Below are 57,671 nucleotides of genomic sequence, written 5' to 3'. Positions count from 1 at the left end.
CCGATCACCACCAGCATCAACACCACGAAGGGCAGATCGATCAGGCTGGTCAGGGTCACGGCGGTGAGGAATTCGCGCAGGCCCTGAAAGTCGTGAATGCTCTGGGCGAAGCCGCCGATGGTCGCTGGCCGGGCCTTCATCGCCATGCCGGTGATGCGCTCGAACAAAGTCGCGGAAAGGATCACGTCGGTCTTCTTGCCGGCGGTGTCCAGCAAGTGCGCGCGCACCACCCGCAGCACCAGTTCGAACCCGGTGCCGATCAGCAGCCCGATGGCCAGCACCCACAGGGTCGACGTGGCCTGGTTCGGCACCACGCGGTCGTAGGTCTGCATGACGAACAGCGGCACCATCAGGCCCAGCAGGTTGATCAGGAAACTGGCGAGGATCGCGTCGCTGTAGAGCCATTTCGACAGCTTCAGGGTGTCGCGAAACCATGCCTGCACCCGTGGCACCAACGGTGAGCGCAGGTCTTCGAGTTCATGCCGTGGCCGGGCGAACAGGGCTTGGCCACTATAGTGTTCGGTGAGTTCTTCACGACTGACCCATTGCTCGCCGCCGTCGGCTTCGCTGGGCAGGATCAGCGCCTTGCCGTCTTCGGCAAAACGCCGCAGGACCGCCGTGCGCCCGTTGCCGAGCAGCAACAGCACCGGCAGGTTCAGCGGAGAAATGTCTTTGAGTTCCCGGCGCAGCAAGCGCGCCTGCAACCCGGCCCTGGCTGCGGCGCGGGGCAGCAGGTCCAGGCTCAGGCGTTGTTTGTCCAAGGGCAGCCCGGCGCTCAGGCTGGCGCGACTGACCGTCGCGCCGTGGAGTTTGCAGAGGATCAACAGACCGTCGAGCAACGGGTCATCGAAACTCAGCCGCGGATCGATCCCGGTGTTACCGGGTTGCATGCTGGTCATATTGATCGCTCCCCTGGCACTACATCATCGGGACTACTTCAGTTCAGGCAAGCGTGCTTCGTTCTTCACCTCGGTCGCGGCAATCGCATCGGCTGGTAACACAACCCGCTGCTTGTTCAACAACTGGCCCATGTTCGCCAGCACGCGGTACATCGAATATTCCTCGGTGTAGCGGATTTCGGTGTAGCGACGGTTGGCGTTGTACAGCTCGTTTTCGCTGTCGAGCAGGTCGAGCAGGGTGCGCTGGCCGAGGCCGAACTGATCCTGATACGCGGCGCGCACACGCTTGGTGGTCTCGGCGTATTCGCGGGCGGTCGGGGTCTGTTTCTTGGCGTTGAGCATGGCGTTCCACGCCAGGTGAATGTTCTCGTTGAGCTGGCGCAGGGCGTTGTTGCGGATGTCCATCGCCTGGTTGATCTGGTGCGCGTCGGAAGCCAGTCGCGCCTTGTCGCTGCCGCCACGGAACAGGTTGTAGTTCATCACCACGCCGACCCGCCATTCGTTGTCGTGGCCCTCGTCACCCTGCACGTTGTTGTTGGCGCCGACGGCGGCTTCTGCGTCGAAGCGTGGATAGAACGGCGACTTGGCAACTTCATACTGGCTCTCGGCCGACTGCACGTCAGCCTGGGCGGATTTCAGGTACGGGTTGTTCTCGACCATGCTCTGCTGGGCTTCGGGCAAGGTGGCGGGCAACTCGCCGCGGGTCGAGGCGGGGGTTTCCAGCTCATCGGGCATGCGTCCGACCACGCTGTAGAAGTTCGACTCGGCGTCGGCCAGATCGACTTCGGCAGTGTCGAGGTTGTTCTGCGCCAGCGCCTTACGGGCGACCGATTGATCGGAGTCGGCGGTGCTGCCCACGCCGCGCTCGGTGCGCAGGCCGATCTGGTCGTTGACCCGCAAGTGCGCCTGCAGGTTGTTCCTGGCCAGAGTCACCAGTTCACGGCGCTTGAGCACTTCGAGGTAGACCTCGATGGTGCGCAGCGCCAGGTCCTGGGCGGTGCCTTGGGCGTAATAGGCGCGCGAGTTGGAAACGCCCTTGGTGCGCTCGACTTCGTTTGCAGTGTTGAAACCGTCGAACAGCATCTGCCGCAGACGCAGCTCGGACTGGGTGTAATTGAGGATTTCGGTGTGGTGGTTACCGAAAGCCCGGGTGTTGGTGTTGTCGCTATAGCCGCGCCCGTAGGCAGCGTTCAGATCCACCGACGGATAGAAGCCGCCCTTGGCGACCTTCACCTGTTCATCAGCTGACAGGCGCGCATCCACGCGCGAGGCCAGTTCGGGGTGGGTGGCGATGGTGCTCTGGATCGCTTCGGTGAGGTTCATGGCCTGGGCTTGGGAAGTGCAAGCCATGGCCAGCAAAACCGCGCTGCAGAGGGGGGTTAGTACGCGCATGGGTGCATCTCCCTGAGTCCTGATGGTGTTCCGCTGTCGCCAATTTATTGACGATATTTTTAGTAAAAAGCGTTTCATGCCTGTAACAACAGAGCTAAGAACATCCTGAAGCGTAGCTAAGAAAAAATTTTCATATGGGTTATGCCAAAAAAAACTTATGCGGTTCGCCAAATCCAGCACATTGTTCCACTCGAAAGCCTTTGTTTTATGCGCTTTAGGGAGCACAGAAAGGCTTGAGGAAAGTTCCACTCACTTTGCGACATACGGCGAAGTACTGCTAAAGGGGAGGGACGCGTAGCGGCTGATGAGCGACAGTTTTTTGTCACTCGGGTGATTCACCACCGTTACGTAGCGCTAGTGGGCCTGCTGCATCTAACAGAGATTCCAAGTGCTTGACGGCACTGGAGTTTCTGGATTTGCACAACCTGCGAAACGAACTGTCGAGGTGCGAGCGTCGCCCCGACAACCCGCTTGAGCCATGGGCTGCTTCGCGAACCAGCGCCGACGGTGGTCGGCAGCGGAGGAATGCACATGGCAACGCTCATCGGGACCGTCACTAAAGTCATTGGTCAGGTTTTCGCTCAGTCGGCGGACGGCACTCGTCGCGCACTGGTCGAAGGCGATCGGCTGTTTGCAGGGGATCAATTGATCACCGGGGCGGAGGGGGCGGTTGCCGTCCATCTGCAAAATGGCCAGGAGCTGACCCTCGGTCGCGACAGCAGCCTGACCATGACCGGCCAGTTGCTCGCCGATCAGGCGGCCCACGTCAATGCTCCGGAAGCGGTGACCCCGAGCGAGTCGCAACTGACCGACGTCGAACAGATCCAGAAAGCCATTGCCGCCGGCGATGACCCGACCAAAACCGCCGAAGCGACCGCGGCCGGCCCCGGAGCCACCGGTGGTGCGCCGGGTGCGCTGGGTGGCGGCCACAGTTTTGTGTTGCTGACCGAAGTGGCGGGCCGGGTCGATCCGGTCATCGGTTTCCCGACGGCCGGGTTCAACGGCATTCCGGAGTTTCCCGAAGAGCGGCATAACGCCGTGATCGACAACGGTGACGGCCAGGCCACCCCGATTGTTCCGCCTCCACCGCCAGTCAACAATCCGGTCACACTCACCGGGCTGTCTGTTGCCGGTGGCGAATTGAATCTCAACGAAGCCAATCTGCCCGACGGTTCCGCCGCCAACCCTGGCGCGCTGACCCAGACCGGCAGTTTCACGGTGTCGGCGCCGGACGGTCTGAGCAGCCTGAGCATCGGCGGTATCAACGTGATTGTCGGCGGCGTGCCGATCGGTTTCCCGCAATCGATCACCACGCAACTGGGCAATACCCTGACCATCACCGGCTACAACCCGGCCACCGGCACGGTCAGTTACAGCTACACCCTCAACGGCAACGAGACCCACGCAGCGGGCGACGGCGCCAACAACCTCAGCGAACAATTCACCGTGATCGCCGGCGACAGCAATGGCGACACCGCGACTGGCACGCTCGACGTCAACATTACCGACGACGTGCCGAAAGCGTTCGATGACAACAATGGTACGGCGACAGAGACTCAACTGACGCTGACCGGCAACGTCCTGACCAACGACGTGCAAGGTGCCGACCGCGTACCTGTCGGCGAAAATGCCGGCCCGATCACCCCCGGTACCTTTGTCGGGACTTACGGCACGCTGGTGCTCAACGCTAACGGCACCTACACCTACACCCTCAACACCAACGATGCGGACTTCAAAAACCTGCATGGCGGTGGCAATGGCACTGAAACCTTCACCTACACCCTGACCGATGCCGACGGCGACACCAGCACCGCCAACCTTGTGTTGCAGATCCACAACAACGACGATCCGGTGGTCATCAACGGCCTCGACGTCAACGGCGGTGAACTCACCGTTTACGAAAAAAATCTGAGCGACGGCAGCAGCCCCGATGCTCCAGCGCTGACCCAAAGCGGCACCTTCACCATCACTGCTCTCGATGGCGTCACCACGCTGACCATCGGCGGCATCGCCGTGGTCACGAATGGCGTTGCGGCAGGCTTCCCACAATCGGTAACTACGCCCCTGGGCAGCACGCTGACCATCACCGGCTTCAACGCGGCGACCGGCGTCGTCAGCTACAGCTACACCCTGGTCGACAACGAAGCACATCCAACCACCAACGGCGCCAACGTGCTCAACGAGCAATTCGCCGTGACCGTGGTCGACGACAACGGCACCACCGCCAACGCCACGCTGGACGTGAACATCGTCGATGACTTGCCAAAAGGGGTGGACGACAGCAACGCCGGGACTGCTTCGGAAACCAACCTCACGCTGAGCGGCAACGTCCTGACCAACGACGTGCAGGGTGCTGACCGCGTGCCTGTCGGCGAAAATGCTGGCCCGATCACTGCCGGCACTTTCACCGGGACTTACGGCACCCTGGTGCTGAACGCCAACGGCACTTACACCTACACGCTCAATACCAGCGACGCCGATTTCAAAGCCCTGCACGGCGGCGGCAACGGCACTGAAACCTTCACCTACACCATCACCGATGCCGACGGCGACACCAGCACCGCCAACCTTGTGTTGCAGATCCACAACAACGACGATCCGGTGGTCATCAACGGCCTCGACGTCAACGGCGGTGAACTCACCGTTTACGAAAAAAATCTGAGCGACGGCACCAGTCCCAACGCCCCGGCGCTGACCCAAAGCGGCACCTTCACCGTCACTGCCCTCGACGGTCTGCAAACCCTGACCGTGGGCGGCATCGCCGTGATCACCAACGGTGTCGCGGCAGGCTTCCCGCAATCGGCGGTCACGCCGCTGGGCAGCACGTTGACCATCACCGGATACGACCCGGCCACGGGCGTGGTCAGCTACAGCTATACCCTGGTCGATAACGAAACCCATCCGACCGCCAACGGTGCCAACAGCCTTACCGAGAACTTCAACGTGGTGGCGACCGACACCGACGGCAGCACCGCCACCGGGCAGATCAACGTCAACATCATCGACGACCTGCCGACCGCCAAACCCGACGCGACGTCGGTGCAGGAGGGCGGCACCGTCAGCGGCAACGTGCTGGACAACGACATCGGCGGCGCCGACGGCCCGGCAGCCAGTGGCGCAGTAGTGGGCGTGCGCGCCGGTTCCGACACCTCGACCTCGGCCATCGGCGGCCTCAACAGCAACATCAACGGCACCTACGGCTACCTGACCCTCGACGCCAACGGCAACGCGGTCTATCACAGCAACCCGAATGCCGTGAGCGGCCCGGGTGCGGTGGACGTGTTCACCTACACCGTGCGCGATTCCGACGGTGACGAAAGCACCACCACCATTACCATCGACGTCTACAACAGCAAACTGTGCGCGGTCAGCGACACCGACGTCACCGTCTACGAAAAAGCCCTCGATCTGACCAAGGACGGCCAGGATCTGGCTCCTGGCACGGTCACCGGCAGCGATCCGACCAGCACCGGGGAAACAGCGTCTGGCACGCTGGTCGGCTCGGTCACCGGCGCGGTCGGTGCGATCAGCTACGCGCTGGTCGGCAGCGCCACCGGCAACTACGGGCAGATCGTGCTCAACCCCGACGGTACGTACACCTACACCCTGACCTCACCGGCCAGCACCACCCCGCACGCTGATGACGGCGCCAACAGCCTGACCGAAACCTTCACCTATCAGGCCACCGATTCGCTGGGCAACGTCGTCACCAGCACCATCGTGGTCAACATCGTCGATGACGTGCCGAAGGCGATCAACGACAGCAACGCCGGCACCGCGTCGGAAACCCAGTTGACCCTCAACGGCAACGTGCTGACCAACGACGTGCAAGGCGCCGACGTGGTGGCGATCGGCCCGAATGCCGGCCCGATCACCCCCGGCACCTTCACCGGGACTTACGGTACGCTGGTGCTGAACGCCAACGGCACGTACACCTACACGCTCAACACCAACGACGCAGACTTCAAAAACCTGCACGGCGGTGGCAACGGCACCGAGACCTTCACCTACACCCTGACCGATGCCGACGGCGACACCAGCACCGCCAACCTGGTGCTGAACATCCACAACAACGACGATCCGGTGGTCCTCAACGGCCTCGACGTGTATGGCGGCGAGCTGACCGTTTACGAGAAAAACCTCAGCGACGGCACCAGTCCCGACACCCCGGCGCTGACCCAGAGCGGCACCTTCACCGTCACCGCCCTCGACGGTCTGCAAACCCTGACCGTGGGCGGCATCGCCGTGATGACCAACGGCGTTGCGGCCGGCTTCCCGCAATCGACCGTCACCCCGCTGGGCAGCACGCTGACCATCACCGGTTACAACCCGACTACCGGCGTGGTCAGTTACAGCTACACCCTGGTCGATAACGAATCCCATCCGAACGCCAACGGCGCCAACAGCATCACCGAGAACTTCAACGTGGTGGCGACCGACACCGACGGCAGCACTGCGACCGGGCAGATCAACGTCAACATCATCGACGACCTGCCGACCGCCAAGGCCGACACCGGCTCGGTGGCGGAGGGCGGCACGGTCAACATAAGCGTGCTGGGCAACGACATCAGCGGCGCAGATGGCGCGGCGATCGTGGTCGGCGTGCGCGCCGGCGGCAACACCGCGACTTCGGCCATCGGCGGCCTCAGCAGCAACATCAACGGCAACTACGGTTACCTGACCCTCGATGCGGCCGGCAACGCGGTCTATCACAGCAACCCGAACTCGGTGAGCCCGCCGGGCGCCACCGACACTTTCACCTACACCATCCGCGACAGTGACGGCGACGAAAGCACCACCACCATCACCGTCAACGTCGCCGACAGCAAGCTTGTGGCCTCGACCGATCAGGACGTGACCGTCTATGAGAAAGCCCTCGACCTGACCCAGGACGGACAAGACCTGGCCCCCGGCACGGTCACCGGCAGCGACCCGGGCAACACCGGCGAAACCGCGACCGGCACGCTGGTCGGTTCGGTCAGCGGCGGCAGCGGGGCGATCACCTACACCCTGGTCGGCAGCGCCACCGGGACTTACGGGCAGATCCAGCTCAACGCCGACGGCACGTACATCTATACCCTGACCTCGGCGCCGAAAACCACGCCGAACGCCAACGACGGGCCGAACACCCTGAGCGAAAGCTTCACCTACAAAGCCACCGATGCGCTGGGCAACAGCACCACCAGCACCATCGTGGTCAACATCGTCGACGACGTGCCAAAAGCGGTAGCCTCGGAGCGTTCGGTGGCGGCGGTGGAGATCGACTCCAACATCCTTATCGTCCTCGACATCTCCGGCAGCATGGCTGACGCCTCCGGCGTACCGGGTCTGTCGCGGCTGGAACTGGCGAAGCAGGCGATCAGCGCCTTGCTCGACAAGTACGACGATCTGGGCGATGTGAAAGTGCAGCTCGTCACCTTCAGCAGCAACGCCACCGACCGCACTTCGGTGTGGGTCGATGTCGCGACGGCCAAGACCCTTCTGGCCGGCCTCAGCGCGGGCGGCGGCACCAACTACGACGCTGCCGTGGCAACCATGTACAACGCGTTCAACACCTCGGGCAAACTCACCGGGGCACAGAACGTCGGCTACTTCTTCTCCGACGGCAAACCCAACGAGGGTGACATCGGCACCGCCGACGAAGCGACGCTCAAGGCGTTCCTCGATGCCAACAACATCAAGAACTACGCGATCGGCCTGGGCAGCGGCGTGAGCAACGCCAATCTCGATCCGCTGGCGTACGACGGCATCACGCACACCAACACCAACGCAGTGGTGGTCACCGACCTTAATCAACTCAATTCGGTGCTGTCCGGCACTGTTGAGGGCGCGCCGGTCACCGGTTCGTTGATCGGCGAGGGCGGCACGTTCGGCGCCGATGGCGGGTTCATCAAGTCCATCGTGGTCGACGGCACCACCTACACCTATGACCCGAAAGCCAACGGCGGGCAGGGTTCACTGGTCGCCAGCGGCGGCGCCAACCACGGCACGTTCAACACGGTGAACAACACCCTGAGCATCGCCACCAACAACAGCGGCACCCTGGTGGTCAACCTCGATACCGGCGACTACAGCTACACCTCGCAGAAAACCACCGCCGTGGTGATCACCGAGAACATCGGCTTCACCCTCAGCGACAACGATGGCGACCTCGCCAGCTCGACGCTGACCGTGAAAGTGATCCCCAACGCGCCTCCGGTGGCGGCGGACGACCACGTCATCACCAACGTGCTGTCGGGCAACATCGTGGTGCCGGGCGAGCTGTTGCTGGCCAACGACACCGACCCGAACGGCGACACCCTCAACGCCACGCCAACCTCGTTCAACACCGGCTGGATCTCCAAATCCGCGGACTTCACCGGCAGCGGCGCGATCAGCTTCACCGGCACCAATGCCAACACCGCCGCCAACCAGAACCTGGCCAACGTGCGCAATGCGTTCAGCGCCAACGCCGCGACCATGACCGCCGTGCTGGTGGTCAGCGGCTACCTCGGCGCGGTCACCAACACCAACGCCAACGATGAAGACCGCATCACCGTCAACCTGCGCCAGGGTGAAACCCTCAACCTGGACCACAACCTGGCGGCCGGTCACATCACCATGGAGTACTCGATCAACGGTGGCGCCTACATCGCCCTCGCCGACGGCCAGACCCTGACCGCGACGTCCGATGGGGTCTACCAGATCCACATCACCAACATCACCAACACCACGGGCAGCAACGCCAACGCGGCGGAAAACTACCAGCTGACCATGACCCTCAACTACGCCGGGGCCCACGACATCACCCCGGACTACCACGGCACCTACACCGCCAACGACAACCACGGCGGCAGTGACACGGCGAACGTGACCATCAGCTATCAGGACGGCCACACCCTCACCGGTACCTCGGGCGATGACGTGCTGGTGGCTGGCACCGGCGACAACATCATCAACGCCGGCGACGGCAACGATGTACTGACCGCAGGTTCCGGCAACAACGAACTGCATGGCGGGGCCGGCAACGACTTGCTCTACAGCGGCCCGGGCAACGACCTGCTCGACGGTGGCAGCGGCATCGACACCGCCAGCTACGCCCATGCCACCGCCGGGGTGACGGTCAACCTCGGTCTGCTCGGTGCGCAAAACACCATTGGTGCCGGGACAGACACCCTGACCGGTATCGAAAACCTGGTCGGCTCGAACTTCAACGACACCCTCACCGGCGACAACAATAACAACGTGATCAACGGCGGTCTGGGCAACGACATCCTCAACGGCGGCGGGGGCGATGACCTGCTGATCGGCGGGATGGGCAACAACACCCTGACCGGCGGGCCGGGCGCCGACACCTTCCAGTGGCTCAAGGGCAACAGCGGTCATGACCTCGTCACCGACTTCACTCCAGGCACCGACAAGCTCGACCTGTCGCAACTGCTGCAAGGTGAAAACGGCACCTCGGCGTCACTGGATGACTACCTGCACTTCACCGTCACCGGCAGCGGCGCCTCGGTCATGACCAGCATCGATGTCAGCGCCATGGCCGGCGCCACGCCTAACCAGACCATCGACCTGGCCGGCGTCAACCTCGCCAGTCATTACGGCGTGACGCCGGGGGCCGGTGGGTTGATCGCCAGCGGGCACGATACGGCGACGATCATCAACGGCATGCTGAATGATCATTCGTTGAAGGTGGATACGGTGTAAGCCGGAGCTGAAACGACAAAACCCGCTATCCCGGTTGAACGGGAGAGCGGGTTTTCAGAGCCGGGACTGGAAAACAAATACGTCCCCATTTCCTTTGCACCAGGTAGCACGAGAACAGAATGCTCGCCCAAATCAGCCTGATCGCGTAGCCCTTGCTTTTGAGCAGAATGCCGTTGCCATCAAGATAATCACGGATCCATGGCCCGAGCCGGGGATGCTCGACCAGCCATTGGTAGAAAAGGGCCGGTGAATAAATGCGTCCCCTTTTCACCCGCCGTTTCTCCCAACCGGTCAACGCAACGTACACTTTCTCTATTTCAGGACTGGATAATCTCTTATTTGTTAACTCTTTTCGCCTAGGTCGGGTTAGTGCTAACTCCATTTAATTATTTTGATTTCGAAGGTGCCGCGAATTTCGAAGCTAGATATTTCCTTGTTGTCCGTCGCTGTGTACTGGTATCTATCTTTGCCAAAAGAGTAATCAGAATATATAAAATTGTTCGAGTGATAAATAAGTATGTCGAGTGAGTGGCCCGCGTGATTGAATTCTATTGTTTTTGCAGTCGATGGTAGTGTGAATCTTGAATTGATCCCGCCTGCCACTAACAGTTTGATGTTATTTGCCGAGATAATACGTGCTGGGTAGAATCCCTGATTTTGGGGGGTAAAGGTTAATTCGCTCGGGAATATAAAAGATGCATTAGTTGGAAGGATCTGGTCAGGTGTACTCCTAAAGTCTTCTATTGTTTCATTCGTGCCCACGGTCAATGCCCATTGGTCAGTGGGCACCGAACTTGAGTTTGCTCGCAAGCCAAAGGTGTGCACCCCGTCCAGCATATTCAGCACTCGATGGAGGTATCGACCGCTCTGGTTGTACACGCTGCCGGCTGGGGTCAAAACCTTAAGTGTGCCGTTATGGGTATCGGTTATTTCCAGCGGATTTCCGGGCGGCCCGTCAGCACCCATTTCGATGCCTTTGGATTGCGTGGTGTCGGGGTTATTCAGCGGAGTTCCACCGGGATACGTGGTGAAGAAAGAGAAAAACGGATTCTGGGTGCTCATGAGAAACGCTCCTTCGTGGACTCAGCCGTTTCTGCCGGATCAGATGCGGGCCTGTAACATGAAGCACCATCAGAGGAATGTTGCGCACCTGTCAACTCCGACAGTCACGACAAGCGGTCAAGGCTTGCGCAAGGTCTTCTGCCGCAGGATATAAACCGTCACCAGCACCGCACTGGTGAGCATGAACCCCCGCGCCCACGGCAGCGGTACCAGATAGCACGATAACAGAATGCTCGCCCACATCAGCCCGATCGCGTAGACCTTGCCCTTGAGCGGAATGCCGTTGCCATCGAGGTAATCGCGTATCCATGGCCCGAGCCGGGGATGCTCGACCAGCCATTGGTAGAAACGCGGAGAGCTGCGGGCGAAGCAGGCGGCTGCCAGCAGCAGGAAGGGGGTAGTGGGGAGAACAGGCAGGAAAATCCCGATCACCCCCAATGCCACGCTGAGCCAGCCGATGGCCAGCAGGATGTAGCGCAACATCAGGGGGCGGTTGCCTATGGGGTTGTCCATAGGCCGGATCTTAGTGGTGACGTGGCTTGAGGATCGCCGGTTTTTCGTCGGGCGCCTGGCACAACAGGTACAGCGCGGTCAGGGCTTCCGGGATCTGGACGATCATGTCATCCATCAGGTTGGCGTCCTTGGCGATGTCTTCGAACTCAGGCTGCTCGTCGAACAGGCCCGAACCGACCATGATCGGCAGGAGCATTTCGCTGACTTCTTCTTCGGCGGTTTCGAACCAGGCCGCTTCGCGCAGGAACACGCCTTCCATGAAGCCGATGCACCAGCCGCGCAGTTCGGAGTCGTCCGGGTCGTCGCCCAGGTCCAGTTCGCAGGGCAGCTCGAATTCTTCATCCGACGCCAGTTGGCGGGCGATGTGGGCCTTGAGGCCGATCAGCGTGGCTTCGATTTCTTCACGCTGGGCTTCGCTGCTGTAATGCGGCTCTTCGGCGAACAGGGCGTCGATCCACTCACGATCCGGCACCACATCGGCGCAGATCGACAGCGCGGTCAGGTAACCGTGAGCGGCCACGTAGTCCAGCGCCTCTTCATGCAGCTCGTCGGCGTCGAGGAAGACTTGCAGGCGGGTTAGTTGCTCGGCGAAGGACATTAAAGGGCTACCTTGGGGGAATAAACAATGCGGGAATTCTAGGCCTTCTTGAGCCCTCAAGCCAGCCGCACGGCAGATTTGCCCGTACAAGCTTCTTATCGGCGGTGCCCTTTGCCGGGAAGGGCTCGGGTATACTGCCGCGCTTTGCGATCCCTGCCGGTGTCGCGGCTGATTGTGTAGGGCGCGATGCAATGCGCGCTTACGTTTTGTTTAAAGCAGCCTCGGCTGTCTTGAACCAGCCTGTGCAGGGATGTTTCGGTGGATTTTTGGAGTTTTTATGCTCGAGCAGGCTCAACGCGTCCTCAAGGACATCTTCGGCTACGACAGTTTCCGTGGCCGTCAGGGTGCAATCATTGAGCGCGTGGCCAGTGGCGGTGATGCCCTTGTCCTGATGCCGACCGGCGGCGGTAAATCCCTGTGTTTCCAGGTGCCGGCGCTGCTGCGCGACGGCCTGGCGGTGGTGGTGTCGCCGCTGATCGCGCTGATGGACGATCAGGTCGCCACCCTCGAAGAGCTGGGCGTGGCCGCCGCCGCGTTGAACTCCACACTGAGCGCCGAACAGCAGCGCGACCTCGCCAACCGGATCAAGCGCGGCGAAGTGAAAATGTTGTATCTGGCGCCGGAGCGTCTGGTGCAGCCGCGCATGCTGTCGTTCCTGCAAGGCTTGAACATCGCGCTGTTCGCCATCGACGAAGCGCACTGCGTATCGCAATGGGGTCACGACTTCCGTCCGGAATACCTGCAACTGGGGCAACTGGCGGAAATGTTCCCCGACGTGCCGCGCATTGCCCTGACCGCCACCGCCGACAAGCGCACCCGCGAAGAAATCGTCACCCGCCTGCATTTGCAGAACGCCGAGCGTTTCCTGTCGAGCTTCGACCGGCCGAACATCTTCTACCGCATCGTGCCCAAGGAGCAGCCGCGCAAGCAGTTGCTGGCGTTCCTGGCCGAACGGCGCAGCGATGCCGGCATCGTCTACTGCCTGTCGCGCAAGAAGGTGGAGGAGGTGGCCGCGTTTCTCACCGAGCAGGGCTTCCCGGCGCTGCCGTACCACGCCGGTCTGCCCAACGATCTGCGTGCGTATCACCAGAAGCGTTTCCTCAACGAGGAAGGCCTGATCATGGTCGCCACCGTGGCGTTCGGCATGGGCATCGACAAACCCAACGTACGCTTCGTCGCTCACCTCGATCTGCCGAAATCCCTTGAGGCGTATTACCAGGAAACCGGGCGCGGCGGCCGTGACGGCCTACCGGCGGACGCGTGGATGGCCTATGGTCTGCAAGACGTGGTGATGCTCAAGCAGATGCTGCAGAACTCCGAGGGCGACGAACGCCACAAGCGTCTGGAGCAGCACAAGCTCGACGCCATGCTCTCGCTCTGCGAAGAAACCCGCTGCCGTCGTCAGGCGCTGCTGGCGTACTTCGACGAAGACATGCCGGAGCCATGCGGCCACTGCGACAACTGCACCGACGGCGTGCAGACCTGGGACGCCACCGAGCCTGCGCGTCAGGCGCTGTCGGCGATCTATCGCACCGGCCAGCGTTATGGCGTCGGCCATCTGGTGGACGTGCTGCTGGGCAAGGACAACGAAAAGGTCCGCAGCTTCGGCCATCAGCACCTGTCGGTGTACGGCGTCGGCAAGGCGTTGAGCGAGAGCGAATGGCGCTCGCTGTTCCGTCAGCTGGTTGCCCGCGGTCTGGCCGATGTCGATCACGAAGGTTATGGCGGGCTGCGCCTGAGCGACACCTGCCGGCCGCTGCTCAAGGGGGAAGTGAGCCTGGAGCTGCGCCGCGACCTCAAGCCGCAAGTCAGCGCCAAGAGCGGCAGCAAGAGCCCGGCCAGCCAACTCGTGCGCGGCGAAGAGCGCGAACAGTGGGAAGCGTTGCGTGCCCTGCGGCGCAAACTGGCGGAAGAACATGGCGTGCCGCCGTATGTCATCTTCCCCGACTCGACCCTGCTGGAAATGCTCCGCAGCCAGCCGACCTCGCTGGCGGACATGGCCCGGGTCAGCGGCGTCGGTGCGCGCAAGCTGGAGCGGTACGGCGAGGCCTTTCTCGAAGTGCTCGGCGGCGAGGCCGAGGCGCCGAAAGTGGTGGCCGACGTGCGCCACGAACTGATCACCCTGGCCCGTGCCGGCATGACGCCGTTGCAGATCTCCGGTCAGCTGCAGTGCTCGGAAAAGAACGTCTACACCATGCTCGCCGAAGCCATCGGCAAGCAGCAGCTGTCGCTGGAACAGGCGCTGGATCTGCCGGAAGACCTGATGGGCGAAGTCCAGGATGCGTTCCTCGACGGCGAAGGCGAGTTGCCGTCGGTCGCCGAAGTGGCCGAGCTGTTTGCCGGTCGTGTACCGGAAGGCGTGCTTTACTGCGTGCGGGCTGCGCTGCAATCCGAGTTTGAAATGTAAGAGGGTGTTTGTGCCAACCGTTATACGGTTGTAACGATTCAGTACAGGACGCCTCTTGCCTATAGGCAAATGTCATGCTTAGCTGACTAATAATTAGTTTTTCTCTATTTGTTCAGTCTACTCATGAGTGTTTTATGCCGTTAACCGATCAACACCGTTTTGGCATGCAATTGGCCCAGATGTCCCGTGGCTGGCGTGCCGAACTGGATCGCCGGCTGGCTGGCCTGGGCCTGTCCCAGGCACGCTGGCTGGTGCTGCTGCATCTGGCGCGTTTCGAAGAGGCGCCGACCCAGCGGGAGCTGGCGCAGAGCGTCGGCGTCGAAGGGCCGACCCTGGCTCGTCTGCTCGACAGTCTGGAAAGCCAGGGCCTGGTGCAACGCCAGTCCGTGATGGAAGACCGCCGGGCGAAAAAAATCGTGCTGTGCTCACCGGCGCTGCCGCTGATCGAACAGATCGAAACCATTGCCACGCAACTGCGCAAGGAATTGTTCGAAGGCGTCGACGAGGCGGATCTGAAGGTCTGTATGCGGGTTCACGGGCACATTCTGGCCAATCTGGAAAAGTCTTGAGGCACAACCGCGTGCCGTTTTTTTGAGAGAACGCGCTGGGCAGACTATAAGAACTACTGGGCAATATCGTGTTCGTACCGGATGTGCGAACGCATAGAAGTCGGTTTTGCTTATTTAAGGGATGCTCATGCTCGGAAGTCGGCACGTGGTACTGCGTTGCGCCAACTCGCTGCTGGTGGCCGGTGTTCTCACCTGGTCCACCGCGTCATTGGCGCTGGGGCTCGGTGACATCACCGTGCATTCAGCCCTCAATCAGCCGCTCAAGGCTGATATCGCCCTGGTGGATGTCGGGGGCATCAGCGAAAGCGAACTGGCGGTCCGTCTGGCCTCGGCGGACGAGTTTGGCCGCGCCGGCGTCGAGCGCGTGTTCTTTCTCAACAACCTCAAGTTCACCCCGATCCTGCGTGGCAATCGCAACATGATCCGGGTGACTTCCAGCAAACCGGTCAATGAACCCTTTCTGAATTTCCTGGTGCAGCTCGATCAGCCCAACGGCCACCTGCTGCGCGAATACACCGTACTGATCGACCCGCCGGGTTCGCCGGGAATTGTCCCGGCCACCGATGAGCCAACTGCGCGTGCGCAGTCGTCGGAATTCCCGACCCCCGAGGCTCCGTCCGCAACCACGCCGGCCAAACCTGCTGCGCCTGTTCAGCCACCGGCTCCGGTCGTTGACGCGCAGGCTGAGCAACTGGCGGCGAGCCTTGTGCAGAACCAGCAACTGCAAAAAACCATCGATGAATTGAACGTGAAGCTTCAGGCCCAGGAAGTGCTGATCGCTGACGGCAAGAAACAGCTCGGTGACGTACAGGCCCGCCTGATTGAGGTGCAACAGGCGCGGCCGGCACCGGTAGCCCCTGTGGTCCCTGCGCCTGCGCCGGTCATTGCCCCGGTCGAGTCTCAAGAGGATTCACTCAACTGGCCGTTGCTCGGCGGACTGCTGCTGGTACTGGGTTTGTTGGTGGCAGGGCTATACGTGCGCCGGCAACGACAGCAGGCGCAAGGGACTGCTGCGCCGTTGCCGTTCCTGCCGGCTCGAAACGAACCCCCGGACGCCGATGCCGAACCGATGCAGCCGAGCGCCGTTCACAGTGCTGTCGAACATCGCGAAGAACACGCCAACGGCGATGTGCTGGAAGCGGTCGGCATTTATCTGGCCTACGGTCGTTTGGGTGAGGCTGCCGGCCTGTTGCGCGATGCGTTGCAGCGAGAGCCGGAGCGCATCGACCTCGGCGTGCAGTTACTTGAAGTGCTGGGGCGGCAGGGCGACACGCCGGCCTATGACGAGCAGGAAAATCGTCTGCGCCAGCTCGGGGTCGAGGATCAACGCTTGCAGGAGATTCGCGCCCGCTATCCGAAACTGATCAGTGTTGCACCTTTGGTGGCGTCGGCCCCAGTGATTGCCGCGCTGCCGATCGAACCCAGCACGCCTGAGGAGCCGTTAGCCGAAGACAATTTTGAACTGAACCTGGATCAGCTCTCGATGGCCTCCAGTTGGGATCTTGAGGAAACGCGCCCGGCCACAGCTTCACCTGAACAGTCACCCTCAACGCTCGGCTCCGATCTGCAGGTATTGCCACAGGATTTCGAACTGCCGGAAAGCCTGCCCGACGAAGCGGAAACCGCCGAGCTCGAATGGATCGTCGAGCCGGAAGCGCAACCGCTGGACGAGGACTTTCTCAACGAGTTTGGCGATCCCGGCCCGACGCTGTCGCTGGAACCACTGGAGTTGCATGCTCCGGAACTGGACTCCGAACCCTCGGACGCCGCCAACGCCGGCAAGCTCGAACAGGCCCAGACCTGTATCGATGACGGCGATATCGACAGCGCCATTGCCTTGCTCAACGAACTGCTCAAGGAAGCCGACGAACCCCTCCGGCAAACGGCGCGCACGCTGTTGGCGGGGATTCGCTGAGCGCTGTCAGAAGGTCTGCCCGAGGTTCAGGTACACCGCCTGTTCATCTGCATCGTTCAGGCCATAGCTGAAATTCAGCGGCCCCAGCGGCGTATCGAAGCCGATGAACACGCTGGCGGCGTTGATGTAGCCGCTGTCGAACTCGTTGTCGTTGTTCCATGCCCGGCCACGTTCCAGCGAGGCGCCGGCGTACAACGGGAAGTCCAGCGGCAGGTAGGAGCGTGGAGTGAGGCGGCGGTAATACACCGCCCGCATCAGACTGACGTTCTGCCCGGAGATCGCGTCTTCGCGGAAACCGGACAATTGCCGGGCGCCGCCGAGCAGGAAACTGGAGGTCACCACGTTGGCATCGTCCAGCGTGCGGCCGTAACGACCACCCAGAATCAGCGTGTCAGGTCCACTGCTCATGGCCTTGTCCAGTTTGAACTCCCACTGCCGGTAGCGTGTGTCGGAACCCAGGCTCGGTTCGAACTGAACCAGGGTCAGGCCGATGTCTTCGCCCTCGTGGGGGAAGTAGACGTTGTCCAGCGAGTCGAAGGAATACTTCAACGCGTAGAACCCTTCGTTGAAACTTTCGCTCGGCAGATCCTGGTCGCCGATCCGCACATCCGCCTTGCCCCAGGCCTCGCCGACCCCGAAGCGCACTTCACCGCTGTTGCCGATCTGCCGACCAACATTGAGGCCGAAGCCGTAGCGCTCGACGCGATACTGGGCAATCGGATCGTTGTCCAGCACCGAGTCGACGTTCTGTGCGGCAAACGACGCATAAGGCGCCAAAAAGTAGCGAGAGCCCACGTCCAGCGGCTGATAGAACTCGCTGTACAACTCTTGTTTATCGCCGATCTGCGCCCGGGTCAGCCATTCCGCGCCGAGCCGGTTGATGCCGTTCACGCGGTAACTGGCACCGAGGTTGAAGGCGCTGTCGCCGCGCATGTCATCCGACAGGTTGAGGCCGACTCGCAGGTAATCCGTGCCAGTACGTTTACCCCGCGCGCTGATCACCAGCGTGTGATCCGATCCCTTGTGCACCACGCGGTATTGCACCTGCTCGAAGTAATCGAGGCCGTACAGGGTGCCCATGTCGGTTTGCAGGCGACCCAGGTCCAGCGGTTCACCGATGTGCTGGCGGATGTAATAGCGGATCACGTCATCGCCGACTTTCGAGTCGTTCTCGACCTTGATCGCGGTGATGATCGGTGTGCGCTGGCCTGGCGCGCGGGCGGCGTTGAGCTCGGCGTCCTGCGATTGCGCGGGTTTGAGGCGGGCGAGGCGCACGTCCAGAGCCTGGGTCGCGCGGTAGCCGGCGTCGATCATCTCCTGGCCGCGACCGAAGTCGGTGGCGCCGAAACTGGCCAGCGGCGGCTGGATCAGCACGTCATCGGGATGCAGGGTCGCCAGTTGCTCTTCGGAGTTGCGCCGGGTCATCAGGGTGATTGACTGGTTCAGCACATCGACCACGGTCACCAGTTGCTTGCGGTTGCGCAGCGGGGTGCCGATGTCGACCACGATGGCCACGTCGACGCCCATTTCACGGGCCACATCGAGAGGAATGTTGTCGGTCATGCCGCCATCCACCAGCAATCGGCCGTCGAGTTCGACCGGGGCGAACACCGCCGGGATCGACATGCTGGCGCGGATCACCTGCGGCAGGTGGCCCTTGCGGAACACCACTTTTTCGCCGTTGGCGATATCGGTGGTCACGGCGCGAAACGGGATCGGCAGCTTGTCGAAATCCCGGGTGTCGCTGGTGTGGGCCAGCAGGCTTTCCAGCAGCAGCGCGAGGTTCTGGCCTTGAATCACGCCCAATGGCAGGCCGAGGCTGCCATCGTCACGAAAGCTCAGCTTCTGTTTCACCAGAAAATCGCGGTCGTCCTGCTTGCGCCGGAACGGCACGTCTTCCCGGGGCGGAGCGTCGGACAGTGCCTGCTGCCAGTCGATGGTCAGGGCGAGTTTTTCCAGCTCGTCGATCTTGTAGCCCGAGGCGTAAAGCCCGCCGACCACCGCGCCCATGCTGGTGCCGGCAATCGCATCGATCTTGATGCCTTGCTCTTCCAAGGCCTTGAGCACACCGATGTGCGCCAGTCCACGGGCCGCGCCGCCGGACAGCACCAGGCCGACTTTCGGGCGTGTGGCCTCACTGGCATGGACGCTGACACCAGCGAACAGGGGAAGGAAACCAAGCAACAGGCAGATCAGCAGACGACGCATCGTGAGTCTCGGGGCGAGCGATAAAGCCGGCTATTATAGCGGCGCCCTCTGGCTCAGGAGTTTCAGCAATCATGACCGTCACAAAACCGGAAATCGTCATCACTTATTGCACGCAATGCCAGTGGCTGTTGCGTGCCGCGTGGCTGGCACAAGAGCTGCTCAGCACCTTCGGCGATGACCTCGGCAAAGTGTCACTGGTGCCGGGCACCGGCGGGATATTTCACATTACCTGCAACGACGTACAGATCTGGGAACGCAAGGCCGACGGCGGCTTCCCCGAAGCCAAGGTGCTCAAGCAGCGGGTGCGCGACCAGATTGACCCTGACCGCGACCTCGGCCACAACGACCGTACTCAGTGAGAGGCGGCTTCGGCCGCGACGGTTTTCTTGTCGCTGCTGCCTGACATCCGGCTCGACACCACGATGGCAACGATGATCAGCGCGCCGCCGATCAGCATGCGCAGGGTCGGATCTTCATCGAACAGCAGCCACGCCACGGTAATCCCGTACACCGGCTCCATGGCGAACACCACTGCGGCGGTGCGCGCCTTGATCACCGCCAGGCTGGCGACGAACAGACTGTGGGCAACACCGGTGCAGAACACCCCGAGCAAACCGATCCACAACCAGTCGATGGCACGCACTTCGCTCAGTTGCGGCGCCGCCACCGGCAGCAGACACAACGCCACCACCACGTTCTGACACAGCGCCGCCTGCACCGCCGGGATGCGCCCGGAGCTGGCGCGGTTGGTCAGGGACAACAGGGAAAACAGCAGGCCGGACAGAATCGCCCAGAGCAGGCCGGTGGTCGCGCCGCTGGCCAGATCGAAGGCGGGGGTCACCAGCACCAGTCCGACACTGACCAGCGCCACGAGGACGATTTCATTGATGCGGATGCGTTCGCGGAAGATCAGCCCTTCGAGGATCACCGTGAAGGCCGGGAAACTAGCGAAACCCAGGGTCGCAATCGCGACGCCCGCGACCTTGACCGCAATGAAGAAACTCACCCAGTGCCCGGCCAGCAGCACGCCGCTCAGGGCCAGTCGTCGCCAGTCGACGGCCTGCAGTTTCTGCCAGCCGCCCTGTTGGGCGAAGCGGGCGAAAAACGCCAGCGCCAGCACGGCAAACGCGGCGCGTCCGAACACGATGACGGCGGGCGTTGCGGCCGCGAGTTTGCCGAAAACGCCGGTCAGGCCGAACATCAGTGCGCCGATATGCAGGGCGCCGAGGGCGGTACGGGGAGTCATTGCAGTCCTTTTTCCAAACACCATTACAGGCACACATTGAAGCGTGTCTCGACGCAAAAGTCTGTCGGCAGGCTATCGACTTTTGTCGTCAGCCTCGCGTCGCAATTGTGTAGGAGAGGTACCGAATTCACGCAGGACGGCGGCCGAGAACGCACTTTGCGAGTTGTAGCCGACGCGGCTGGCCACTTCACCGATGGGTAGCGTGGTGTTGCGCAACAGCGTGACGGCTTTGTGCAGCCGGCGACTGCGAATGTAGTCCATCGGTGTCTGCCCGCATTCGGTGACGAACCGCGCATGCAACCGGGCGCTGGACAATCCGGCGACGCGCGCCAGATCCGCCACTTGCAGCGGATAGGCCGCGTACTGCTCGATGTGCGCATCGAGTGCCGCGTAGGGCAGGCGGCGCGCGACGATCTCGGCAGGTGGCGCGTGGTTCAGGCTCACCAGCAGCAACACCGCGCCCTGTTGCGCAATCAGCGGATCGTTCACCGGACTGTTCGCCAGCCAGTTGACCAATTGACCTTGCCCGGCATCCAGCGACAACCGCGCGGCGTTGTCCAGCAGGCGGCGGCTGGCATCGGCGTGATTGCCCAGCGAGCGCTCCAGCCATTGTTCGTCAGGCACATCCAGCACGAGACAGCGGCTGCCCTTGGGACTGCCGCACGCATGATGCGCGCCGGCGGGGATCACCACGAAGCTCTGCTGCAATACCTGACTGCCACGCCCTTCAACTTCGAAATCCAGCGCGCCCGACAGGCCGAAGACCAGTTGCGCGTGGTCGTGGCTGTGGGCGATCAGGTCGTGGCTGTAATGGCGCAGGGTCAGGATCGGGTGCATGGTGGTCTCCGGGCGAGCCGCCAGTCTACACCGGCGCAGGGGACGACGCCTTTGTCACACGACTGACGCACACCTGTCATGGTCGATTAACCGGGCGCGCGCAGAGTGGCGAAAACATCGCAGAGGGTTGCCCATGACCAGCGCCGAGCTCGCCAGACCCAGCCGTAAACAAAGGGTTCGCACCTTGTGGATTTCCGACGTGCACTTGGGCACGAGGGATTGCCAGGCCGAGCATCTGTCGCAATTTCTCAAGGGTTATCACGCCGACAAGATCTACCTGGTCGGCGACATCATCGACGGCTGGAAACTGCGCGGTGGCATGTACTGGCCGCAGGCGCACACCAACGTGATCCGCCGTTTGCTGACCATGAGCAAGCGCGGCACCGAGGTGATCTATGTCACCGGCAACCACGACGAATTCCTGCGCCGCTATTCGAAGCTGATTCTGGGCAATATCCAGCTGGTCGACGAGGCGGTACACGTCACCGCCGATGGCCGGCATCTGCTGGTGATTCACGGTGACCAGTTTGACGTGATCACCCGTTATCACCGCTGGCTGGCGTTCCTCGGCGATTCGGCCTACGAGTTCACCCTGACCCTCAACCGCTGGCTCAATCACTGGCGGGCGAAATACGGCTACGGCTACTGGTCGCTGTCGGCCTATCTCAAGCACAAGGTGAAGACGGCGGTCAGTTTCATCAGCGATTTCGAAGAAGCCATCGCCCACGAATGCGTGAAGCGCGAGTTGCACGGGGTGGTCTGCGGGCACATTCACCACGCCGAGATCCGTAAGGTCGGCGAGGTGGATTACCTCAACTGTGGCGATTGGGTCGAGTCATGCACGGCGCTGATCGAACACTGGGACGGCACGATCGAGCTGTATCGCCTGGCCGATGCGCAGGCGCGGGAAGCGGAATTGAAAGCGGCGAAGGTTGCCGAGCTGGCTTAGGATCTCTGGTGGTTTCGATGGCCTCTTCGTCGGATCGCCGCCCGGAGCAAGCCCGCTCCCACAGTGACCGCGTCGCTCATGGATTCTGTGTACGGCGCGAAACCTGTGGGAGCTGGCTTGCCAGCGATGAGGCCGGTGCAGACAACATCAGGCCGGGGTGTGCTCTTCCATCGCCGCCTTGTAGATCGAGTTTTTCGGCTGGGCAAACAGCCTTTCCATCATCGGCTCGAAGAAGCTCAGCGGCAGGGTGTCGTACTCGGGGTCGAACGCCGCTGCGTCGTATTTGGCGCAGAACTCCGCGGTCGCCAGAAACTGCGGGTGGTCGCTGAACTGCTCGCGCAGGTGCCGATCCATGCCCAGGTGATGGAAGAAGTAGTAGCCCTGGAAGATCCCGTGCTTTTCCACCATCCACAGGTTTTCGGCACTGACGAACGGCTTGAGAATGGCCGCGGCAATGTCCGGGTGATTGTAGGAACCGAGGGTGTCGCCGATGTCGTGGAGCAGGGCGCAGACCACGTATTCCTCGTCGCGCCCGTCGCGAAAGGCGCGGGTTGCGGTTTGCAGCGAGTGGGTCAGGCGATCCACCGGGAAACCGCCGAAATCGCCTTCTAGCAGTTTCAGGTGCGCCATGATCCGGCCCGGCAACTGACGGGCATAGGCGCTGAAATCCGCCGCAATGATCGCCCAGTCGTCCGGTGTGCCGTCCTTCATGTGGGTGAAACGGGCATTGGCATTCATCGGCAATCCTCTTGGTCGGAATTTCTAGAACGGCACGCGGCCCAGGATCATGTCGCGGTACATGACGAAGTCGCCGAGCAGGCTGTAGAACGGGTGCTGGAAGGTGGCCGGGCGGTTTTTCTCGAAAAAGAAATGGCCGACCCAGGCAAAGCTGTAGCCGGCCAGCGGCAACGCAAGTAAAAGCAGCCAGGCGCCCTTGGCGATGGTCAGGGCGAGAATGAAGATCACCAGCGTCGTGCCGATGAAATGCAGGCGACGGCAGGTGCTGTTGCTGTGCTCGCTGAGGTAATACGGATAGAACTCGGCGAAGCTGTTGAAAGGCTTGATGGTTTCCACGACTGCGATCTCTGTGGTTATTGTTCTGATTGCAAGTTGTTCGGCGGGTAGCTTATTTGAGTCTAGAGTGATCAATGGCGTCGGCCAGTGACAATCGGCGCCACTTTACTATCCTTGGGAAATCGGCCGTAGTATGCGGCTCACCATGTCATCCAAGAAAAAACGCCATGAGCGAACGAACGACTTCTGCAAGCTGGGCGATGGGGATTGTCAAAGCACTGGAAATGGACGGCCTGGATTGCCGGGTTTTGTTCAGACAGCTGGGGCTCGACTACGCGGCGCTGGAGGATCCGGACGCACGCTTCCCACAGGATTCCATGACCCGACTGTGGCAACGGGCGGTCGAGCTGTCCGGTAATCCCGCCATCGGCCTGAACATGGGCAAGGTGGTGCGGCCGGCTTCGTTCCATGTCGCGGGCTACGCGCTGATGTCCAGCAATACGCTGGCGGAAGGTTTTCAGCGATTGGTGCGTTATCAGCGGATCATCGCCGAAAGTGCCGACCTGAGTTTTCGCCTGCTCGACGAGGGTTATGCGCTGATCCTGACGGTGCACGGCGATCATCTGCCACCGACCCGCCAGAGTGCCGAAGCCTCGCTGGCCTGTGCGCTGGCACTGTGCGGCTGGCTGACCGGGCGCACGCTGCACCCGCGCAAAGTGCTGGTGCAGGGTGACGAGCCGGATGATCTTGAACCCTACAAACAGGCCTTCCATGCACCGCTGGTGTTCAACGCACCGTATGACGCGCTGATCTTCGAACGGGCCGACATGGAAGCGCCGCTGCCCACGGCCAACGAAGCGATGGCGCTGCTGCACGACCGGTTTGCCGGGGAATATCTGGCGCGGTTTTCCGAGAGTCGCGTGACCCACAAGGCACGTCAGGTGCTGTGCCGCCTGCTGCCGCAGGGCGAACCCAAGCGCGACACGGTGGCGCAGACCTTGCACCTGTCGCAGCGCACCTTGCAACGTCGTTTGCAGGAGGAGGGCACCAGTTTTCAGCAGTTGCTGGATGACACCCGCCGCGAACTCGCCGAGCAATACCTGGCGCAGCCGAGCATGACCTTGCTGGAGATTGCCTATCTGCTGGGCTTTGCCGACCCGAGCAATTTCTTCCGCGCCTTCCGCCGCTGGTTCGACACCACGCCCGGCGATTATCGGGCGCGGTTGCTGGAAGCGCCGAAGGCGATCAGTGACGCCAGAACGCCGGAATACACAGTACAAACACCGTAATGATCTCCAGTCGGCCGAGCAGCATGCCGAACGACAGAATCCATTTGGCCGCATCCGGCAGGCTGGCGAAGTTGCCGGCCGGGCCGATGGTCTCGCCCAGGCCCGGACCTACGCCGGAGACGGTGCTGGCGGCGCCGGTCAACGCCGTCATCCAGTCCACGCCCAACAGCGACAGCAAGAGGGCGATCACGCAGATGGTGATGGCGAAGAAGAACGAAAAGGTCAGAATCGAACGGACGATCTCTTCGTCGAGGCGGTGACCGTTGTACTTCTGTTTGATCACCGCACGCGGGTGAATCAACTGGTTAAGGTTGGCCTTGAGCAGGATGTAGGCGACCTGGAAACGGAAGATCTTGATCCCGCCCGCCGTCGAGCCGGAGCAGCCGCCGACGAAGCCCAGATAGAAGAACAGCATCAGCGAGAAGTTGCCCCACAGGCTGTAGTCCCCCAGCGCAAATCCGGTGGTAGTGACCACCGACGTCACGTTCAGCGCCACATGCCGCAGCGCGTCCAGCCAATGCAGATTGGTAGTCCACCAGTACCAGGTGCCGAGCACCAGCCAGGTCGCCAGCAACATCCCGAGCAAACCCTGCACCTGTTGATCCTTGATCAACGCCCGGCGATTGCCGCGCAGCGTCGCCACGTACAGGGTGAACGGCAGGCTGCCGAGAATCATCACCACCACGGCCACCCAGTGCACCGCCGGTTGCGTCCACTTGGCCAGGGACTGGTCGGAGGTCGAGAACCCGCCTGTGGAAATCGCTGACATCGCGTGGTTGATCGCATCGAATGGGCTCATCCCGGCCCACCAGAACGCCAGGCTGCCGAGAATCGTGATGCCGACGTAGGCCGCCACGATCAGCCGCGCCACCATGTGCGAGCGGGGCATGACCTTTTCCGAGCGGTCCGAGGATTCGGTCTGGAACAGGCGCATGCCACCGATGCGCAGCAGCGGCAGGATCGCCACCGCCATGCCGATGAAGCCGATGCCGCCGATCCAGTGCAGCAGCGAGCGCCACATCAGAATGCCGGGGGACATGTCGTCCAGGTGGTTGAGCACGGTCGACCCGGTGGCCGTGATGCCGGACATGCTTTCGAAGAACGAGTCGGTGTAGCTGATGTGCTGGGTCAGCAAAAACGGCAGCGCGGCAAAGATGCACACCACCAGCCAGCTACTGACGGTCAGCAGGTACATGTCCCGGGGGCGCAGGTGGATGTGTTCCGGACGCCCCGGAATCACCAGCGCGAGGCCGGCGACGAAGGTGATCATGCTCGCCCAGAGGAACGACGGCAGATCGCCGGTGCGCTCGAAAATCACCAGGGTGGCCATGGGCACGACCATGGCGATGGCCAGGGTGATCAGGAAGATGCCGATGATGAAACCAATGATCCGTAAGGTCGGCAACGCCATGAAGTCCGCTCGGGCTGATGTGGGAAGGGCGCCATTCTACCTGCGGTGCAAGGCATGTAAACCGACGCGTCTGGATCACTTGCAGCTAGAATAGCCGGACATTTTTTTCAGGAGGTGGCCGATGCAGGCTCTCGACGCTTTGCTCAACCGTGTTTCCGTTCCACGACTGATCGATCCGGCCCCCACCGCCGAACAGCGCGAAGTGCTGTTCGCCGCCGCGACCCGCGCACCGGATCACGGCCATTTGCAGCCGTATCGCTTCCTGACCGTCGAAGGCGCGGCGCGTGAGCAGATGGGCGAGTTGCTGGCCGAAGCTGCAAAAATGCAGGAAGGCGAAGTCACCGAAGCGATGATCGACAAGGCCCGCAACGGCCCGCTGCGGGCGCCGCTGGTGGTCGTGGTCATCGCCAAGTTGCAGGATCACGTCAAATACCCGAAGGCCGAGCAGTTGCTGGCCGCAGGCTGTGCGGCTCACGGGATTCTGCTGGCGGCTTACGCGCAGGGGATTGGTGCGGTGTGGCGTACGGGTGATCTGGCGTACTCGAAACATGTCGCCAAGGGTTTGGGCCTGACGGATGACGAAGAGGTGATTGCCTTCCTGTACCTCGGCACACCGCAGAAAGAACCGCGGGTGGCCGAGAAGGTTGATCTGGCGGAGTTTGTCAGCGCGTGGCCAGCAAAGGCCTGACACATTGGTTTTATGGTTGGACAACTGCCCCCGGTACGAGAGGCAATTCAAGACTCGCCACAAACCCGCCCTGCGGATGATTGGCCAGCACCAGCGTCCCGCCATGCCGTTCCGCCGCCCGCCGGGCAATCGCCAGTCCCAGGCCATGGCCGGCAGCGGTCTGCCCCGGCGCCCGATAAAACGGTTCGCCCAACTGGCTCAGATGTTCGGCCTGCACCCCTGGCCCATGGTCACGCACGCTGACCACGATCCGCTCGCCCTGACGTGACGCCTGCATTTCAATCGACTGCCCCACCGGGTTGAAGCGCTGGGCATTGCGCAGCAGGTTGTCCACGGCGCGCTCGATCATGGTCGGCCAACCGGTCAGATTGAGCGCCGGCTCGGCCTCCAGACGCACGGTCTGCTCTGGCGAACCCAATTGAGCGTCCTTTTGCAGGGTGGCGAGCAAGGCATTCAGATCCACGTCTTCGGCGCTGGCGTTGTCCGCATCGACCCGTGCCAGTACGAGAATTTCACTGATCAGCGCTTCCAGCCGGTCGCACTCGCGGGTCAGGCGCGGCCAGAGTTTTTCCCGTTCTTCGGGGCTGGCCCGTTCCGCCAGTGCCAAGGCGATGCGCAGCCGTGCCAGCGGTGAACGCAGTTCGTGGGACACATCGCGCAGCAACTGGCGCTGACTGCCGATCAGGCTTTGCAGGCGTGCGCCCATGCGGTTGAAGTCGTTGGCCAGCACGCCGAATTCATCGCGGCGGTTGGCCAGTTGCGCGAGGCTGTTCTGTTGATAGGTGGTTTGGCCGAGATCATGCACCGCGCCGCGCAGGCGACTGAGGGGCCGGGTGATGGAAAACGTCACCAGCAGGCTGAACAGAGTCAGCACCACCAGCGCGATGCCCAGTGCACTCAACGGCCAGAGTAGGCTTTCGCGGTGCCAGGCGTCGAGTTCCGGGTGCGGGATGCGATAGATGAAGAGGTAGGTGTCGCCGCTTTTGTCGCTGGTGAATTCGTCGGTCAGACGGCGCCATGGCAGACGTCGGTCATCGTTGTTCTGCCGCGCCTCGAAGGCGGCCGCGCGCCGGGGGAAGGTGCCGCGCACCACCGGGTCGCCGCTTTCGTTCAGCACTTGCACGTCGATGTGGTACTGGCGCTTGCGCTGTTCGAGGATGTCCTGGGCGGCGTTTTCGCCCTGGGCTTCGTAAGTCTGCGTCCATTCCGCGGCCAGAGTGTTGAGGCCCGGATGGCGGCTGAGGATCCACGCGTCCTGGTTGAGCATGTGCCCTAGCAGAATGGAAAGCCCTGCAACCAGAGCGATGGCCAGCCAGAAGCTGGCGAGGATACGCCAGAACAATGAACGCACAGAAAATCCTCAAACAAAGAAAACCCAACGGCGGTGAGCCGTTGGGTCGGGGCGTGACGCTAGAACATTATTGCGCCTTTTGCGGCTGTTGCGCTTTCCAGGCTTTGAACTCGGCCCATTCGGCGCGACGCTCGGCCTGTTTCTTCTGGATCTCGTCGAATTTCTTCTGTTGATCCGGTTTCAACACGGCGCGGACATCGGACTCGGCTTTCTTGTGGTTGGCCGCCATCTCGTCCTTCATGGCTTTCTGGTCGGCTGGCGAGAGTTTTTCCAGGTATTTTTCGACCGTCTGCTTACGCTCGTGCATCTGCTCGCCCATGATCTTGCGGATCTGCTCGCGCTGTTCGCGGGACAGGTCCAGCTGGCTGTACGGGCCTTTGCCGTGCATGCCGTGCATCTGACCGCCATGGCGCGGGCCGTCCAGCGGGCCACCCATCGGGCCGCCATCCTGTGGCATGGCCATGGCAACGGTCGGCAGGGCAGCGGCAAACATCAGAGCGATAAGAGTCTTGCGCATGGTGAATCTCCTTTGTCTCGTTCCCGGTACGTTCCGGATGAGTACAGATTACGGAGATCAAGGTCAGCGGCGGTCAGCGCTGTGTAAAGCTTGGGTAAACACGTTTTCGCGCCGACCTGACAAAACTGACAGACGATCAGAGGCTGTAGTAGTAGCCACGGCTGCGCAGGGCGACGATGCGCGGGCGGCCGTCGGGGTGCGGGCCGATCTTTTTGCGCAGGTTGCTGACGTGCATGTCCAGGCTGCGGTCGTACAGGGTCAGCTTGCGGCCGAGGGCGATCTGCGCCAGTTCCTGTTTGTCCAGCGGCTCGCCCGGTTGCTTGAGCAGGGCTTCGAGCAGGCGGCTTTCGGAGACGGTGAGGGTGAATTCCTTTTCGTCGATGCTGACCACGCCGCGCACGGGGCTGAAGCTCAGGTCGCCCAGTTCGAGCTGGGTCGACACGGCGGCCGGATGACTGCGGCGCAGCACGGCGCGCAGCCGGGCAGTCAGTTCGCGCGGATCACAGGGTTTGGCCAGGTAATCGTCGGCGCCCAGTTCCAGGCCGAGGATCCGGTCCAGCGGCTCGCCCCGGGCCGAGAGCATCAGCACCGGCAGGTCGGCGTGATCGCTGCGCAGTTGCTTGAGCAGTTCCAGGCCGCTGCCGTCGGGCAGCATCACGTCCAGCACCACGGCCGCCGGCGCGGTTTCGGCCAGCGCCTTGCGGGCACTCTGACCATCGTGGCAGGCCCGGACCTGAAAGCCTTCCTGGCTCAGCCAGCTACTCAGGAGTTCACACAACTCCTGGTCATCATCAATCAGTAACAGCTCGCTCATGACTCACTCAATTTAGCCATTGCCGACGTTTTCGGCTTGCTCCACTGGCAAAGATACCGCAGAGCAGCGCCAATAGCGCTACCCCGGCCCCGGTGACGAACCATTGCTGCTGTTCGGTCAGCAGGCGCGGGAGCGGGCTGGCCTGGGCCTCCTTGAGTTGCAGCTTCAGACGCTGGTTCTCCTGGCGCAGCCGGGCGAGCTGGGCGCTTTCGCGGGTGTTATCGGCATTTTGCAGTTGTTTGCTCAGTTCTTCCCGTTGCTGCTCACTGGCCTTCAGGCGCTGCTGCAACTCGGTGATCTGACTGCCGGCGCTCAATGAAAGCGGCGTGGAGCTGCCGCCCTCGGTGCTTTCGTCACCATGGGCGGGCGCCATGATCGACAACGTGACCAACATCAGACACAACGGACCCTTGCGCATCGCGACTCCTGTTTCCAAATGGATATTGGGCAGGTTGTCGGCCGGCAAACGAGAATAATGAGCGATTGAGAACGCGATGAACCGACAAGGTTCATCGCGCTGAGGGCTTTTACGGGGGGGAAGGTTACGGCAGGACTTGCTTGAACGGCTTGACGATCACGTTGGCATAGACGCCGGCGGCGATGTAAGGATCGGCATCGGCCCAGGCTTGCGCCGCGCTCAGGGAGTCGAATTCGGCAACGATCAGGCTGCCGCTGAAACCCGCTGCGCCCGGATCATTGCTGTCGACCGCCGGGTGCGGGCCGGCCAGCACGATGCGGCCTTCGCCCTTGAGCACTTGCAGGCGTTCAAGGTGTGCCGGGCGCGCAGCGAGGCGGGCTTCCAGGGAGTTGGCGACGTCGGTGGCAATGATGGCGTAGAGCATGTCAGTCCTCGGTTTTTGGCGTTGTGGTATCGGCGTCGTGCAGGTGACGGGACAGGTAAATGCCCTGACCGACCAGGAACAGCACGGTCATGCCCAGGCTGCCGAACACCTTGAAGTCCACCCAGATGCTCTGGAAGGTGAAGGCGACGAACAGGTTGGCGGCCCCGCAGAACAGGAAAAAGGCGATCCAGGCGATGTTCAGTCGGGTCCAGACCGGATCCGGCAGGGTCAGTGCGTGGCCCATGATGCGCTTGATCAGCAGGCGGTCACCGATGAAATGGCTGCCGATGAAGGCCAGGGCGAACAGCCAGTTGACCACCGGGGCTTTCCATTTCAGGAAGGTTTCGCTGTGAAAGGCCAGTGTCAGGCTGCCGAACACCAGGCAGGCAATCAGGGTCAGCCACTGGCTCTTCTCCAGCTTGCGCTGCTTGATGAAGAGCGCGCCGTACACCACCAGGGAGCTGATGATCAGCATGGCGGTGGCACTGTAAATGCCGCCTACCGTCAGTTCATGGCCGGCAACGTCGACGGTGCGTGGATCGAGTTTGTAGACGATGAAGAACAGCAGAAGCGGGATGAAATCGATGAATTGTTTCACAGTGAGAGCCAGAAGCTGGATGTGGCGGCATAATAACAAACATATGGGCGCGCGATAGCGCCAGCTGATTTGAGGTTACACATCCCCGTGAATGTCGATTTGCACTGCCACAGCACGGCCTCCGATGGCGCCCTGGCGCCTGCGGCACTGGTTGCGCGTGCGTTCGAGAACGGCGTGCGAGTCCTGTCCCTGACCGATCATGACACCCTCGAAGGCCTTGCCGAAGCGCGCACGGCCGCCGAGGCGCTGGGCATGCAACTGGTCAACGGCGTCGAATTGTCCTGCACTTGGGGCGGGGCGACCATTCACGTGCTCGGTTACGGTTTCGACGTCAACGCCGCGCCGTTGGTCGAGGCGATCGCCAATCTGCACGATGGTCGCTGGCTGCGGTCTGAGGAAATAAGCCGCAAGCTCGCCCTCAAGGGTATGCCGAATGCCCTCGACGGCGCGCGGCAGATCCAGCAGGAGCTGGGCGACAGCGGCAACGCGCCGGCCCGCCCGCATTTCGCCGACTGGATGGTGCGTGAAGGTTTTGTAAAGGATCGCGCCGAAGCGTTTCGCAAATGGCTCGGCGCCGGCAAGCTGGGAGACGTCAAGCAGCACTGGCCGACCCTGGAAGACACCGTCGGCACGCTGCGCGCCGCCGGCGCATGGGTCAGCCTGGCGCATCCATGGCACTACGATTTCACCCGCAGCAAGCGCCGAAAGCTGATTGCCGACTATATTCAAGCGGGCGGGCAGGCGATCGAAGTGGTCAATGGTCATCAACCTGCGGAACAGGTGGGCAGCCTGGCAATCCTTGCCCGAGAGTTCGGTCTGCTGGTCAGCGCCGGCAGTGATTTCCATGGCCCTGGTGGCTGGTCCGAGATCGGCCAGTACCGGCCGGTGCCGGAGGACCTTCCACCCCTGTGGTGTCGGTTCAAACATGACCCAGTTATTGCCGCCGTCTGAACAGGTAGAGAATGTGAGTCAATTTTTCCAGATTCATCCGGAAAACCCGCAAGCGCGCCTGATCAAACAGGCCGTCGAGATCATCCGCAAGGGCGGGGTGGTGGTCTATCCCACGGACTCCTCCTACGCAATCGGTTGCCAGATCGGTGACAAGAATGGCATCGAGCGCGTTCGACGCCTGCGTCAGCTCGACGAAAAGCACAACTTTGCGCTGATCTGCAGTGACCTGTCGCAACTGGGCAATTACGCCAAGATCGACACCGGGACCTTTCGAATCCTCAAAGCCCACTTGCCGGGCCCGTACACCTTCATTCTCAACGCCACCCGCGAAGTACCGCGGCTGCTGCTGCATCCGAAGAAGCGCACCATCGGTCTGCGGGTGCCGAGCCATCCCATCGCGCTGGCGCTGCTGGCCGAACTGGGCGAGCCGCTGATGAGCGTGACCCTGATCATGCCGGGCGATGAAGACCCGTTGAGCGATCCGTACGAAATGCGCCAGGTGCTCGAGCATCAGGTGGACCTGATCATCGACGGCGGATCCGGCGGCATCAAGGCCTCCACCGTGATCGACCTGACCGGAGATGATCCGGAAGTGATCCGCGTCGGTTGCGGCGACCCGGCTCCATTCATGGTCGAGGCCTGAATGTCCGCAGTGGAAACCGTTGATCCCCAGGCCGGTGCCCAGCAAGAACTGCCGTTTGCCATGGTCTATGGCCAGGCCGTCACGGAAATGCCGCTGGACCTGTACATCCCGCCGGACGCCCTGGAAGTCTTCCTCGAAGCCTTCGAAGGCCCCCTCGACCTGCTGCTGTACCTGATCCGCAAACAGAACATCAACATCCTCGACATCCCGGTGGCGGAAATCACCCGCCAGTACATGGGTTATGTCGAGCTGATGCAGTCGGTGCGCCTGGAACTGGCCGCCGAGTATCTGGTGATGGCCGCGATGCTGGCCGAGATCAAGTCGCGGATGCTGCTGCCCCGGGCCGAAACCGTCGAGGACGAAGAGGACGACCCGCGCGCCGAACTGATCCGCCGTCTGCAGGAGTACGAACGGTTCAAGGCCGCTGCCGAGGGCATCGATGGCCTGAGTCGGGTCGGCCGCGATGTGATCGTGCCCAAGCTCGACGCCCCGGAAGCCCGCGCGCGCAAGCTGTTGCCGGACGTGGCGCTGGAAGAAATCCTGATGTCCATGGCCGAAGTGCTACGCCGCGGCGACATGTTCGAAAGCCATCAGGTCAGCCGCGAGGCGCTGTCCACCCGCGAGCGCATGAGCGACGTGCTGGAGCGGCTCAAGGGCGGCGGGTTTGTGCCGTTCATCGAGCTGTTCACCGCCGAAGAGGGCAAGCTCGGCGTGGTGGTGACCTTCATGGCCATCCTTGAACTGGTCAAGGAATCCCTGATCGAGCTGGTGCAGAATGAGCCGTTCGCCGCGATCCACGTGCGAGCCCGAGCCGAATAACGAGTCCCGATATGAACCTGACTGAACCCCGCGAGCTGGCGTCCCTGCTTGAAGCCTTTCTGTTGGCCTCGGGAAAGCCGCAATCCCTCGAGCGCCTGTATGAACTGTTCGAAGAAGGCGAACGCCCGGAGCCACCGGTCTTCAAGAAAGCCCTGACCCTGCTTGGCAAATCCTGCGAGGGCCGGGCGTTCGAGCTCAAGGAAGTCGCTTCCGGCTATCGTCTGCAAATCCGCGAAAAGTTCGCGCCGTGGGTCGGTCGTTTGTGGGAAGAGCGCCCGCAGCGCTATTCCCGGGCGCTGCTGGAAACCATGGCGCTGATCGCCTATCGCCAGCCGATCACCCGGGGCGAGATCGAGGATGTGCGGGGCGTGGCGGTCAACACCAACATCGTCAAGACGCTGATGGAACGTGAGTGGATCCGCATCGTCGGTTACCGCGACGTGCCGGGCAAACCCGCGATGTTCGCCACCACCAAGGCGTTTCTCGACCACTTCAACCTGAAGAACCTTGACGACCTGCCGCCGCTGGCCGAGTTGCGCGAAATCGAGGCAGATCCGGTGCTCGACTTCGACGACGCTCCGGTGCCGCCGGGCTTGCAGGAGCTGGCCGACGCCAGCGCCGAGCCGGAGGAGGCGAAGGAGGAAACCAGTTTCCACACCTTGCTGCTGGAACTGGACAGCATGGAGGAGGGGATCAAGACCGACTTCGACGACTTGCTGCGTGACGGGGCGGGCGGTGAATCGATGCCGACCGGGGTTGAGTCCGATCCGCTCGAGCCGCCGGTTGAGGGTGAGTTCGAAACTGAATTCGAGCCTGAACCTGAGTTTGAGCCTGAATTTGAGCCCGAGCAGGAAGACGATGTGCTCGGCGTGGCCGAAGCCCGGGAAAAACTGCTCGCTGCCGTCGCCCGGCTGGAACAGCCCGCCCCGGAACCCGCCGCCGAGGAAGAACTGAGCGAAGAGGAAGCCGAAGCTCGCGCCCTGGCCGAAGCCATCGAAGCCGAACGCCGCGAGTTCGAGGACTGAGCATGAGCTCGACCAAAGACCCGTGCATCAGCGTCTGCAAGTTCAGCGATGACATCTGTCTGGGCTGCGGCCGCAGCAAGCGCGAGATACGGGCCTGGAAGAAACTCGACAAGGACGACAAGCGCACTGTGCTGGCCGAAGCCGCGCTGCGTCTGATCAAGCTCGGGGCCACCGGTCGGCGGAAAAAGAAATAACCTTGCCCTGATCGACTAGTCTCTGATGCGCGCGCGGCCACATCCGCGTATGATTCGCGACCCTTCGGCGATCCCTTCGCCCGAAAACCCAGATTTCAACGTTTCAGCGGCTCAATTCAGCGCCGCTGAACAGACCACACCGGGAGGTGCCCAGATGAGTGACATCAATCAGAAAGACGACCAGGAAATCGGCCCAGCAGGCGAAAAGCTGCAGAAAGTCCTCGCCCGTATCGGCGTCGGCTCGCGCCGTGACGTCGAATCCTGGATCGCTGCCGGCCGGATCAAGGTCAATGGCAAAGACGCCACTTTGGGCCTGCGTGTCGACATGCACGATGCAATCACCATTGATGGCAAGGTCATCAAGCGCGAAGAAGCCGCCGAGTCGGTTCGCCGCGTGATCATGTACAACAAGCCCGATGGCGAGATCTGCACCCGTGACGACCCGGAAGGCCGTCCGACCGTGTTCGACAAGCTGCCGCGTCCGAAAGAAGGCCGCTGGATCAACATCGGTCGTCTCGACATCAACACCACCGGTCTGCTGATGTTCACTACCGACGGTGAACTGGCCAACCGCCTAATGCACCCGTCCTACGAGATGGACCGTGAATACGCGGTGCGTGTCCGCGGTGAAGTCGATGACGAAATGATCGAGCGCCTGAAGGCCGGCGTCGTGCTGGAAGACGGCCCGGCGCGTTTCACCGACATCCAACAGGCACCGGGTGGCGAAGGCTTCAACCACTGGTATCACTGCGTGGTGATGGAAGGCCGTAACCGTGAAGTACGTCGCCTTTGGGAATCCCAGGGCCTGGTGGTCAGCCGCCTGAAGCGCGTGCGTTTCGGTCCGGTGTTCCTCAACTCCGACCTGCCGATGGGCCGCTGGCGCGAAATGAGCCAGTACGAAGTTGACGTGCTGAGCGCCGAAGTCGGCCTGACTCCGGTGGCCATGCCGCAACTGAATGCCAAGAGCAAAGACAAGCTCGACCGCATGCAGCGCAAGTCGTCGCGTCCGATGGCCCGTACCGAGCGTGTGCGCACCCTGCGTCCGGCCAACGGTGCACCGATTGGTGCCGGTCCGCGTCCGGTTCGCGAGCCGCAGATCGAAGGCGAGCGTCCAGGTCGCAAGCCGGCAACGCGTCCGGATGGCGAGCGTGGGCCACGCAGTCCGCGTCCGGCCAATGGCCGTACCGAGCGTGGCGAAGGTCGTGGTACGCCGGTGGCGGATCGTCCAGTCGACACCAAGCGCCCGGCCAAACCGGCGCCGAAGCGCCCGGGCATCAAGCTGGCCGACGATGACAAGCCGTCGGGCAAGCGCCGTGGCGCACCAGCCGGTTCCGGCCAGCGTCCGGGGTTTGGTCGCAAGAAGCCGGAATAAGACGGTTGTAAGCTTCAAGCTTCAAGCTTCAAGCTGAAAACAGAAACGCCAACCTCAGGGTTGGCGTTTTTTTTTGGACTTTTTATTTCTTTTTTCGGGTGTGTTTTTCTTGTTTTAAAACAAAAAAACTTAACGCCTTTCAAATAGTTAGCCAGCTAACGTCAATTGCCGGACCCTTCTTCGATGGGTCTGGAGTGGAAATTTTACGTTACGCGCTGTCAGCGAATATTTACGAAAAAGCCCTCGCCGTCCCATGAATCGAGTGGCTTTGCCCGGCTGTAAGGAAAATCTGCCGGAGCCAGGCCCGACGGGCCTTGCGCAGCGCTCTGGCGCGCTTGTTTCAGCGTCGTTTGAAAGGTGAGATGCGTCCCATGCCTGTCGTGCAGGTGCATAACAAGAAGGAGGCGCAATGAACGCCGATATCCATTTTCACTTCTCCACGTGGGACGGATTTTCCATCGTCCACGCCGATGGCCTGCAAAGGCCTGACTCAATTTTTGCAGCCGCCCGGGCCTCCCGGGGTGGACACATGCAATCCCGGCAACCGACACGCTGATCCGGCGAGGTCTGGCAGCAGGGGGTTAGCGGTGTACAATGCGCCGCGTTTTAACTGTGACCCTCTGCGTAATCGCGCAAACCTCAAGGTTTATCCGCCTTGTTCACTCCGCCGCGTCACAAGCGTGTCGGGTTCGATTTCGTCACAGATAAAAACAAACAGGTGACGCATGACCGTTGTAAAAAAGCTGAATTCCTGGTGCCTGCGCTGGGGTTTGATCAGGGTTGGCTGAAATCGCAACCTTGCAGCAACGTCTACTGAACATCATCAAACCTTGCGTGAGACCTTTTTCATGAGTGGACAAAACTCGCAATCAGGCGAGCTGAAACGCGGCCTGAAAAATCGCCACATTCAACTGATCGCCCTCGGTGGCGCGATCGGTACCGGATTGTTCCTCGGTTCGGCCGGGGTGCTGAAATCCGCCGGCCCGTCGATGATCCTCGGCTATGCCATCTGCGGCTTCATCGCCTTCATGATCATGCGCCAGCTGGGCGAAATGATCGTCGAAGAGCCGGTGGCCGGATCCTTCAGCCACTTTGCGCACAAATACTGGGGCGGTTTCGCCGGCTTCCTGTCGGGCTGGAACTGCTGGATCCTGTACATCCTGGTGGGCATGTCGGAGCTGACCGCGGTCGGCAAATACATCCACTACTGGGCGCCGGAGATCCCGAGTTGGGTCACTGCCGCGGCGTTCTTCGTGCTGATCAATGCGATCAACCTGGCCAACGTCAAAGTCTTCGGTGAAGCCGAATTCTGGTTCGCGATCATCAAGGTCGTGGCGATCGTCGGCATGATCGCCCTGGGCAGCTACCTGCTGGTCAGCGGCCATGGCGGCCCGCAGGCTTCGGTCAGCAACCTGTGGTCCCACGGTGGTTTCTTCCCGAACGGCGTCAGCGGTCTGGTGATGGCCATGGCGATCATAATGTTCTCCTTTGGCGGTCTGGAAATGCTCGGTTTCACCGCAGCCGAAGCCGACAAACCGAAAACCGTGATCCCGAAAGCGATCAACCAGGTGATCTACCGGATCCTGATTTTCTACATCGGCGCACTGGTGATCCTGTTGTCGCTGACTCCGTGGGACAGTCTGCTGGAAACCCTCAACGCTTCCGGCGATTCCTACAGCGGCAGCCCGTTCGTGCAGGTGTTCTCGATGCTCGGCAGTAACACCGCTGCGCACATCCTCAACTTCGTGGTCCTGACCGCGGCATTGTCGGTGTACAACAGCGGCACCTACTGCAACAGCCGCATGCTGCTGGGCATGGCCGAGCAGGGCGATGCGCCGAAAGCGCTGGCGAAGATCGACAAGCGCGGCGTGCCGGTGCGTTCGATCCTGGCCTCGGCGGCCGTGACTCTGGTGGCGGTGCTGCTCAACTACCTGATCCCGCAACACGCGCTGGAACTGCTGATGTCGCTGGTGGTTGCAACGCTGGTGATCAATTGGGCGATGATCAGCTTCTCGCACTTCAAGTTCCGCCAGCACATGAACAAGACCCACCAGAAGCCGCTGTTCAAGGCGCTGTGGTACCCGTACGGCAATTACATCTGCCTGGCGTTCGTCCTGTTCATCCTCGGCGTGATGCTGCTGATCCCGGGCATCCAGATCTCGGTGTACGCGATTCCGGTGTGGGTGGTGTTCATGTGGGTCTGCTACGTGATCAAGAACAAGCGTGGTGCGCAACAGGCACTGCACGCAGCGAGCGCAGCCAAGTAAGCGTCGTTGCAAAAAACAACAAACCCGGCCAAGTGCCGGGTTTTTTGTGCTTTCGCGGTATCCTGCGGGTTCTGAATACGGACGCTTTTCCATGCTGGTGATTTCCAACAATGTGCATCTGCCGGATGCCGAGATCGAACTGACGTACATCCGCGCCCAGGGCGCCGGTGGGCAGAACGTCAACAAGGTCTCCAGTGCCGTGCACCTGCGCTTCGACATTCCTGCCTCGTCCTTGCCCGAGTTCTACAAGGAGCGGCTGCTGGCGCTGCGCGACAGTCGCATTACCGGCGACGGCGTGCTGATCATCAAGGCCCAGCAGTACCGTACGCAGGAACAGAATCGCGCCGATGCGCTGGAGCGTCTGACCGAGCTGATCCTCAGCGCCACCAAGGTCGAGAAGAAGCGGCGGCCGACCAAGCCGACGCTGGGCTCAAAGAAGCGTCGGCTCGAATCGAAAACCAAGCGCGGCAGCATCAAGGCCGGGCGCGGCAAGGTGGATTTCTAGTCTTCGCGGTACTTCGCCGTGTGGCGGTAGAGATAGACGCTCAATGCCAGACCGCTCAGCGCGGCGAGGGCGGCGAACAGGAAAATCGAGGCAAATCCGAAGCCCGCTGCAATGGCGCCCGCCAAAGGGCCGGTGATGCCCAGCGACAAGTCGATGAACAACGAATAAGCCCCGACCGCCGCACCACGGCTGGAGGCCGGCACCAGGTTTACCGCCTCCACGCCCAGCGCCGGAAATACCAGCGAGAAACCGAAACCGCTCAATGCCGCGCCGGCCAGTGCCCAGTGCGCGTCCGGCGCCAGCCACAGCAACAGCAGGCCCAAGGTTTCCACCGACAGGCAGGCAATCGCCACACGAAAGCCGCCGAGGCGATTGATCAGGTTGCCGAACAGCAGTCGCGCACCGATGAAGCTGGCGCCGAACAGGCTCAGGCACAGCACCGCGTTGTCCCAGTGCTGCGTGGCGTAATACAGGGTGATGAAGGTGGCGATGGTGCCGAAACCGATCGAGCCCAACGCCAGTCCGCAGCCGTGCGGGAAGACGCGGCCCAGCACATGCATGAACGGCAGACGCTCGCCGGCCACGATCGGCGCGGCGGTTTTCGGCCAGGCCAGCAGCAGCCCCAGCGTGGCGAGCAGCAGAATGCTCACACCCATGCTCCACAAACCGAAACGGCTGACCAGCCATACCCCGAGCGGCGCACCGACCGCCAGCGCACCGTAACTGGCGATGCCGTTCCACGAGATGACTTTGGCGGTGTTGGCGGCGCCGACGCGGCCGATGCCCCAGCCGATCGAGCCTGAGCCGACCAGACTTTCCGCGCTGCCCAGCACCAGACGGCCGACGAACAGGCTGATCAGGCTCAGTAGCGGCAGGTTGGGGGTCCACGCCGAAATCAGCATGAACACCCCGCTCAAACCACAGCCGACCAGACCGATCATCACCGCACGCTTGCTGCCCTGGTTGTCGATGATCTTGCCGGCATACGGACGGCTGAGCAGGGTGGCCAGGTATTGCACGCTGATCACCAGCCCGGCGATGACCGCGCCGAAGCCCAGGTCGCTGTGCACATAACCTGGCAGCACCGCCAGCGGAATGCCGATGTTCAGGTAGCCGATGAAGGTGAACAGGACGATGGAAACGACTTGCAGCGTGACCGCCAGGGGGCGCTGGGGTTCTGGCATAGAGGACGACATGAATTACGATCCACGGGAAGAGCAGAATAGATAGGCTGCTCATGATACCGATGCGGACGCGTCCGGGGCGGGGAAAAGTAAAACTATTTGGCCGGGGCGACCAATTGCGTGGTGACCAGGGCGGCCAGCGCGTTTTCTTCGCTGCCGAAACGGGCGAGCAGGGCGGCCTGTTTCTCGGGCGAGAGACGGCTCCAGATCTCGATCATCTTCTCGGTGGTACCGATCAGGATCTCGGCCTGTTGTTCATCGAATTCTTTGGACATGGCAGCTCAGGTTTCAGGCAGTGTGGAAAGCGCATGTTAGCGCTTTCCACACGGTCTGTACGGCGGGTGTTGCTTACTCTTCGCTGTCGGCCGGACGGCTCTCGGCGGCTTCTTTCGGCTCGGGCTGTTGGGCACCGGCTTGTTGCGTGGTCGTCTGCTCAGTTTCGTGCAGGCTTGGGAAGGGGAGATTCGGAATCTCGTGCATGGTTGCGCTCCTCGCTAAGTCTGTTGATAGATCTGGTAGATCCGCGCTTTCAGAAAGCTTGCGCAGGATACAGCAAGAAAAATGACAATCAGACTTTTAAATCCATTTGGTTCGACGGGCGGGATTGTCTAGACAAGTGCGACAGGGTGACGCAGGGCAAATGTGGGAGCGGCGGTGTGCCCGCCACCCCTGACATTTGTTTATTTGCAGACGTTGGCGATCGCTTCGGCCAGCAGGTCGAGACGCGTTGCATCAATCCCCGCAATGTTGGCACGGCCCGAGCTGACCATGTACACGCTGTGATGCTCGCGCAGGTTTTTCACCTGTTCCGGCGACAGGCCGGTGTAGGAGAACATCCCGCGCTGCACGCCAATGTGCGCAAAACGCTCACGCAGACCGTGCGGTTCCAGCGCTTCCACCAAGCCGCTGCGCAACTGGGCGATGCGCAGACGCATGGCTTCCACTTCGTCGGCCCAGCGGCGTTTCAGCTCCGGGTCGGCAAGGATTGTGGCGACCACTGCCGCGCCGTGATCCGGTGGCGTCGACCACAGGTTGCGAGCGATGTGCGCCAACTGGCTGCGGATGTCGATCAGCTTGTCAGCAGTTTTCGCGCTGACAATCAACGCACCGGTGCGATCGCGGTACAGGCCGAAATTCTTCGAGCAGGAACTGGTGATCAGCAGCTCGGGCAACTCGGCGGCGAACAGCCGGGTCGACCATGCATCCTGCTCCAGACCGTCGCCAAAGCCCTGGTAGGCAAAGTCGATCAGCGGCAGCAAGTCACGGCGGCGTACCACCTCCAGCACTCGCTGCCAGTCGTCGTGGCTCAGGTCGAAACCGGTCGGGTTGTGGCAGCACGCGTGCAGCAGTACCACATCACCTTTCGGCACTTCGTTGAGCACGGCAAGCATGGCATCGACGTCGAGGCGGTTGTCGCTGCCAACATACGGGTAATGGCTGATCTTGACCCCGGCGGCCGCGAAAATCGTTTCGTGGATCGGCCAGGTCGGGTTGCTCAGCCAGACGCCCTTGCCCGGCAGGCATTGCGCGATGAAGTCCGCCGCCAGACGCAGGGCGCCGGTGCCGCCCGGTGTCTGGGTGGCGCCAGCGCGCTGCTCGGCGATCAGTGCCGAATCGGCACCGAGCACCAGCTCATTGATGACCTTGCCGAACAGCGGATTGCCGTGGCCACCGATGTAGGTCTTGGTGTCCTGGCTCTCAACCAGCCGAGCCTCGGCGATTTTCACCGCTTCGGGGATCGGCGTCAGGCTCTGGGCATCCTTGTAGACGCCCACGCCGAGGTCGAACTTGCGCGGGTTGGGGTCCTGCGCATAGGCCTCCATCAAGCCGAGGATCGGGTCGCCGGGCACCCGGCCGATGGCGTCGAAGTGCATTACTTGCGTCCTTCTGCGGTCTTGGCCACTTCGTCAGTGCGCGCGGCCATGATGAAGTCGTTGCGGTGCAGGCCCTTGATCGAGTGGCTCCACCAGGTCACGGTGACCTTGCCCCACTCGGTCAGCAGGCCCGGGTGGTGACCTTCGGCCTCGGAGATCTCGCCGACGGCGTTGGTGAAGGCCAGCGCGTGCTTGAAATTCTTGAACAGGAAGACTTTTTCCAGCTGCATGATGCTGTCGCGGACTTCGATGTTCCAGTCAGGAATCTGCTTGATCAGGATCGGCAGTTCTTCATCGCTGACTTGTGGGGCATCGGCACGGCACGCTTCGCAATGGGCTTGGTTCAAAGTGGACATGGTTTGATTCCTGAGATCGGATGTCTTTTTTATAAGAGCTGTTACGGTCGTCAATGTCGTCACGCTAAACCAAAGCCGCGACGACTGACAGACTCACTTGTAAGTAAAAGCCACGGTTCACGCAGCTTTTGGTTTCGGCGGAAATTTCGGTGCGTGCAGACCCAGCTCCATGCCTTGCTTGACCATGGCCATGATGTCTTCGTGGGCCAGGTCGAACAGGCGCTTGAGGTTCGGCAGGACAAAATACAGCGGTTGCAGGATGTCGATGCGGTACGGCGTGCGCATCGCTTCCAGCGGATCGAAGGCCTGATGCTCGGGCTCATCCGACAGCGAATAAACAGTTTCTTTCGGCGAAGACAGGATGCCGCCGCCGTAGATGCGTTTGCCTTGCGGGGTGTCGACCAGGCCGAACTCGATGGTCATCCAGTACAGTCGCGCCAGATAAACGCGTTCTTCCTTGGTGGCCTGCAGGCCGAGTTTGCCGTAGGTGTGGGTGAATTCGGCGAACCACGGGTTGGTCAGCAGCGGACAGTGGCCAAAGATCTCGTGGAAAATGTCCGGCTCTTGCAGGTAGTCCAGTTCTTCACGGGTGCGAATGAACGTGGCCACCGGAAACTGCTTGCTGGCGAGCAATTCGAAAAAGGTCTGGAACGGGATCAGCGCGGGAACGCGGGCAACCTGCCAACCGGTGGTCTCGCCGAGCACCTTGTTGATCTCGCCCAGTTGCGGAATGCGGTCGTGGGGCAGACCGAGTTTTTCGATACCGTCCAGGTATTCCTGGCACGCACGACCCTCGATCACTTTCAACTGGCGGGTGATCAGCGTGTTCCACACCGCGTGTTCTTCGGCGGGGTAGTCGATAAAACCTTGCGCATCGGGCTCGCGGGCCACGTATTGCGTCTGCTTCATACTGCTCTCCTGCGAGGGGAATTTCGTTCTTGTTATGTCCTGCGATGGACTGAGAAATACCCCGGAACGTTTGTTGTTGCAGCAGGTTGAAGACTGGTTGAGTAGGAAAAGTCTCTTTAATTCGTAAAATTTTCGTTACGCTTCGCGCGATAAGTCGTGTTTACGGTGACTGTCGGGTTTGAAAAGGCCGATGGCTGTCACATAATCTTGACGACTATCTTGCGCGCTGCGCAGAAAATTCCGGCGTCAGACCGCCTCTTCACCTGTTTCGGGCCTTTATATGCGTATCAAAGTCCACTGCCAGAACCGCATCGGCATCCTGCGCGACATTCTCAATCTGCTGGTGGAGTACGGGATCAACGTCGCCCGTGGCGAGGTGGGCGGTGAGCATGGCAACGCGATCTACCTGCATTGCCCGAACCTGATCAACATTCAGTTCCAGGCGTTGCGACCCAAGTTCGAGGCGATTGCCGGGGTGTTCGGCGTCAAGCGGGTAGGGTTGATGCCCAGCGAGCGGCGGCACATGGAGTTGAATGCGCTGCTCGGCGCGCTGGAGTTTCCGGTGCTGTCGATCGACATGGGCGGCTCCATCGTTGCCGCCAACCGTGCGGCAGCGCAGTTGCTCGGAGTACGGGTGGACGAGGTGCCGGGGATTCCGTTGTCGCGTTACGCCGAAGATTTCGATCTGCCGGAACTGGTGCGCGCCAACAAATCGCGAATCAACGGCATGCGGGTCAAGGTCAAGGGCGACATCTTTCTGGCCGACATCGCGCCGTTGCAATCGGAGCACGACGACAGCGAGGCCATGGCCGGTGCCGTGCTGACCCTGCACCGGGCGGACCGCGTCGGCGAGCGCATCTATAACGTGCGCAAGCAGGAACTGCGTGGCTTCGACAGCATCTTCCAGAGCTCGAAAGTGATGGCGGCGGTGGTGCGCGAAGCGCGACGCATGGCACCGCTGGATGCGCCGTTGTTGATTGAAGGCGAAACCGGCACCGGCAAGGAATTGCTGGCGCGGGCCTGTCACCTGGCGAGCCCGCGCGGCCAGTCGCCGTTGATGGCGCTCAACTGCGCCGGGCTGCCGGAGTCGATGGCCGAGACCGAACTGTTTGGCTACGGTCCCGGTGCCTTTGAAGGTGCGCGTGCCGAAGGCAAGCTCGGGCTGCTGGAGCTGACGGCGGGCGGCACGCTGTTCCTCGATGGTGTCGGCGAAATGAGCCCGCGCTTGCAGGTGAAACTGCTGCGATTCCTGCAGGACGGCTGCTTCCGCCGTGTGGGCAGTGATGAAGAGGTTTACCTCGATGTGCGGGTGATCTGCGCAACCCAGGTCGACCTGTCGGAGCTGTGCGCGCGCGGCGAATTTCGCCAGGATCTGTATCACCGCTTGAACGTGCTGTCGCTGCACATCCCGCCACTGCGCGAATGCCTCGACGGTTTGACGCCGCTGGTGGAGCACTTTCTCGATCAGGCCAGTCGACAGATCGGCTGCCCGCTGCCGAAACTGGCGCCGGCGGCGATGGACCGGCTCAGTCACTACCATTGGCCGGGCAATGTGCGGCAACTGGAGAACGTGCTGTTCCAGGCGGTTTCGCTGTGCGACGGCGGCACGGTCAAGGCCGAGCACATTCGCCTGCCGGATTACGGCGTGCGTCAGCCGCTTGGCGATTTCTCCCTCGAAGGCGGGCTGGACGAGATTGTCGGGCGCTTCGAGAAGGCGGTGCTGGAGCGCTTGTATTCCGAGCATCCGAGCAGCCGGCAACTGGGCAAGCGGCTCGGGGTTTCCCATACGACCATCGCCAACAAGTTGCGTGAGTACGAAGTCGGCAAGGACGCGTCGGAGTGATCACGGCCGGATCGGGTGTTTGCCGCCAAGCGGCATGACACCGCCGGTTTTTCGTCTTCGATACATTTCCCTCCTCTCGGCAAAATCCCTCAAGTCCTTTGTTTATCGGGTCCTCGGCCGCCAGAAAAAAGTTGGTCTGCAAATTGCTTATGGCTCAGCAGTACAGCGGTGGGCGGCAAACGTCCGGCATGCAGAGGAAAGAGTGTGGACAAGTACCTTTATGTGGCAATGACCGGCGCCAGCCAGAACGCACTGGCGCAAAAGGCTCATGCCAACAACCTGGCGAACATCTCCACCAACGGTTTTCAGCGCGACCTGGAACAGGCGCGTTCGATGCCGGTGTTCGGTGACAGCTTTCCGGCGCGTGCGTTTGCCATGAGCGAACGGCCCGCCACCGACTTCACGCCGGGGTCGCTGGTGCAGACCGGCCGTGACCTCGACGTGGCCGTCAGCGGCAACGGTTTCATTGCCGTGCAGAACCCCAACGGCGGCGAAAGCTACGTGCGCACCGGCAGCCTGAATATCGACGCCCTTGGCGTCTTGCGTGCCGGCAATGGCATGCCGGTCATGGGCAATGGCGGGCCGATCGCGGTGCCGCCGGAGCAACAGGTGGAAGTTGGCGAAGACGGCACCATCAGCATTCGTGCGATGGGCGAAGGCCCGCGGGTCATGGCCGAAGTCGATCGCATCAAGCTGGTCAACCCGGACATCAAGAACATGAACAAGGGCCTGGACGGTTCGATCTACACCAAGGACGGCCAGCCTGCGCCGGCCGATGCCAACGTCAAACTGGTGTCGGGGTTCCTGGAGTCGAGCAACGTCAATGCCGTGGAAGAGATGACGTCGGTGCTGGCCCTGGCCAAGCAGTTCGAACTGCACGTCAAGATGATGAACACCGCCAAAGACGACGACCAGGCCATGGCTCGGGTCTTGCAGATCAGCTAATTATCAGAACGTCGCGCCGTAAAACAGGCGCACGAGGAGAATCGAATGCTTCCGGCTCTATGGGTTGCCAAAACCGGTCTGTCCGCCCAGGACACCAATCTGACCACCATTTCCAACAACCTGGCGAACGTGTCGACCACGGGTTTCAAACGTGACCGCGCCGAGTTCCAGGACCTGCTCTATCAGATCAAGCGTCAGCCAGGCGCCCAGTCGACCCAGGACAGCGAACTGCCGTCGGGTCTGCAAGTGGGTACCGGTGTGCGCATCGTCGGCACCCAGAAAAACTTCACCGCCGGCAGCCTGCAAACCACCGAGCAGCCGCTGGACATGGCCATCGACGGTCGCGGTTTCTTCCAGATCCTGCAGCCGGACGGCACCACGTCCTACACCCGTGACGGTACTTTCCACCTCGACTCCAACGGTCAGATCGTCAACGCCAGCGGTTTCGCCCTGGAACCGGCCATCGTCATCCCGAACAACGCCCAGACCTTCACCGTAGGTCGTGACGGCACCGTGTCGATCACCGTCGCCGGCAACCCTGCCGCTCAGGTGATCGGCAACCTGCAAACCGCTGACTTCATCAACCCGGCCGGTCTGCAAGCGGTGGGCAACAACCTGTTCCTGGAAACCGCCGCTTCCGGTGCGCCGCAAGTCGGTACTCCGGGCCTGAACGGTTTCGGCACCACGCTGCAGAACACCCTGGAAACCTCAAACGTCAGCACCGTGGAAGAGATGGTCAACATGATCACCACCCAGCGCGCGTACGAGATGAACTCCAAGGTGATCTCCACCGCCGACCAGATGCTCTCGTTCGTAACGCAGAATCTGTAATCAAGTCTATGAGGCGGCCATGAGGTCGCCTGCAACACCGTGAGGTAAGGGTCATGAAGCGCTTTGTATCTGTTGTGGCATTGAGCGGGGTCGTCTCGCTCGCGGGCTGCGTCGCTCCGACGCCCAAGCCCAATGATCCTTACTACGCCCCGGTGTTGCCGCGCACACCGTTGCCGTCGGCCGCCAACAACGGCTCGATCTATCAGGCCGGTTTCGAGCAGAACCTGTACAGCGACCGCAAGGCGTTCCGGGTCGGTGACATCATCACCATCACCCTGAACGAGAGGACCCAGGCCAGCAAGAACGCCAACTCGCAGGTGGCCAAGAACAGCAAGACCGGCATCGGCCTGACGTCGCTGTTCGGCGGCAGCGCCACCACCAACAACCCGTTGGGCGGTAACGACCTGAGCCTGGATGTCGGTTACAGCGGCGACCGCGCGACCAAGGGTGACAGCAAGGCGGCCCAGGGCAACACCCTGACCGGCTCGATCACCGTGACCGTCGCCGACGTGCTGCCCAACGGCATCATCGCCGTGCGTGGCGAAAAGTGGATGACCCTCAACACCGGCGATGAGCTGGTGCGGATCGCCGGTCTCGTGCGGGCCGATGACATCGCCACCGACAACACCGTGTCTTCGACCCGGGTCGCCGATGCACGCATCACCTACTCGGGCACCGGTTCGTTCGCCGATGCGAGTCAGCCAGGCTGGTTCGACCGTTTCTTCCTCAGCCCGCTGTTCCCTTTCTAGGTGGCTACGTTGAATTTCAAGAGCCTCATGCTCGCTGCGGCGTTGATGTCCGCAGCCTTTGGTGCCCACGCCGAGCGGCTGAAAGATATCGCCAGCATTTCCGGCGTGCGTTCCAACCAGTTGATCGGCTATGGCCTGGTGGTCGGTCTTAACGGTACCGGCGACCAGACCACGCAGACCCCGTTCACCCTGCAGACCTTCAACAACATGCTCTCGCAGTTCGGCATCAAGGTGCCGCCGGGATCGGGCAACGTGCAGCTGAAAAACGTCGCGGCAGTGTCGGTGAGTGCCGATCTGCCGGCGTTCGCCAAGCCGGGTCAGCAGGTCGATATCACCGTGTCGTCCATCGGTAACTCCAAGAGCCTGCGCGGCGGCACGCTGTTGCTGACCCCGCTCAAGGGTATCGACGGCAACGTCTACGCCATCGCCCAGGGCAACCTGGTGGTCGGCGGTTTCGATGCTGAAGGTCGTGACGGTTCGAAGATCACCGTCAACGTTCCGTCGGCCGGTCGCATCCCGGGCGGTGCGTCGGTCGAGCGTTCGGTGCCGAGTGGTTTCAACCAGGGCAACAGCCTGACGCTGAACCTCAACCGTTCCGACTTCACTACCGCCAAGCGGATCGTCGACAAGATCAACGACATGCTCGGCCCTGGCGTGGCTCAGGCCATCGACGGCGGTTCGATCCGTGTGACCGCGCCGCTCGATCCGAGCCAGCGCGTCGACTATCTGTCGATCCTGGAAAACCTCGAAGTCGATCCGGGTCAGGCCGTGGCGAAAGTCATTATCAACTCGCGTACCGGCACCATCGTCATCGGCCAGAACGTGAAGGTATCGCCGGCCGCCGTGACCCACGGCAGCCTGACCGTGACCATCACCGAAGACCCGATCGTCAGCCAGCCGGGCCCGCTGTCCAATGGCCAGACCGCCGTGGTGCCGCGCTCGCGGGTGAATGCCGAGCAGGAAGCCAAGCCGATGTTCAAGTTTGGCCCGGGCACTACCCTCGACGAGATCGTCCGGGCGGTGAACCAGGTCGGCGCCGCGCCGGGTGACCTGATGGCCATCCTCGAAGCACTGAAGCAGGCCGGCGCGTTGCAAGCCGACCTGATCGTGATCTGAGGACGGCGACCATGGATATGCGCAAAAGCGGTCTGGTCAGCAGCAGCGATTCGGGTTCGTACTCCGACCTCAATCGCTTGAATCAGCTGAAGGTCGGCGACAAGAACAGCGATGCGAACATGCGCAAGGTCGCGCAGGAATTCGAATCGCTGTTCCTCGGTGAAATGCTCAAGTCGATGCGTTCGGCCACTGAAGCGCTGGGGCAGGACAACCCGCTCAATACGCCGGCCGCCAAGCAGTATCAGGAAATGTATGACCAGCAACTGGCGGTTTCCCTGTCCCGCGAGGGCGGTGGTATTGGCCTGGCCGACGTGCTGATCAAGCAGATGTCGAAGAACAAACCGATGGCGCCGGGCGAGGCGGCGGCCGCGTCCGCCGCCAAGCAGGAAGAAGCCAGGGCCAAGGCCGCTGCCGTGGCCACGCCGATTGCCGCTGGCACCGTGGCTGCCAATGGTCCGTTGTCGCGACTCAATGGCGAGCGGCCGCTGTGGGCGTCGCGTTCGGTGCATGCGCCGAACACTGAACTGACCCATCGCAATGACATGGAAATGATCAACCAGCGTCGTCTGGCGTTGCCGCCGAAACTGGCGGATCGCTTGCTCGCCGGTCTGGTGCCGTCGGCTACGCCGGCAGCGGCCACTCAACTGCCGCAACGCGCCGCGACCGCCGCTGTTACCGGTTCCGGCCCGCTGTACAACGGCGACTGGCTGGCCCGCGCCGAGGCGGACAAGGCTTCCGGCGGACAGATGCAGATTTACGGTCGTGCGATGGCACAGATCCCGTTGGCGCCAGCCAAGCGCGCGTTCAGCAACGCCGACCAGTTCGTCAACACCATGTTGCCGATGGCGCAGGAAGCCGCCGCGCGCATTGGCGTCGATCCGCGTTATCTGGTGGCTCAGGCTGCACTGGAAACCGGTTGGGGCAAATCGGTCATGCGCGCCCAGGACGGCAGCAGCAGTCACAACCTGTTCGGCATCAAGGCGAGCAGCAACTGGAAGGGCGATTCGGCCCGGGCGATCACCAGCGAATTCCGCAACGGGCAGATGGTCAAGGAGACGGCCGAGTTCCGTTCCTACGCCTCATACAAGGACAGCTTCCACGATCTGGTGACTTTGCTGCAGAGCAATAATCGCTATCAAGATGTGCTGAAGTCGGCCGATAACCCAGAACAGTTTGTACGCGAATTGCAAAAGGCCGGTTACGCGACCGACCCGAATTACGCGACGAAGATTTCGCAGATTGCCAGGCAGATGACGGTCAATCAGAACTACGCTGCGGCCGGCGTTTCAACAACGCCCTTATAAACACAAGGTAAGGTTTGAATCATGAGTTTGCTCAATATCGGGATGTCGGGGTTGGCCGCGAGTTCATCCTCTCTGGCTGTGACGGGCAACAACATTGCCAACGTCGACACCGCCGGTTATTCACGCCAGCAAACCGTGCAGGGCACCAAGTCCTCGATTCAGTACGGTAACGTGTTCATCGGTACCGGTACGACTCTGGCCGACGTGCGCCGGGTGTACAACTCCTACCTCGAATCGCAGCTGCGTACCGCCACGTCGCTCAATAGCGAAGCCGCCGCCTTCGGTGCGCAGGCGACCGCGCTGGACGGCTCGCTGTCCGACACCAACACTGGCCTGACCGGTGTGCTGCAGAAATTCTTCACCTCGATGCAAGGCGTGTCGACCTCGGCCACCGACGACACTTCCCGCCAGTCGGTGCTGACCGGCGCCCAGGCCCTGACCAGTCGCTTCAACGCGCTGGCCAAGCAGATGAACGATCAGAACGCCACGCTCAATGGCAACCTGTCCGACATGGCGTCCCAGGTGAACAAGCTGGCAACCTCGATTGCCACGCTGAACCAGAAGATCGGCGAGATCTCCACCAGCGGCGGCCAGCCGAACGATCTGCTCGACAGCCGTAACGAAGCCGTGCGTCAACTCTCCGAGCTGACCGGCGCGCAAGTCGTTGAGCGTGGCACCAGCTTCGACATCTACATCGGCAGCGGCCAGCCGTTGGTCATCGGCAATACCACCAATACCCTGAGCACCGTGCCGCTCAAGGGTGACCCATCGCGCATGGGCATCCAGATGGATCGTGGTTCGAGCACCATCGACATCACCTCGGCGATGACCGGTGGTGAAATCGGCGGTCTGCTGACTTATCGCAAGGAAGTGCTCGATCCTGCACTCAACGAGCTGGGCCGTGTGGCACTGGTCGTTGCCGACCAGATCAACCGCCAGCAAGCCCAGGGCATCGACAAGAACGGTGACTTTGGCGCGGCCATTTTCAACAACATCAACAGTGCCGCCCTGATCAGTCAGCGCAGCATCGCCCAGTCCGGCAACAGTGCAGGTTCGGGCAATCTTGATGTCACTATCAAGGACACCGGCAAGCTGACCACCAGCGACTATCAGGTCACCTTCACCAGCGCGACCAACTACACGGTCAAGCGCTCCGACGGCACCGACATGGGTTCGTTCAGCACCACGACCACGCCGCCTCCGGTAATCGACGGCTTTACCCTGGCCCTTAACGGTGGTGCGCTGAGCGCCGGCGATACGTTCAAGGTCACCCCGACCCGCAACGCGGCGTCCAGCATTCAGACCGTGCTTACCGACCCGAAGAAAATCGCCGCCGCCGGACCATTGACCGGCGTGGCCAGTGCCAACAACTCAGGCACCTACACTCAGCCGACGCTGACTGACGTCGTCGATATCTACAACCCGGCGTCCCAGGCAGAGTTGCAGAACGCGCTCAAGTATTCGACCCCGGTCAAACTGGTATTCGGTGCCACCACCAGCGGCAGCCAGACTTACAACATGGTTGATGCCAAGGGGGCCACGATCGGTTCCGGCGTCATCGTTCCCGGTCAGGCGAACACCCTGAACCTGAAGATCGGCATGGTCGACTCCACCGGTGCTCCGGTGATGGACACCACCGTCATCCCGAACGTGCAAAAGACCTTCACCGTGCAGACCACTGTGGGCGCGACGCCGAAGTCCGGCGAAACCTTCACCATCAACCTGACCGGCGCGGCCTCTTCGGACAACCGCAACGCCCAGGCACTGGTCGGTTTGCAGACCAAACAGACCGTTGACACCGGCACGGCGAGCAAGGGCATCAGCCTGACCGACGCTTACAACAAACTGGTAACCAACGTCGGTACCCAGGCTGCCCAGAGCAAATCCGACAGCGCAGCCACCACGGTGATCCTGGATCAGGCCCAGAGTGCACGGGACTCGCTGTCCCAGGTCAACCTGGATGAAGAGACCGGCAACCTGGTCAAGTATCAGCAGTACTACACAGCGTCTTCGCAGATCATCAAAGCTGCGCAGGAAACCTTCGCCACGCTGATCAACAGCCTTTAAGGAGCCGTAATTCATGCGCATTTCCACCGCCCAGTATTACGCGACACAAGCTGCCCAATATCAGCGCAACTACAGCAAGACGGTCGCGACCGCCAACGAAGCCAGCAGCCTGCAGCGCATCAACACGGCAGCCGACGATCCGATCGGTGCCGGTCGCTTGCTGAAGCTGGGCCAGCAGGCCGCGATGCTCGAGCAGTACAAAGGCAACATCGACACCACCAAGAGTTCACTGACCGTTCAGGAATCCACCCTGACATCCATCACCACCGCCCTGGCACGTGCCAAGGAAATCGGCCTGGCCGCCAACAACGGCATCGCCACCGATACGGATCGCAAGGCTTACGCGGCGGAACTGACCCAGATCCAGCAGCAGGTGCTGGGCCTGATGAATTCCAAGGACGCCAACGGCAACTACCTGTTCTCCGGCTCGAAGACCGATACCGCGCCGTACTCGCAGAACGCCGACGGCACCTACACCTACAACGGTGACCAGACCCAGATCAACCTGGGCATTGGCGACGGCCTGTCGGTGGCGACCAACACCACCGGTTGGGATGCTTTCCAGCAGACCATCAATACCGCCCGGACCCAGACCAGCATGACGGCTCCGGCTGTCGATGACGGTCGTGTGGTGCTGACCAACGGTATCGTGGGTACCGCTGCGACTTACAACGCCAAATTCACGGCCGGCCAGCCGTACACCGTGGATTTCATCAGCAGCACTCAGATCAAGATCACCGATGCCCTGGGCAATGACGTCACCACCGAAGCCAGTCAGAACGGTGCGATCACCAACAGCAACGGTGCCAACCAGACGGTCAGTTTCCGTGGTGTCGATCTGAAACTGAACATCAACCTCAAGCCAGGTGATACCAATCCGGACGCGGTCATCGCCGGTCACAGCTTCCAGCTGTCGGCCACACCGGACTCGTTCACCTCCGTGCGCAGCCCGGGCAACCCGTCGACCGCGGTCATCACCGGTTCGAACGTGACCAACCAGGCGGCCTACAACGGCGCCTTCCCGTCGGGCGGCGGCGCCGTTCTGAAGTTCACGAGTGCCACGGCATTCGACCTGTACGCGGCGCCTGTCACTGCCGACAGCAAACCGGTGTCTTCGGGCACCGTGGTCGGTGGCAACGCTACGGCTGCGGGCGTGACTTTCGCCATCGGTGGCACGCCAGCCGCCGGTGACCAGTTTTCGATTCAGTCCAACAACCACCAGACCCAGAACGTGCTCGACACCCTGGGCCAGATGGTCACTGCACTGAACACACCGATCGATGGTGATCCGGTCGCCAAGCAGAAATTCCAGGGTGCGATGGAGTCGGCGCTCGGCAACATCGAAAGTGCCGCCAACCAGATCGGCAGCGCCGTCACCTCGATCGGTGCCCGTGGCCAGTCGCTGGATGAACAGACCACCACCAACGAGACCCTGATCCAGGCGAACACCACCACTCAGGGCTCAATCCGCGATTCCGATCCGGCCGAGGTGATGACCCGCCTGACCCTGCAGCAGACCATGCTGCAGGCCTCGCAACTGGCGTTCAGCAAAATCAGCCAGCTGGGTCTGTTCAACAAGATCTGACGGCAGGCAGGCGGGCGCGCAAGCGCCCGCGTTGCCCTGTTCCTTCAATAGTTAATGTCTTAGCGGTTTCAAGAGCTCGCTTTTCTGGGCGGGTTCACACCGCCTGTGAGCCCGCCGTGAATTCACTTCCCCTCGTCAGCCTCGTCATTCCAGCCTTCAATCCGCGTTTTTTCGAACGGGCATTGCAAAGTGCCGTGAGTCAGGGCTATGGCAATCTCGAAATCATTGTCTGCGATGACAGTCGTGGTCACGAGATCAAAACCATCGTCGACTCGGTGAGCGATAGCAGCGGCGTGGCGGTGCGTTATGTACGCAATCCCCGGACGCTGGGGCTGGTGGGCAACCTGCACGTCTGTCTCGAACAGGCTCAGGGCGAGTTCATAAAATTCCTGTGCGATGACGACCAGTTGTTCAGCATCTGTGTCGAGCGTCAGGCGCAGACACTCATCGATCATCAGGATGTCAATCTGGCCCTGGCCCAGCGCCTGTTCTGGGATGCCGACGACCGGCCGTTGCCGTCACGCCTGCAAAACACGCCGCTGTCTCCGACCTGCGGGCTGTTCAAGGGTGAAGACCTGCTGGCGATCTTCGAGAACTTCCCGGTCAACATTCTGGGCGGTTTCAGCAATGCCCTGTTTCGCCGGGCCGATGTAGTGGAGTTGCTGCCGGCGTTGACCCAGCCGGGACACTGCTTTGTCGCCAGTCTGGACTTCGCCTTGTATGTCTGCCTGCTGCGCCGGGGCAACATGGTGGTTTCGAACCATGTCCTGAGTGTCGAGCGTCTGTACCCTGAACGATTGAGTGGTCAGCAGGCCATGCGCGATGCGATCGAGGCCGAGCGTCAATGGCTGACGCAGATGCTCAAGGCACGCAGCGGCGAATCGGCGCCTGCACCGGGCTGGGTGCGCTACGTGCCGATGACCAAGGCGGCCGAGTTGCCGCGTGTCTGGGAAGAACTGCCGCTGAGCCGGACGCTGGGTACCAAGCAGACGACCCAGGATTGGCACGTGGGCATCTCCAGCGTCAGTTTCGCCGAGCTGTACGCGCAGTGGCTCGAATGCCGCCACCTGACCGAAGGCCAGCGTGAATTGCTGCCGGATACACTGGCCGCGTGGCCGCGTACACCGAAAATCGTTGCACTGATTATTGACGAGCAGGGCAGTCGCTCGGCGCTGGATCTTACGTTGCAATCACTGGCCGCCCAGGAGTATTTGCCCGAGCTGACCATCGTATTGTCTGCGGCCTGTACCGAGGCGCGGCTGGACGAGCGCGTGGTGCGCATGCCGCTGCAGGATGACTGGCAGCAACAAATCAATGATCTGTTGCCGCAACTCGATGGTGCCGACTGGTTCTACCTGCTGCGTGCCGGCGATCGGTTGGTGGTGCCAGCGCTGTTGGTGATGGCCGAGCGCATTGCGTTGTCGCGTACCTTGACGTGTCTGTACAGCGATGAAGGTGGGTTGACCCAGGGCGAATCGACCGAGCCGGTATTCAAGCCGGACTTCAACCTTGATCTGATGCGCAGCTACCCCTACGTCGGCAGGGCGCTGGCGTTCGAGCGTGAGCGCTTCCTGGCCCTGGGTGGTTTCGATTCGTCGTTTGGCGAACTGGCACCCCACGATGTGCTGTGGCGCATGGTCGAGGAGGGCGGCACGCCGGTGGTCGGTCATATCGCGGAGGTGTTGCTGGAGTCTGTATTTGACCTGGCCAAGTGGCTGTCCGGACCGGAAATGGCAGACAGCAATGCACAACTGGTCGGCGCACACCTGGATCGGCTGGGCATCGCTCATGACATCCGTCGCGGTGCATCGAACCTGTTGAACCGGGTCGACTATCACCACGCCCGCCGGCCGCTGGTGTCGATCGTCATCGTCAGCAAGGATCAGACGGCGGCGGTGCAACGCTGCATCGAGAGCCTGCTGGAGAAAACCGCATACGCCGAGTACGAACTGCTGCTGGTGGACAACGGCAGCGAGAGCGCCGAAGCCCAGGCCTGGTTCGATGGCATGGCGCAATTGGGCAGCGAGCGGATTCGCGTGCTGGACTGCCCGCAGCAGGAAAACCTGGCGGCGGTGCGCAATCTCGCCGTGAGTCAGGCCCGTGGCGATTACGTCCTGCTGCTCAACCCGTACGCCGTGATCACCAACGGCGAATGGCTGGCGGAAATGCTCAATCATGCGCAAAGGCCGGAAGTCGGTGTAGTGGGCGCGAAACTATTCAACCCGGATGGCCGGATCGTGCATTCCGGGCTGATTCTGGGTCTGCAAGGGCCGGCCGGCGTACCGTTTTTCGGTGAATCGCTGCAGGCGACGGGTTACATGTATCGTCTGCTGGCGGCGCATGACCTGAGCGCCGTCGGCAGCGATTGCCTGCTGGTGCGCAAGTCGGTGTTCGAGGCCGTCGGTGGCCTCGACGAACAGGACCTGGCGCAGTCGCTGAACGAAGTGGACTTGTGCCTGCGTGTCGGTCAGCAGGGTTATCTGGTGGTCTGGACGCCTTATGCGCAGTTGGCATTGGGTGCGCAGCCGGCCGGTACGCCGAAAGAGGGTGAAGAGGCGCGGCTCGGCAAAGAGCAGGAAACGTTCTACAAGCGCTGGTTGCCAATCGTTGCGCGGGACCCGGCCTACAACAAGAACCTGTCGCTGAGCGGCCTTGGCGGGTCGAGCTTCAGTCTCGATCCGGGCTTGCGTACTGGCTGGACTCCGTTCTCCCAGCCACAACTGCCGAAGATCCTTGCGCTGCCGGTCAACGCCTCCGCCATCGGTCACTACCGCGTGACGCAGCCTTTGATCGAGCTGGAAGCGGCGGGGCGTGCGCTGGGGCGGATTCACTACAACCTGCCGACGATCATTGAGGTCGAACGCCAGTCTCCGGACGTGATCATTTTGCAGGGGCGCTATGCCGAAGCACCGATCAACGAAATCCCGGGTCTGCAAAAGTACTCCAGTGCGCGGCGGATCTATGAGCTCGATGACTACGTTATCGATGTGCCTCACCGCAACGCGCATATCCGCAACATGCCGAACAAGGACGAAATGGAAAAACTGGTCCGCCGGGCGATTGCCATGTGCGACCGGGTCGTGGTGTCCACGGCGCCGCTGGGCAATGCGCTGTCGAGCATGCACAACGACATCCGGGTCGTTCCGAACATGCTGTCCCAACATATGTGGTGCGACTTGCGCAGCCAGCGCCGCACCTCGAAAAAACCGCGGGTCGGCTGGGGCGGCGGCACCAGCCACCACGGCGACCTGGCGGTGATTGCCGACGTTGTTCGTGAACTGGCCAATGAAGTCGACTGGGTGTTCTTCGGCATGTGCCCGGATGAGTTGCGTCCGTACATGCACGAATTCCACGGCGTGATCGGTCTGGACGTGTACCCGGCAAAACTGGCGAGCCTCAACCTCGACCTGGCCCTGGCACCGCTGGAGTTCCACATTTTCAACGACTGCAAGAGCAACCTGCGTCTGCTGGAGTACGGCGCCTGCGGATACCCGGTGATCTGCACCGACACCGAGGCCTATCGCGGTTACCTGCCATGCACCCGGATCAAGACCAACACCACGGACGAGTGGCTGCAAGCGATCCGCATGCACCTGGCCGATCCGGATGCGAGCTATCGCATGGGCGACGAATTGCGTGAAGTCGTGCTGCGCGATTACGTGCTGCGTGGGGATAACCTGCGGTACTGGGAAAACGGCTGGCTGGCGGATTGATCGGTTCATCCGCGCTCCAAAAAAAACAGGCGACTATTGCAATCGCCTGTTTTTTTTTACCTGCCTGTTCGTCTTTGTTTCATTGGCGATACATTTCTTTGCAACGGACTCAAGCGCAGGGAGTTTCCTGTCGATATCAACACATTGCAGTTCAAGAAAATCATGCCGCGATGACGAGTGATCGCCACGCTGGCCGGTACCGGTTCACAAACAAGGCAAGGAAGATGTAATGGCGGTAATCAACGGGACAAACGGCGCGGATACGCTGAACGGTACGAGTGGGGATGATGAGATCAATGGCCTGGGTGGCAATGATGTGATTATCGGGAGTGCCGGGGCTGACAAAATTGACGGTGGCGCGGGTTTCGACACGGTCGATTACTCGGCTTCGTTCGCCGGGGTCAATGTCGATATTCGTCCGGGCACCGGGTTGCCTGGCACCGGTGGTGATGCGCAAGGCGACACGCTGATCGGCATTGAAAAGGTCATCGGTTCGGCGTTCAACGATACCTTCACCACTGATGCTTATCTGTACGCCACTTACGAAGGCGGTGCAGGCGATGACATCTACTTCGTCAACGGCGGTGGCGTGACCGTCATCGAGCAGGCCG

Annotated in this window: 49 protein-coding genes and 1 pseudogene (1 of these 50 running past the window's edge); 26 read left to right on the top strand and 24 right to left on the bottom strand. The window is 61.6% G+C overall.

The genetic code is table 11. From position 1 onward, the window contains the following. Together ACODTD_RS16925 and ACODTD_RS16920 are read right to left on the bottom strand one after the other, a co-directional pair. Positions 1-899, bottom strand: partial view of a type I secretion system permease/ATPase gene (locus ACODTD_RS16925; protein ID WP_011332985.1) — the start only. The gene continues 1,261 nt to the left of window position 1, outside the view; the window shows 899 of its 2,160 coding nt (coding positions 1-899); its start codon is at positions 897-899; its stop codon lies off the left edge, out of view. Between the two features lie 33 nt (positions 900-932). After that, complete coding sequence (locus ACODTD_RS16920) at positions 933-2,291, bottom strand: TolC family outer membrane protein (protein ID WP_011332986.1); 1,359 nt, start codon at positions 2,289-2,291, stop codon at positions 933-935. A gap of 531 nt (positions 2,292-2,822) precedes the next feature. Between ACODTD_RS16920 and ACODTD_RS16915 the strand changes: the two genes are divergently transcribed. Next, positions 2,823-9,980, top strand: a complete 7,158-nt coding sequence (locus ACODTD_RS16915) for a retention module-containing protein (RefSeq protein WP_489105037.1) — start codon at positions 2,823-2,825, stop codon at positions 9,978-9,980. Between the two features lie 25 nt (positions 9,981-10,005). Here the strand turns inward: ACODTD_RS16915 and ACODTD_RS16910 are convergent. The 4 genes and pseudogenes from ACODTD_RS16910 to ACODTD_RS16895 all read right to left on the bottom strand — a co-directional run. Next, a pseudogene (locus ACODTD_RS16910) lies at positions 10,006-10,218 on the bottom strand (DUF454 family protein); the annotation flags it as partial. A gap of 134 nt (positions 10,219-10,352) precedes the next feature. Then, positions 10,353-11,042 carry a hypothetical protein gene (locus ACODTD_RS16905; RefSeq protein ID WP_041475172.1) on the bottom strand — a complete coding sequence of 230 codons (690 nt, stop codon included), beginning with the start codon at positions 11,040-11,042 and terminating at the stop codon, positions 10,353-10,355. A 117-nt stretch (positions 11,043-11,159) separates the two neighbouring features. After that, on the bottom strand, positions 11,160-11,555 hold the full coding sequence (locus tag ACODTD_RS16900; protein ID WP_011332990.1) for a YbaN family protein: 396 nt from the start codon (positions 11,553-11,555) through the stop codon (positions 11,160-11,162). Positions 11,556-11,565: 10 nt separating this feature from the next. Next, positions 11,566-12,153, bottom strand: coding sequence for a UPF0149 family protein (locus tag ACODTD_RS16895; protein WP_007958400.1), 588 nt, complete (start codon positions 12,151-12,153; stop codon positions 11,566-11,568). A 277-nt stretch (positions 12,154-12,430) separates the two neighbouring features. Here ACODTD_RS16895 and recQ point away from each other — a divergent pair, with 277 nt between their 5' ends. The 3 genes from recQ to ACODTD_RS16880 all read left to right on the top strand — a co-directional run bounded on the left by recQ (position 12,431) and on the right by ACODTD_RS16880 (position 17,044). Next, entirely contained in the window at positions 12,431-14,560 is a 2,130-nt protein-coding gene (gene recQ, locus ACODTD_RS16890) for a DNA helicase RecQ (RefSeq protein WP_007958398.1), read from the top strand. A gap of 134 nt (positions 14,561-14,694) precedes the next feature. Further along, positions 14,695-15,129 carry a MarR family transcriptional regulator gene (locus ACODTD_RS16885; RefSeq protein WP_007958397.1) on the top strand — a complete coding sequence of 145 codons (435 nt, stop codon included), beginning with the start codon at positions 14,695-14,697 and terminating at the stop codon, positions 15,127-15,129. 127 nt (positions 15,130-15,256) lie between these two features. After that, positions 15,257-17,044 carry a motility hub landmark protein FimV gene (locus tag ACODTD_RS16880; protein WP_221615202.1) on the top strand — a complete coding sequence of 596 codons (1,788 nt, stop codon included), beginning with the start codon at positions 15,257-15,259 and terminating at the stop codon, positions 17,042-17,044. A gap of 6 nt (positions 17,045-17,050) precedes the next feature. Here ACODTD_RS16880 and ACODTD_RS16875 read toward each other — a convergent pair whose 3' ends face one another. Further along, on the bottom strand, positions 17,051-19,252 hold the full coding sequence (locus tag ACODTD_RS16875) for a patatin-like phospholipase family protein (RefSeq protein ID WP_285358658.1): 2,202 nt from the start codon (positions 19,250-19,252) through the stop codon (positions 17,051-17,053). A gap of 71 nt (positions 19,253-19,323) precedes the next feature. Between ACODTD_RS16875 and ACODTD_RS16870 the strand changes: the two genes are divergently transcribed. After that, positions 19,324-19,611: an Rdx family protein gene (locus ACODTD_RS16870; protein WP_011332993.1), complete on the top strand. Its 288-nt coding sequence runs from the start codon at positions 19,324-19,326 to the stop codon at positions 19,609-19,611. Here the strand turns inward: ACODTD_RS16870 and ACODTD_RS16865 are convergent. Beyond that, positions 19,605-20,498, bottom strand: a complete 894-nt coding sequence (locus ACODTD_RS16865) for a DMT family transporter (protein ID WP_221615204.1) — start codon at positions 20,496-20,498, stop codon at positions 19,605-19,607. The genes ACODTD_RS16870 and ACODTD_RS16865 overlap by 7 nt on opposite strands. Before the next feature lie 72 nt (positions 20,499-20,570). After that, positions 20,571-21,335: an AraC family transcriptional regulator gene (locus ACODTD_RS16860; RefSeq protein ID WP_221615205.1), complete on the bottom strand. Its 765-nt coding sequence runs from the start codon at positions 21,333-21,335 to the stop codon at positions 20,571-20,573. A 133-nt stretch (positions 21,336-21,468) separates the two neighbouring features. Between ACODTD_RS16860 and ACODTD_RS16855 the strand changes: the two genes are divergently transcribed. Then, entirely contained in the window at positions 21,469-22,284 is an 816-nt protein-coding gene (locus tag ACODTD_RS16855; protein ID WP_007958385.1) for a UDP-2,3-diacylglucosamine diphosphatase, read from the top strand. 147 nt (positions 22,285-22,431) lie between these two features. Here the strand turns inward: ACODTD_RS16855 and ACODTD_RS16850 are convergent, their stop codons facing one another. After that, complete coding sequence (locus ACODTD_RS16850; protein ID WP_489105036.1) at positions 22,432-23,022, bottom strand: HD domain-containing protein; 591 nt, start codon at positions 23,020-23,022, stop codon at positions 22,432-22,434. A 24-nt stretch (positions 23,023-23,046) separates the two neighbouring features. Further along, a complete protein-coding gene (locus ACODTD_RS16845; protein WP_039765490.1) occupies positions 23,047-23,358 on the bottom strand; it encodes an Mpo1-like protein in 312 nt (103 codons plus the stop codon). A 167-nt stretch (positions 23,359-23,525) separates the two neighbouring features. Between ACODTD_RS16845 and ACODTD_RS16840 the strand changes: the two genes are divergently transcribed. Then, complete coding sequence (locus ACODTD_RS16840) at positions 23,526-24,587, top strand: AraC family transcriptional regulator (RefSeq protein ID WP_011332998.1); 1,062 nt, start codon at positions 23,526-23,528, stop codon at positions 24,585-24,587. Here the strand turns inward: ACODTD_RS16840 and ACODTD_RS16835 are convergent. Further along, positions 24,544-25,998 carry a TrkH family potassium uptake protein gene (locus tag ACODTD_RS16835; protein WP_007958377.1) on the bottom strand — a complete coding sequence of 485 codons (1,455 nt, stop codon included), beginning with the start codon at positions 25,996-25,998 and terminating at the stop codon, positions 24,544-24,546. The genes ACODTD_RS16840 and ACODTD_RS16835 overlap by 44 nt on opposite strands. A gap of 121 nt (positions 25,999-26,119) precedes the next feature. On the opposite strand from ACODTD_RS16835, the gene ACODTD_RS16830 reads away from it, so the two are divergent. After that, positions 26,120-26,686, top strand: coding sequence for a nitroreductase family protein (locus ACODTD_RS16830; protein ID WP_011332999.1), 567 nt, complete (start codon positions 26,120-26,122; stop codon positions 26,684-26,686). A 10-nt stretch (positions 26,687-26,696) separates the two neighbouring features. Here ACODTD_RS16830 and ACODTD_RS16825 read toward each other — a convergent pair whose 3' ends face one another. The 6 genes from ACODTD_RS16825 to ACODTD_RS16800 all read right to left on the bottom strand — a co-directional run bounded on the left by ACODTD_RS16825 (position 26,697) and on the right by ACODTD_RS16800 (position 30,808). Continuing rightward, complete coding sequence (locus ACODTD_RS16825; RefSeq protein ID WP_011333000.1) at positions 26,697-28,037, bottom strand: sensor histidine kinase; 1,341 nt, start codon at positions 28,035-28,037, stop codon at positions 26,697-26,699. 67 nt (positions 28,038-28,104) lie between these two features. Beyond that, positions 28,105-28,554 (bottom strand): Spy/CpxP family protein refolding chaperone, encoded by a 450-nt coding sequence (locus tag ACODTD_RS16820; protein WP_007958371.1) that lies wholly within the window; start codon positions 28,552-28,554, stop codon positions 28,105-28,107. A gap of 136 nt (positions 28,555-28,690) precedes the next feature. After that, positions 28,691-29,368 (bottom strand): response regulator transcription factor, encoded by a 678-nt coding sequence (locus ACODTD_RS16815; protein ID WP_007958370.1) that lies wholly within the window; start codon positions 29,366-29,368, stop codon positions 28,691-28,693. Between the two features lie 7 nt (positions 29,369-29,375). After that, positions 29,376-29,786 (bottom strand): SH3 domain-containing protein, encoded by a 411-nt coding sequence (locus tag ACODTD_RS16810; RefSeq protein ID WP_011333001.1) that lies wholly within the window; start codon positions 29,784-29,786, stop codon positions 29,376-29,378. 124 nt (positions 29,787-29,910) lie between these two features. Beyond that, entirely contained in the window at positions 29,911-30,210 is a 300-nt protein-coding gene (locus ACODTD_RS16805) for a YciI family protein (protein WP_011333002.1), read from the bottom strand. A gap of 1 nt (position 30,211) precedes the next feature. Next, complete coding sequence (locus ACODTD_RS16800) at positions 30,212-30,808, bottom strand: septation protein A (protein ID WP_011333003.1); 597 nt, start codon at positions 30,806-30,808, stop codon at positions 30,212-30,214. A gap of 87 nt (positions 30,809-30,895) precedes the next feature. Between ACODTD_RS16800 and ACODTD_RS16795 the strand changes: the two genes are divergently transcribed. From ACODTD_RS16795 to arfB, 8 genes are all read left to right on the top strand, one after another. Then, positions 30,896-31,759 carry a PHP domain-containing protein gene (locus ACODTD_RS16795; protein WP_011333004.1) on the top strand — a complete coding sequence of 288 codons (864 nt, stop codon included), beginning with the start codon at positions 30,896-30,898 and terminating at the stop codon, positions 31,757-31,759. Positions 31,760-31,772: 13 nt separating this feature from the next. After that, complete coding sequence (locus ACODTD_RS16790; protein ID WP_489105035.1) at positions 31,773-32,402, top strand: L-threonylcarbamoyladenylate synthase; 630 nt, start codon at positions 31,773-31,775, stop codon at positions 32,400-32,402. Further along, positions 32,403-33,221: a segregation and condensation protein A gene (locus ACODTD_RS16785; protein ID WP_011333006.1), complete on the top strand. Its 819-nt coding sequence runs from the start codon at positions 32,403-32,405 to the stop codon at positions 33,219-33,221. An 11-nt stretch (positions 33,222-33,232) separates the two neighbouring features. Beyond that, positions 33,233-34,246, top strand: a complete 1,014-nt coding sequence (gene scpB / locus ACODTD_RS16780; protein WP_011333007.1) for an SMC-Scp complex subunit ScpB — start codon at positions 33,233-33,235, stop codon at positions 34,244-34,246. 2 nt (positions 34,247-34,248) lie between these two features. Then, on the top strand, positions 34,249-34,440 hold the full coding sequence (locus ACODTD_RS16775; protein WP_007958358.1) for a DUF1289 domain-containing protein: 192 nt from the start codon (positions 34,249-34,251) through the stop codon (positions 34,438-34,440). 154 nt (positions 34,441-34,594) lie between these two features. Then, entirely contained in the window at positions 34,595-35,812 is a 1,218-nt protein-coding gene (rluB, locus tag ACODTD_RS16770; RefSeq protein ID WP_201819417.1) for a 23S rRNA pseudouridine(2605) synthase RluB, read from the top strand. A gap of 848 nt (positions 35,813-36,660) precedes the next feature. After that, positions 36,661-38,079, top strand: a complete 1,419-nt coding sequence (locus ACODTD_RS16765; RefSeq protein WP_064378594.1) for an amino acid permease — start codon at positions 36,661-36,663, stop codon at positions 38,077-38,079. Positions 38,080-38,170: 91 nt separating this feature from the next. Next, positions 38,171-38,584, top strand: a complete 414-nt coding sequence (arfB, locus tag ACODTD_RS16760; protein ID WP_011333010.1) for an alternative ribosome rescue aminoacyl-tRNA hydrolase ArfB — start codon at positions 38,171-38,173, stop codon at positions 38,582-38,584. Here arfB and ACODTD_RS16755 read toward each other — a convergent pair. The 6 genes from ACODTD_RS16755 to phhA all read right to left on the bottom strand — a co-directional run bounded on the left by ACODTD_RS16755 (position 38,581) and on the right by phhA (position 42,907). After that, the gene (locus ACODTD_RS16755) at positions 38,581-39,768 is read right to left on the bottom strand and encodes an MFS transporter (RefSeq protein WP_489105077.1); all 1,188 of its coding nucleotides are present in this window, start codon (positions 39,766-39,768) and stop codon (positions 38,581-38,583) included. The two genes, arfB and ACODTD_RS16755, sit on opposite strands and share 4 nt — an antisense overlap. Positions 39,769-39,863: 95 nt before the next feature. After that, positions 39,864-40,043: a hypothetical protein gene (locus ACODTD_RS16750; protein ID WP_085747137.1), complete on the bottom strand. Its 180-nt coding sequence runs from the start codon at positions 40,041-40,043 to the stop codon at positions 39,864-39,866. A 73-nt stretch (positions 40,044-40,116) separates the two neighbouring features. Further along, positions 40,117-40,248, bottom strand: coding sequence for a hypothetical protein (locus ACODTD_RS16745; protein ID WP_007958347.1), 132 nt, complete (start codon positions 40,246-40,248; stop codon positions 40,117-40,119). A 200-nt stretch (positions 40,249-40,448) separates the two neighbouring features. Then, positions 40,449-41,642 carry an amino acid aminotransferase gene (locus ACODTD_RS16740; protein ID WP_489105034.1) on the bottom strand — a complete coding sequence of 398 codons (1,194 nt, stop codon included), beginning with the start codon at positions 41,640-41,642 and terminating at the stop codon, positions 40,449-40,451. Next, the gene (locus tag ACODTD_RS16735) at positions 41,642-41,998 is read right to left on the bottom strand and encodes a 4a-hydroxytetrahydrobiopterin dehydratase (RefSeq protein ID WP_003222798.1); all 357 of its coding nucleotides are present in this window, start codon (positions 41,996-41,998) and stop codon (positions 41,642-41,644) included. The genes ACODTD_RS16740 and ACODTD_RS16735 overlap by 1 nt, the downstream gene beginning before the upstream one ends. Before the next feature lie 117 nt (positions 41,999-42,115). Beyond that, on the bottom strand, positions 42,116-42,907 hold the full coding sequence (gene phhA, locus ACODTD_RS16730) for a phenylalanine 4-monooxygenase (protein WP_489105033.1): 792 nt from the start codon (positions 42,905-42,907) through the stop codon (positions 42,116-42,118). 280 nt (positions 42,908-43,187) lie between these two features. Between phhA and ACODTD_RS16725 the strand changes: the two genes are divergently transcribed. The 10 genes from ACODTD_RS16725 to ACODTD_RS16680 all read left to right on the top strand — a co-directional run. Then, on the top strand, positions 43,188-44,750 hold the full coding sequence (locus ACODTD_RS16725; RefSeq protein ID WP_011333015.1) for a sigma-54-dependent phenylalanine hydroxylase transcriptional regulator PhhR: 1,563 nt from the start codon (positions 43,188-43,190) through the stop codon (positions 44,748-44,750). Between the two features lie 204 nt (positions 44,751-44,954). Then, a complete protein-coding gene (locus ACODTD_RS16720; RefSeq protein ID WP_011333016.1) occupies positions 44,955-45,695 on the top strand; it encodes a flagellar basal body rod protein FlgF in 741 nt (246 codons plus the stop codon). A 45-nt stretch (positions 45,696-45,740) separates the two neighbouring features. After that, a complete protein-coding gene (gene flgG, locus ACODTD_RS16715) occupies positions 45,741-46,526 on the top strand; it encodes a flagellar basal-body rod protein FlgG (protein WP_011333017.1) in 786 nt (261 codons plus the stop codon). A gap of 53 nt (positions 46,527-46,579) precedes the next feature. Further along, complete coding sequence (flgH, locus tag ACODTD_RS16710) at positions 46,580-47,275, top strand: flagellar basal body L-ring protein FlgH (protein WP_011333018.1); 696 nt, start codon at positions 46,580-46,582, stop codon at positions 47,273-47,275. Between the two features lie 27 nt (positions 47,276-47,302). Then, on the top strand, positions 47,303-48,391 hold the full coding sequence (locus tag ACODTD_RS16705; protein ID WP_011333019.1) for a flagellar basal body P-ring protein FlgI: 1,089 nt from the start codon (positions 47,303-47,305) through the stop codon (positions 48,389-48,391). Between the two features lie 11 nt (positions 48,392-48,402). Then, positions 48,403-49,695 carry a flagellar assembly peptidoglycan hydrolase FlgJ gene (gene flgJ / locus ACODTD_RS16700; RefSeq protein WP_489105032.1) on the top strand — a complete coding sequence of 431 codons (1,293 nt, stop codon included), beginning with the start codon at positions 48,403-48,405 and terminating at the stop codon, positions 49,693-49,695. Positions 49,696-49,716: 21 nt separating this feature from the next. After that, positions 49,717-51,762: a flagellar hook-associated protein FlgK gene (flgK, locus tag ACODTD_RS16695; RefSeq protein WP_489105031.1), complete on the top strand. Its 2,046-nt coding sequence runs from the start codon at positions 49,717-49,719 to the stop codon at positions 51,760-51,762. A 13-nt stretch (positions 51,763-51,775) separates the two neighbouring features. After that, entirely contained in the window at positions 51,776-53,347 is a 1,572-nt protein-coding gene (locus ACODTD_RS16690; protein WP_011333022.1) for a flagellar hook-associated protein 3, read from the top strand. Between the two features lie 116 nt (positions 53,348-53,463). After that, positions 53,464-57,060 carry a glycosyltransferase gene (locus ACODTD_RS16685; protein ID WP_489105030.1) on the top strand — a complete coding sequence of 1,199 codons (3,597 nt, stop codon included), beginning with the start codon at positions 53,464-53,466 and terminating at the stop codon, positions 57,058-57,060. Positions 57,061-57,289: 229 nt separating this feature from the next. Further along, positions 57,290-57,671: calcium-binding protein (locus ACODTD_RS16680; RefSeq protein WP_489105029.1), on the top strand; the 382-nt coding region annotated here is incomplete at its 3' end.

This window comes from Pseudomonas sp. FG35 (genome assembly GCF_057809295.1).
This window is presented reverse-complemented; position numbering and strand designations above follow the sequence as displayed.

Coding starts and splice junctions, on each gene's coding strand:
- recQ (WP_007958398.1), top strand. CDS start 12,431: ATGCTCGAGCAGGCTCAACGCGTCCTCAAGGACATCTTCGGCTACGAC.
- flgJ (WP_489105032.1), top strand. CDS start 48,403: ATGGATATGCGCAAAAGCGGTCTGGTCAGCAGCAGCGATTCGGGTTCG.
- ACODTD_RS16690 (WP_011333022.1), top strand. CDS start 51,776: ATGCGCATTTCCACCGCCCAGTATTACGCGACACAAGCTGCCCAATAT.
- ACODTD_RS16850 (WP_489105036.1), bottom strand. CDS start 23,022: ATGAATGCCAATGCCCGTTTCACCCACATGAAGGACGGCACACCGGAC.
- ACODTD_RS16840 (WP_011332998.1), top strand. CDS start 23,526: ATGAGCGAACGAACGACTTCTGCAAGCTGGGCGATGGGGATTGTCAAA.
- flgK (WP_489105031.1), top strand. CDS start 49,717: ATGAGTTTGCTCAATATCGGGATGTCGGGGTTGGCCGCGAGTTCATCC.
- ACODTD_RS16805 (WP_011333002.1), bottom strand. CDS start 30,210: ATGCTCTACGCCATCATTGCCACCGACGTCGCCAACTCCCTGGAAGCC.
- ACODTD_RS16745 (WP_007958347.1), bottom strand. CDS start 40,248: ATGCACGAGATTCCGAATCTCCCCTTCCCAAGCCTGCACGAAACTGAG.
- ACODTD_RS16915 (WP_489105037.1), top strand. CDS start 2,823: ATGGCAACGCTCATCGGGACCGTCACTAAAGTCATTGGTCAGGTTTTC.
- ACODTD_RS16735 (WP_003222798.1), bottom strand. CDS start 41,998: ATGTCCACTTTGAACCAAGCCCATTGCGAAGCGTGCCGTGCCGATGCC.
- ACODTD_RS16765 (WP_064378594.1), top strand. CDS start 36,661: ATGAGTGGACAAAACTCGCAATCAGGCGAGCTGAAACGCGGCCTGAAA.
- ACODTD_RS16835 (WP_007958377.1), bottom strand. CDS start 25,998: ATGGCGTTGCCGACCTTACGGATCATTGGTTTCATCATCGGCATCTTC.
- ACODTD_RS16810 (WP_011333001.1), bottom strand. CDS start 29,786: ATGCGCAAGGGTCCGTTGTGTCTGATGTTGGTCACGTTGTCGATCATG.
- ACODTD_RS16750 (WP_085747137.1), bottom strand. CDS start 40,043: ATGTCCAAAGAATTCGATGAACAACAGGCCGAGATCCTGATCGGTACC.
- arfB (WP_011333010.1), top strand. CDS start 38,171: ATGCTGGTGATTTCCAACAATGTGCATCTGCCGGATGCCGAGATCGAA.
- ACODTD_RS16755 (WP_489105077.1), bottom strand. CDS start 39,768: ATGCCAGAACCCCAGCGCCCCCTGGCGGTCACGCTGCAAGTCGTTTCC.
- flgH (WP_011333018.1), top strand. CDS start 46,580: ATGAAGCGCTTTGTATCTGTTGTGGCATTGAGCGGGGTCGTCTCGCTC.
- ACODTD_RS16830 (WP_011332999.1), top strand. CDS start 26,120: ATGCAGGCTCTCGACGCTTTGCTCAACCGTGTTTCCGTTCCACGACTG.
- ACODTD_RS16775 (WP_007958358.1), top strand. CDS start 34,249: ATGAGCTCGACCAAAGACCCGTGCATCAGCGTCTGCAAGTTCAGCGAT.
- ACODTD_RS16860 (WP_221615205.1), bottom strand. CDS start 21,335: ATGCACCCGATCCTGACCCTGCGCCATTACAGCCACGACCTGATCGCC.
- ACODTD_RS16855 (WP_007958385.1), top strand. CDS start 21,469: ATGACCAGCGCCGAGCTCGCCAGACCCAGCCGTAAACAAAGGGTTCGC.
- ACODTD_RS16725 (WP_011333015.1), top strand. CDS start 43,188: ATGCGTATCAAAGTCCACTGCCAGAACCGCATCGGCATCCTGCGCGAC.
- ACODTD_RS16865 (WP_221615204.1), bottom strand. CDS start 20,498: ATGACTCCCCGTACCGCCCTCGGCGCCCTGCATATCGGCGCACTGATG.
- ACODTD_RS16820 (WP_007958371.1), bottom strand. CDS start 28,554: ATGCGCAAGACTCTTATCGCTCTGATGTTTGCCGCTGCCCTGCCGACC.
- scpB (WP_011333007.1), top strand. CDS start 33,233: ATGAACCTGACTGAACCCCGCGAGCTGGCGTCCCTGCTTGAAGCCTTT.
- ACODTD_RS16705 (WP_011333019.1), top strand. CDS start 47,303: ATGCTCGCTGCGGCGTTGATGTCCGCAGCCTTTGGTGCCCACGCCGAG.
- ACODTD_RS16920 (WP_011332986.1), bottom strand. CDS start 2,291: ATGCGCGTACTAACCCCCCTCTGCAGCGCGGTTTTGCTGGCCATGGCT.
- phhA (WP_489105033.1), bottom strand. CDS start 42,907: ATGAAGCAGACGCAATACGTGGCCCGCGAGCCCGATGCGCAAGGTTTT.
- ACODTD_RS16885 (WP_007958397.1), top strand. CDS start 14,695: ATGCCGTTAACCGATCAACACCGTTTTGGCATGCAATTGGCCCAGATG.
- ACODTD_RS16815 (WP_007958370.1), bottom strand. CDS start 29,368: ATGAGCGAGCTGTTACTGATTGATGATGACCAGGAGTTGTGTGAACTC.
- ACODTD_RS16740 (WP_489105034.1), bottom strand. CDS start 41,642: ATGCACTTCGACGCCATCGGCCGGGTGCCCGGCGACCCGATCCTCGGC.
- ACODTD_RS16870 (WP_011332993.1), top strand. CDS start 19,324: ATGACCGTCACAAAACCGGAAATCGTCATCACTTATTGCACGCAATGC.
- rluB (WP_201819417.1), top strand. CDS start 34,595: ATGAGTGACATCAATCAGAAAGACGACCAGGAAATCGGCCCAGCAGGC.
- ACODTD_RS16895 (WP_007958400.1), bottom strand. CDS start 12,153: ATGTCCTTCGCCGAGCAACTAACCCGCCTGCAAGTCTTCCTCGACGCC.
- ACODTD_RS16900 (WP_011332990.1), bottom strand. CDS start 11,555: ATGGACAACCCCATAGGCAACCGCCCCCTGATGTTGCGCTACATCCTG.
- ACODTD_RS16875 (WP_285358658.1), bottom strand. CDS start 19,252: ATGCGTCGTCTGCTGATCTGCCTGTTGCTTGGTTTCCTTCCCCTGTTC.
- flgG (WP_011333017.1), top strand. CDS start 45,741: ATGCTTCCGGCTCTATGGGTTGCCAAAACCGGTCTGTCCGCCCAGGAC.
- ACODTD_RS16785 (WP_011333006.1), top strand. CDS start 32,403: ATGTCCGCAGTGGAAACCGTTGATCCCCAGGCCGGTGCCCAGCAAGAA.
- ACODTD_RS16880 (WP_221615202.1), top strand. CDS start 15,257: ATGCTCGGAAGTCGGCACGTGGTACTGCGTTGCGCCAACTCGCTGCTG.
- ACODTD_RS16905 (WP_041475172.1), bottom strand. CDS start 11,042: ATGAGCACCCAGAATCCGTTTTTCTCTTTCTTCACCACGTATCCCGGT.